This window comes from Streptomyces sp. NPDC030820 (assembly GCF_055572075.1).
The window spans coordinates 666,681-721,460 of the sequence record NZ_JBVIEB010000002.1 but is presented as its reverse complement, the minus strand read 5'-3'; the positions used below and the strand labels follow the sequence as shown (position 1 = coordinate 721,460).

Here is a 54,780-nt window from a genome sequence, read left to right as displayed (position 1 = left end):
AGGTGCACCAGGGGCCGGGCCGCCATCCTCCCGAACGGGGACCTTGCCGGCTGCGTGCTTTCGCGCGACTTCCCGGCAGGCAACGTGCGGGAAACGCGGCTCGTCGAGCTGTTCCGTGGGAAGGCTTGGGCGAACCTGTCGGCCAGCATTCCGCCCCCGCGCGTGAACGCGTGCACGCCGGACGACTCGGGCGACTGCGATCCCGCCAACACCGAAGCGTGTGATCCCGCGTACTGACCTGGAAGGCTCAGCGGCATGGATTGGGAGACAAGGGCACACGCCCTTGCAGACCAGGTGACCGACCCAGACTCGCGATGGCTCGCCCCCGTGGCACGCACCGCCCGTCACACACTGGTTCCGCGTTGGTGGGACGTGGACGACGCGGGACGATGGGTGCTGCGGGACGGGCCGAGCGACCCGGAAGCATGGGCGGACGCCGCGTACGCAGACCGGTCGCTGATCACCAGGGTTGGCACGCTGCACGCCGACCAGGCGAAGCCCGGTGACGAGCCCAAAGGCTTGCCCACCTCATCCGCCACACTGCCGAGCTTGGTTGTCCGGATGCTGCGACACGGCCGACTCGGCGACGGGCTGTCCCTGCTCGACTTGGGAACCGGAGCCGGCGGGCTCACGGCGTACGCCTGTCACCGACTCGGAGACGGGTGCGTGACGAGTCTGGACGTGGACCCGTACCTAGTCAGCGCGGCAGGGGAACGGCTTGCGTCCATGGGCCACCACCCGAAGATGATCACAGCTGACGCCACCGAGCACGTACCGGGCTCATACGACCGGATCGTGAGCACGGTTGCGCTATCTCCAGGGCCGGGGCTCCGGGCGGTACTCAGCGCCCTGGAACCCGGAGGGCGCATCGCAACGACCCTCGCGCGCACTTCCCTGATCATCACCGGATGGAAAGACAGCAACGGGGATGTGGTCGGGCAGGTAGAGCGGGATATGGCGGGCTTCATGATCACCCGGTCCGGGGACGACTACCCGCCCATCCTCGCGCACCTGTTCGCCCTCGCTCGCGGGGGTCAGGGGGAGGAGACGAGCACCGGCCGGTATCCCGTGGTAGACGTTGCGAACGCGTGGGAACTCCGGTCCATGCTGGAAGTGACCACGCCGGGCGTCGAGGTCGACTACGAGATCAATGGACGCCACCGGACCGCCTACCTCGTCCACCCGGATGGCTCATGGGCGCGCGCGTCCGCCAAGTGGACCGACCCGCCGGAAGTCCACCAGAGCGGCCCGCAGCGGCTCTGGGATGCCCTGGAACGCATCCGGAACCGGCTCAACGCCGAGGGCGCGTTGCCCCTACTCGGCGCCCGAGTCCGCATCACGCCCGATGGAGTGTGCCACCTGTCCCGTGGTCGGTGGCGCGCGTCCATGGGCGCCCTGTAAGCCCGGCACACCGCAGTCCCCCACCCCTCGGTGTGCTGGTCGGTGGCGCGGCCCGAGCGTCACCGACACCGCCCCGTCCGTGTGCTGCCCCCGTGGCGTGCGGGCGGGGCTCCGCGCTACGTAGTCGACGGGAGGCCGACGGCTGAGCTGATCAGCCGCTTCTCCGCTGCAGGTGCAACAGAGACCTCGGTGACGCACTATAGAAGTAGGGAAGATCATATACGTTCGTCAGCGACGCGAAGCAGGCCGGCTAACGTCGGCGGCGGGTGGCCGCCAGGGCAGCGGCTTCTCGGAGCGCGGCTTCAAGGCGTTCGTCGGCGGCCTTAGATTTCTCGATGGCCTGAGTGGCGGCTGTCACGGCCGCGTTGATGTTCCGCTGCCTCCTCAACCTGTCACTCTCGGGGCCCCTCTCTGTGAGCGCGAGTCGAATCCCCTGGATGCCGAGCAGCGACCTCAGGAACGCTTGGTTCGAGTCTCGGTACGCCTGTACCAGCTCACGCGTCGTATAGAGCGTCAGCTTGGTGACGACCAGCCGGAACTGCTCGTCTTGGTGTCCCGGGTCGAGATCCTGGGGACTCATGCCGCTGGGCAGCTCCCTGCGTTCCCAAGCGGTGTCGCGCGTGTTGCCGAGTGCGAGCATCTTCCGGTGCGCTTCCTCGATCGCGTCGGCGCGGCGTTCCCACACCTTGAATTCGCTCTCGCGGTCACGGGTCGCCCGCTGAGTGAGGCTGGCCGACACCAGGGTGGCGACCGTGCCGATGACGGACCCCAGTAACCCGGCACCGGTACTGATCAGGGCTAGGGCAACAGGTGTGATCGTCACGTCGGCAGCGTAGGCATGGGTGCGGCACCGTGGAGCTGAAATTGGCGAAGCCCCGGTGGCCGAACCCCGGGGCTTCCGCGCGTTCAGAGCACGCCGAGCGACGTTAGCGCCACCAGGCACAGCGTCAGCGAGCCACCGAAGACGCCGCCGCCGTACAAGAACGCGGGTCCCTTGGGGGTGGTGGGCTTGTGGTGGATGAGACCCGCCACGATGCCGACGATGACGGAGAGCAGGAGGCAGATCACGAAGACCAGCAGCTTGACGCCGAAGGAGAGATTCAACGGTCCGAGTACCCTTCCGGTGATCAGACCGTTCGCGTACGCCTCAGTCCGATCACCACGTGACATACGTGTGATCTGACCGAGGCCCACCGACGATGGGGCTCAACCATTCAGGTGCCTGGCCAAGGCTGGTCGGCCGTACCTCTTTCTTGGACCGAACCGCAGTCTGCGTTAAGGCTGGGGCTCCACCCCTGCCACGCCCCAGCCGTCGGTGCCGAGGTCGCCCTGCGGATTTCTCCGAGGCTTCCAACTGTACCGGAGTCGTGCCGCGTTGGCGGGTCGACGAGCGCGAGCCCTGGGACGGTATCCCCCGTGGCCTCTCATGCGTTGGCCGGCTCCCGTGCCCCGGGGCGGGCTCTCGTGAGGCGGGAGACCCCACGGGAGCCCGGGACGGGCCTACGCGGCGGCGGGCGGCTGCTCTTCGTCCGTCTGGGGCGGCATCTCCACCACCGTCGCGACGGTGGGTTGCTCGTCGGCCTTGCGCTTGAAGCGGTGCCAAGCGTCACGCGCGCGGCTGGCCGAATCGATCACGTCCGGAACCTGATCCAACACGCCCTTCAGCGCGAAGAGGAAGATCGAGGCCACCCCTGCGACGGCGAGGATGGCGAGCGTCGTAGCCCCGTCCAACTGACTCGGTACCTTTCGGGTTGGGTGACCGAGCAGTGGCTCATGCGCAGGGCATTCGTCAGCTCGGCCACAATGACTGTGGTCGAACTGAGAAGCCCTGCATCCGACGTCTCGCCGGGAATCTCAGAAACCAGGCGCGAACCTGGCTGTTAGTTATCTGTTCGTGGTGCAAGCAGAAGACAAGCCTAAGTCGAGTGCAACCCGACGTCGGATGGCTTCTGGGGTGTACGTGGCTTTCCCGTACAAGCGCAGCAGCCAGACAGATCACACGTCCCCTGGAACGCCCCGCGTACTCATGCGGATCACAGAGGTGACAAGACATGAAGTTCTGCCGACTGATCGCACACGGCAGCACGAAGCATGACCGCAGGCAACCTGTCTTGTGCTCACAGGAGTTCGCAGCTCCACCGTGGGCACACCACGAGAATAGCGCACTAGCACGGAACTGTGCGTGAAAACAGGGGAATTGCGTGTTGAGCTGGTGAAACACGTCCATCCCGCCCCAGTTCTGAAGGCGGGGTGGACGGGGCGAACTAGGCGGCGGGCGGCTCCTCGTCGTCCGCTGGGACCGTCACCGAGGGCGGCGGCTCCTCCACGTCGCCGGGCTTGGCCACCTCGCCCTGCTCCTCCTTGAGGCGCTTCCACGCGTCGCGCGCACGGCGGAACGAGTCGAAGACGTCGGGGAGCTGATCAAGGAGGCCCTTGATCGCGAAGAGCAGCACGGAAGCCACGCCAGCGATGGCGAGAATGATGATGATGGCGGTGCCGTCCACCGACTTTCCCTTCGTGTTCATGAGGAACACGCACCCAAGCCGGTGCCGCAGGCACCTCGACCCGAGTGGGTGTTCCCTCTCTTCGGGTCGAGACACCTGCGCTGACGCGCTGCGCAAATGATCTCGTTTGTGGACCGTGCTCTCGGCCCACTGGTACTTCTGAACGTGTTACTTAGACATTTGGTTGAAACTCACCAGCCCTCACCGACTCGCGTCGTGGGGAGCCTTGGCGGAAACATCCCCGTCAATGACAGCTGATGCGTCCTGGTTTCTCGACCGCTGTCGGGACGCCCAGGTGCGGAGGATCGTCGTAGCCCTCAGCGAGTGATGGTAGCGCATATCAATGTGATCTTCGCTAGAGCGCAAGAAAGCCCCGCCTCGGTCGAGTTGGGGCGGGGCTGACTGGGTCGCGAGTCAGCAGCCTCCCGTTCAGCCGGCGGTCACCTCTCGTGCTTGGCGATCACGGCTCGTGACAGCCGCGGAGGGGGGTCGGCGGCCCCTGAGCTACTTACTTCAACCGCAAATTGTGCGGGGCTGAAATCCCGTGCTCTCCTGGTACCAGCCGGGCGGCACAGCCCCCGGTCAGGGCCCCTCTACGGCGGTGCGGCCCCAGGTTCCCCGCCGTGTACGGCACCCACGCAATGCTGACGACGGGAACCCCGATGCCTGCACGCACATTCAGCCCTGACGCGCTGCGCCAGATCCGGCGCGAGCGTGGTGTAACCCAGGTCGAGCTGGCCGCTGTACTCGAGCGCAGCTTTACCGCCGTTTCGATGTACGAGAACGGCCGGTCGACCCCGCCGGTCGAGGTGCTCCATCAATCATCAAGCCCCGTCCGGCACTTGTCGGACGGGGCTATCTTCTGCCTTCGTGGTGACGAAATCCAAGGTCAGCCAGATTCCAGGGGATCAAGGCGGGTACAGTGTGGTTAACAGGCGCTCCCGGTCAGGACGGCGTCGTAGGAGCCGTACGGCAGTTCCGCCCGCCAGTCGGGATCCTTGAGGTCGGCGGTGACGAAGGTGACCCGCTCGTCGCCCTCGAAGGTGCCGCGGGCGATGGCCAGCAGGGCCGGGTCGAGGTCGACGCCGGTACTGGTGGCGTCCGGGAACCGCTGCAGCAGCCGGGCGGTGATGCTGCCGGTGCCGCAGGCGAGGTCGAGGACCCGCGGGGCGGTACCGACCAGCGCCTCGACCATGTCGAGCATGATCCGGAAGCGTTCCTCGCGGTCCGGCATGTACCACTCCTGCTGCCGGTCCCAGCTCTCCTGCCACGCGGCCCAGTCGGTGCCCGTACTCGTCGTCATGAAAACTGCCCCCCTCGTCTGCGTAATACCCTGGAAGCACGACCGGCTGTTACCCGACCGCAGACATGACCATAAAGCGCCCTCGTAAGGACTACAAGTGGAACTGGCCTATTACTCGGATTACGCCGTCCGCCTCGTCAACAGCGAGGAACCGGCCCGGGGCAAGGACTCGCTGACCTCGGTCGAGGCCGTCCGCGACCTCTTCGGCGTCAACTCGTCGGCGGCCCGCCGCGCCACCGACGCCGATGTCACGCGCTTCCGCTCGGTGCGGGCGCGACTGCGCGCGGTCTTCGAGGCGGCCGACAAGGGCGACGAGACGCTGGCCGTGGACCTGCTGAACTCACTGCTGCTGGAGTTCCCGGTGTCGCCGCAGATCTCCGGCCACGACCACCGCGACGAGGACGGCCGCCCGCTGTGGCACATGCACCTGGCCGACCACCCGTCGAACGCCACGGCGGGCTACGCGGCGATCGCGGCGATGGGCCTGGCCTTCCACCTGACGGAGTACGGCGTGGACCGCCTGGGCCTGTGCGAGGCAGCCCCCTGCCGCAACGCCTACCTCGACACCTCCACCAACCGCTCCCGGCGCTACTGCTCCGACCGCTGCGCGACCCGCGCGAACGTGGCCGCCTACCGGGCCCGCAAGCGCCTGGAGGCCGACCGGCCGGGCAGCAGCGGCCTCGCCGCCGAGAGCGCCCAGCGCACCATCGCCAGCGGCGAGCGCTGACCGGCGGGCAGCGGCCGGTACCGGAAGCGGGCGCGCCCGAGGATCAGCTCATCGGGTACGACCCCGTAGTCCGTGCTGTCCCCGCCCGCGTAGGGGTTGTCCCCGAGCACCCACCAGCCGCCGTCGCGCCGCTCCACGGCACGCTTGACGACGAGCAGGTCCTGCTGGAACGGATGCCGCAGGACGACGACGTCCCCCGCCCGGACCGACGCGCCGTACTGCACCAGCAGCCGGTCCCCGTGCAGGAGCGTGGGCACCATGGACGGCCCGGTCACTTCCGCCACTCCGAAGGGCGCCACGGCCCTCCCCCGCTCGGTCTCCTGCGACAGCTCCGGCATCCCCGGCACCTCCCCGGTCCGTTCCTCCACCAGTCTCAGTCTGACCCTGGACTTTTGTCCTAAGCCCTAGGGGGCACCCGAGAAATCGCCTTCCTCAGGGAGTAATGTCGCACCTGAGAAGACGATCACGAGGAAGGAATGCTCCATGCTTTCCCGCCTGTTTGCCCCCAAGGTCAAGGTCAGCGCCCACTGCGACCTGCCCTGCGGCGTGTACGACCCGGCCCAGGCCCGCATCGAGGCGGAGTCGGTGAAGGCCATCCAGGAGAAGATGGCCGGCAACGACGACCCCCACTACCAGGCGCGTGCCACCGTCATCAAGGAGCAGCGCGCGGAGCTCGCGAAGCACCACGTCTCCGTGCTCTGGAGCGACTACTTCAAGGCCCCGCACTTCGAGAAGTACCCGGAGCTGCACCAGCTGGTCAACGACACCCTGAAGGCCCTCTCGGCCGCCAAGGCGTCCACCGACCCGGCGACGGGCCAGAAGGCGCTGGACTACATCGCCCAGATCGACAAGATCTTCTGGGAGACCAAGAAGGCCTGACCTTCAGTCATGCCCTCTGACCTGCGATTTCCTTGGTTGCAGCGTCTCCCTGCCCGCACCCGGTCCCCAGGCCGCCGAACACGGCGCCCCGGACGGACCGGGTGCGGTCTTCTTCGCCCGGCCACACGCCCATCCACTGCTCGGCTGCTCTACTTCTCACCATGTGATCCGTGGATAGCATCGGCGTTCATGACGCTGACGGAGCGGTGGACTTCCCGTGTTCTCCTGGTGGACGACGACGATCGTCTGCTCCTGTTGTGCGGCCGTGATCCGCGCAGACCAGGCGCACGATGGTGGTTCACCGTCGGTGGTGGCGTCGAGGACGGCGAGAGCTATCCCCAGGCTGCCGTGCGTGAGGTCTGGGAGGAGACGGCACTGTCTCTTCCCGTTGGGCGCTTGGGCCCCGTCGTCTGGACCCGGCAGGCGATCTTCAGCGTCGACGGCCAAGTCTTCGACCAGTACGAGGAATACCGCCTTGCCCGCGTCACGGCCGAAGAGGTCCGCGGGATGAACGTCCGGACACAGGAGGCTCGTTACGGGCATCGTTGGTGGTCGGCAGCGGAACTGGCCACCACTGCGGAGACCGTCCGACCGAAGAGGATGGCTTCTCTCCTGCCCGATGCGCTGTCGGCCGTCGGTCTTGATCAACCCCCTGTGCATCTGGGCAATTTCAACGAAGACACTGATCCGGAGTAGCGCATCGGTACGTCACGGGTGACAGGCGAGCAAGAGAGCGGCTGTGACCAGGGACGTGGCCAGACCCGCGCCGAGCGTGAGGGCGGCCAGGGCCGGTACGGACGTCAGCGAGCCCGTCCCGAACACGGGCCACAGTGCGTCCCGGAACGCCGTCGCCGCACTGATCGCGACGCATCCGGCGACGGCCGATGCCTCGGCGATCCGGCGGGTCCGGGTGCGCGGCGGCCGGGCGATGAATCTGTGCATCGGCACCGGACTGACCCTCGCCGCGGGCCAGAACCTCCTCGCCGTCGTCCGGACCGCTCCTCGCCCCGGCTCCCTCACCGAGACTTTGGCGCTGGGCCTCCTGGCCGCCACGGCCATCAGCACCGGCCACGACCTACGGCAGAAGAGGGCGTAGGCCGACGGACGAACCCCCGCTGGTCGGGGCCGACCGGGGTGGACGGCCTGTGGTGCGCCGAGGCCTCCTGGGTCATGCACGCGGCCGGCGTCGGCCGTCGGCTCGCGCACATGCTCCTGGAGACCGGCGCCCTGCTCGTGGAGCCCGATCGGCTCGACCCCCGATGCGCTACACCGCGAGCCACGCCGCCTGGTCGGGACCCAGCCGGCCGTCCTCGACGGGACCGCTGGTCAGCAGGATCGCGGTGTGGCCGGGCAGCGGGTACGGCTCGGTGGAGAGGTTGACCACGCAGACGAAGCCGGGGTCGCGGCGGAAGGCGAGGACTCCGGCGGGGGTGTCCAGCCAGGTGAGGGTGCCGTCGCCGAGGGCCGGGTGCTCGCGGCGTCGGAGCAGCGCGGCGCGGTAGAGCTCCAGCATGGAGGTCTCGTCGCCGGTCTGCGCCTCGACGGTGCGCGCGGCCCAGTCCGCGGGCTGCGGCAGCCAGGGTGCGGCGGAGGCGTCCTCGGGGCTGAAGCCGTACGGTGTGCTGCTCCCGGACCAGGGGATCGGCACCCGGCAGCCGTCGCGGCCGCGGTCGGTGTGGCCGGAGCGTTCCCAGACGGGGTCCTGGAGGACGGAGTCGGGCAGGTCCTCGACCTCGGGCAGGCCGAGCTCCTCGCCCTGGTAGATGTACGCGCCGCCGGGCAGGGCGAGCATCAGCAGGGCGGCGGCGCGGGCGCGCCGGGTGCCCAGTTCGAGGTCGAGGGGGCCTTCGGGTTCGTAGCGCTCGTTGGCCACCCAGCGCTTGGCCGCCCTGCGGCCGTACCGGCTGGCGTGGCGCATGACGTCGTGGTTGGAGAGCACCCAGGTGGCGGGTGCGCCCACCGCGCCGAGCATGGCGAGGGAGTCGTCGATGACCGTGCGCAGGTCCTTCGGGTCCCAACTGGACATCAGGAAGTCGAAGTTGAACGCGGTGTGCAGGCCGTCGGCACGGACGTAGGCCGCCAGCCGCTCGGGGGTGTCGGCCCACGCCTCGGCGACGAAACACCGGTCGCCGGGGAACTCGTCGGCCACCTTGCGCCAGGCGCGGTAGATGTCGTGGACCTCGTCGCGGTCCCAGTGCGGGTGGTCGAGGTGGTTCCGGCGCCGGCCGACCCCGGCCGGACGCGGCGGCAGGTCGGGCAGTTCCGGGTGCTTGATCAGTCCGTGCGCCACGTCGATTCGGAAGCCGTCCACACCCCGGGCGAACCAGAACCGCAGGATCGACTCGAACTCGGCCCGCACCTCGAGGTGCTGCCAGTTCAGGTCGGGCTGCTGCGGGGCGAAGAGGTGCAGGTACCACTCGCCGTCGGGCAGCCGGGTCCAGGCCGGGCCGCCGAAGGAGGAGACCCAGTCGTTGGGCGGCAGGTCGCCGTCGGGGCCGCGGCCGGGGCGGAAGACGTAGCGGTCGCGTTCCGGGCTGCCCGGGCCGGCCGCCAGCGCCGCCTGGAACCAGGCATGCCGGTCGGAGGTGTGGTTGGGCACCATGTCGGGGATGATGCGGATCCCGTGCCGGTGGGCTTCCTCGATGAGCTGCTCGGCCTCCTCGACGGAGCCGAACAGCGGGTCGATCGCGCGGTAGTCGGCCACGTCGTAACCGTGGTCCGCCTGCGGCGACTTGTACCACGGGTTGATCCACAGGGCGTCGACGCCCAGCGACTTGAGGTACGGCAGGCGGGAGCGGATGCCGGCGATGTCACCGACGCCGTCCCCGTTCCCGTCGGCGAAGCTGCGGATGTAGACCTGGTAGATGACGGCGCTGCGCCACCACGGTGCGGTGCCGGACATGCTGCTCCTTGGGAGTGGAAGAGGGCTTACTTCGCGGCACCGGCCGTCAGGCCGGCGACGATGCGGCGCTGGAAGAGCAGCACCATGACCACCAGCGGGATCGTCACGAGGACACCCGCGGCCATCTGGCTGCCGAACGGGGTCTCGTACGTCGTGGCGCCGGTGAACTTGGAGATGGCGACCGGTGCGGTCTGCATGTCCGGCCGGTTGGTCATCGACAGGGCGATGAGGAACTCGTTCCAGGCCGCGATGAACGTGATGATCGCGGTGGTGAAGATGCCAGGCGCGGCGAGCGGGACGATGACCTTGCGGAAGGCCTGACCGCGGGTGCAGCCGTCGACCATGGCGGCGTGCTCCAGCTCGTCCGGCATCTGCCGGAAGAAGGTGGTCAGGTTCCACACCGCCAGCGGCAGCGCGAAGGACATGCTCGGCACGATCATGGCCTGGTAGGTGTTGATCCAGCCGATGTCCGTGAACAGCTTCAGCAGCGGGACCACGATCGACACGACCGGGAACATCGAGGTGGCGATGATCAGGGTGAGGATCAGCCGCTTGAACCGGAACTCCAGCCGGGCCATCGCATAGGCGGTGAACGTGGCCAGCAGCAGCGCCAGCACGGTGGTGGTGCCGGCCACGACCAGGCTGTTGAGGAGCGCCCGGGTGAAGCCCTGGGAGGCACCGAACAGCGACCGGTAGTTCGCGAACGACACCGGGGACGGGACGAGCGAGGTGTCGAAGATGTCGGAGGTGCGGCGCAGGCTGGAGACCAGCATCCAGTAGAAGGGGGCCAGGCAGTAGGCCACCACCGCGGCGACCCCCACGTACAGCAGGCGGCCGCGCCATTTCGCCGTGGTCGTCATGCCGTCACCTCCGTACGGCGCGCGAACACGAGCCTGGCCTTCCTCTTGCGGTGGCCGCCGCCGGTGTCGCCGACGAGATCCGCGCCCAGCAGCCGTACGAAGGCGAGCGCGATGAGGAAGACGTACAGGAAGAGCAGGACCGCGTAGGCGGAGGCGGGTCCGAAGCGGACGTTGGACGCCTCGTTCTGCGCCAGCATGGACAGGGTTTCCACCGAGTTCTTCCGCGCGCCGATCAGGATGTAGGGCAGGTCGAACATCCGCAGCGCGTCCATGCAGCGGAACAGCATCGCCACCAGCAGCGCGGGTTTCACCAGCGGCAGCGTGATGTGCCAGAACTGACGCGGCGGACTGGCGCCGTCGATGCGGGCCGCCTCGTAGACCTCCTTCGGGATCACCTGCAGTCCGGCCAGGACCAGCAGCCCGATGAACGGGGCGGTCTTCCACACCTCGGCGACGATGACCGCGACCTTGGCGTGGAAGCCCTCGGTGGTCCACAGGATCTGGTGGCCGATCAGGGCGTTGGCGATGCCGTCGCTGTTGAAGATCCACCGCCACAGCAGGCCGGAGATGGCCGTGGGCACCGCCCAGGGGACGAGGATGCTCGCCCGGACCAGGGCCCGGCCGCTGAACGCCCGGTGCATGATCAGGGCCATGGCGACACCGATCACCGTCTCCAGTCCGACGGTCACGACGGTGAAGAAGGTGGTGTTCCAGAAGGCGTTCCAGAACCGGTCCCCGGCGGCGCCGAGGATGTCGGCGTAGTTCCTCAGCCCGACGAACGGCTCGGTGCTGCGGATGAAGCCGGTCCTCGGGTCGAGACCCTTCGGTCCGTACAGCGACTCCCTGAGCGCCATGAGCGTCGGGTAGAGCACGACGACCGTCAGCACCAGCAGTGTCGGGGACACCAGCAGGGCCGCCATCCGCCCGGCGCCGGCCGTGGCGCGGGCCCGGGGGCGGGACCGCCGGCCTGTCGCGGTCGTACGGGACGGGCGGTGGGGCTCGGCCGCCGCGGGTCCGGGCGGTATCTCGATGTCGGTCATGGCCCCGCTCCTCACTGCCCCGTGGACTTCAGCAGCTCCCGCTGCAGGTCCTTCAGCGCCTGTGCGCTGCTCTTGGTGCCGGTCAGCGCGGCGTACGCCTCCTGCTGGATCGCCGAGGTGACATCGCCGTACTGGACGACGCGCGGGCGCGGGACGGCGCGCAGGATCGACTGCTTGAGGACCGGGAGGTACGGGTACTGCCGGGCCAGTGACGCGTCGTCGTACAGGTCGGTGTACGGCGGGGCGAGGGAGGCCTTCTCCAGGAACGTCTTCGCGGTGACCTCGCTGCTGTAGAACTTCATGAAGTCCACGGCCGTGGCCTTGTTCTTGGCGAAGGACGACAGGGCCAGGTTGTGACCGCCCAGGCTGGAGGCGCCGGGTCCGTTCAGGCCGGGCAGCGGCGCGACGGCGTACTTGCCGGCCATCTTGCTCTTGCCGGCGAGCGCGTACATGTACGGCCAGTTGCGCAGGAAGACCAGCTTGCCGGCCTGGAAGGCCTGGCGGCCGTCCTCCTCCTGGTAGGTGATGGCCTCCTTGGGGATCGTGGCGTCCCGGAACGAGCCGGCCAGGAAGTCCAGTCCCTTCTTCGCCTCGGGAGTGTCCACATCGGGCTTGCCGTTCGCGTCGGTGACGACGCCGCCCGCGGAGTTCACGGCCTCGGAGAAGTTGACCGTCAGGCCCTCGTACTTCTGGAACTGCCCGGCGTAGCAGGACACGCCCTTGGCGGCGGGCAGCTTCTTCACCTTGGCGCAGTCGGCCTTCAACTCGGCCCAGGTCGCCGGGGCCTTGCCGATTCCGGCCTGCTTCAGCAGGTCGGTGCGGTAGTACAGCATGCCGCCGTCCGAGCTGGCCGGGGCCGCGTACAGACCGCCGCGGTACTTGGCCGTCTCCACCACCGGCTTGAGCATCCGGTCCAGGGGGAACTGCTGCTCGGGCAGCCTGTCGATCCACTGGTGCGCGGCGAACTCCGACGTCCACACGACGTCCAGAGAGAGCACCGTATAGGCGTCGGACTTCGTCTCGGCGTTCTGGATCATCTGCTGGCGCTGCGCGTCCGCGTCCGTGGGCAGCTGGATGAAGGTGACCTTCTCCTTCGGGTGCAGCTTGTTCCACTGGTCGAGGACCGGCTGGACGGCTCCGGTGGTGTCCTTTCCGGCCACGTAGGTGATGGGGCCGCGGCCGGTGAACGAGGTGGACCCGGATTGCCCTGCGGAGCCGCCGTCGTCGGACGAGCCGCAGGCGGCGAGGAGGAGTCCGGCGGCGGCGAGCGCGGCCGAGCATCGAAGGGCTCTGGCGGTTGTGGTCTTCACTGTCTCTCCTGGTCGTGCGGAACCTGAGGCGACTCTGTTGTGAGACTGCGTTGTCACGGCGGCTTCTTGATCAAAGCTGCAGGTCAAAGCAGGTGTTGTGGGCACCCTGGAGACGGCTTTGACCGCTTCGAGACAACGCTTGCACGCTAGGAGTGGGATAACCGGAAGTCAATGCGTTACTTCCCGGTAACGAGTGGAGAGCAGGCCGCCGAGCTTGTGAAAGCGCTGTCACAGCCAGCGTCGACAGGAGCCCTTTTGTGCTAGCGTCCGGCACATGCCTCCAGCTCAGCGACACCCCACGATGGCTGACGTCGCCGAACGGGCCGGGGTCTCCACGTCCACCGTCTCGCGGACCCTGCGCGGCCTGACCACCGTCTCGCCGGAGGTGCGCGCCCGTGTCGAACAGGCCGCCCGCGAGCTGAACTTCGCAGTCTCCCGGCAGGCCGCAAGCCTTGTCACGGGGAAGACCGGGACCGTGGCGGTGCTCGTCCCCACACTCAACGCGTGGTTCATGGGCTCGGCCCTCTCCAGCCTGGCCCCGGTGCTGCGGGCCGCGGGCATGGAGCTGACCGTCTATGTGATCCCGGACCTCGCCGAGCGCACCTCGTTCTTCGACCGGCTGCCCGCCCGCCGGAACGCCGACGCACTGCTGGTCTTCTCCTTCGACCTCACCGAGGAGGAGACCGACCGGCTGGACACCCTCGGCATGCCGGTCATCTACGTCAGCCAGCACGTCGAGGGCCGCCCCAGCGTGTACGTCGACGACGTCGCCGGCGCCCTGCACGGCACCCGGCACCTGCTCAACCTCGGGCACCGGCGGATCGCGTTCATCAAGACGGTGGGCGCGAGCGGCTTCTCCTTCAGCTCCAACGAGCGGCTGCTCGGCTATCAGCAGGCGCTCACCGAAGCGGGCATTCCGCTCGACGACGATCTGATGGCCGCCCTTCCGGTGGGCGACAAACGCGCCACCGCCGAAGCGCTCGGGAAGCTGCTGACCCTGCGCGAGCCGCCCACCGCCGTCTTCGCCGAACAGGACGAGGTCGCCGTCGCCGTCATCCGCACCCTGCGCCGGACACACATCGAGGTACCCGCGCAGATGTCCGTCCTCGGCTTCGACGACCAGCCGGTGGCCGACTGGTTCGACCTGTCCACCATCGCCCAGTCGCCCTCGGACATCGGCCGCGCGGCCGGCCGGCTGGCCCTGCGGCTCATCGACGGCTCCGAGGCGGATCAGGTGGAGCAGGCGGACCACAAGCAGCACATCGTGCTGCCCACGCATCTGATCCCGCGGGCCACCACCGCACCCGTCCCGCACGGCGACCGGGACGCCGACGGCGAACTTCCGCGCGCCTGAGGCTTTCGGTGCCCTGTGCCAAGCTGTGGATGTGACTCTGGAGGATCTCAGACAGCTGCGGCGCGTGCGCGACCGCATGGACCGGGAGTACGCCGAGCCCCTCGACATGACCGAGCTGGCCCGGGGCGCCCACATGTCGCCCGGCCACTTCCAGCGCAGCTTCCGCAAGGCCTTCGGGGAGACGCCGTACAGCTATCTGATGACCCGCAGGATCGAGCGGGCCAAGGCGTTGTTGCGCCGGGGCGACCTCAGCGTGACCGAGGTGTGCCTCGCCGTGGGCTGTACGTCCCTGGGCTCCTTCAGCTCCCGCTTCACCGAGCTGGTCGGGGAGACCCCGAGCGCCTACCGGGCCCGCGACCACGAGGAGAGCGCGGTGATCCCGTCCTGCGTGGCCCGTACGTTCACCCGCCCCCGCCGCCGCCCCTACTGAACGGCGCGCCGCCTACTGCACCCTGGTGGTGTCACCCGGCGCCGCCTGCCTTGGGCTCGCGCGCTTCGGAGTGGATGGGCCTAGCGTGAGCCCATGGACGTGAAACTCAAGAACTGCTTCATCGCGGTGGACGATCACGACAAGGCGCTCGCCTTCTACCGTGACGTGCTCGGCCTGGAGGTCCGCAATGACGTGAGCTTCGAGGACATGCGCTGGGTGACGCTCGGCTCGCCGCTCCAGCCGGACGTCGACATCGTGCTGGAGCCGCCCGGCGCGAACCCGGACGCCTCCCCCGCCGACCGGCAGGCGATGGCCGAGCTGCTGGCCAAGGGCATGCTCCGGGGTGTCATCTTCACCACCGAGGACTGCGACGCCCTGTTCGAGCGGGTGCAGGCGTCCGGCGCCGATGTGCTCCAGGAGCCGACGGACCAGCCGTACGGGGTGCGCGACTGCGCCTTCCGGGACCCGGCGGGCAATCAGCTGCGCTTCCTCCAGCGGCCCGCGGAGTGACTGCCCCGGCCTGATCATCCGCTGGACGTACGGGGCGGCCGGGACGGACCCGCGCCTGAAGCTCCAGGGCGTCACCGAGGGCGACGGTGGCGCCCACCTCGACCTCTGCGCCGAGGACGTACGGGAGTTGACCGGGGCGGCCCTGGAACTCGGCGCGGCGCTGGTGGCGGACCACGGCGACTGGGCCGTACTGGGTTCTCAGGAGTCCCGGCCGGAGTTCGAGGTGCTGCGGCCGCCGGCCGGGCTGCCCGTCCGGATCCTGCTCCAGCGGCTGGACGAGAAGCGCCCCGCCTCCGCCCACCTCGATCTGGCCTGCGCGGACATCGCGGCGGTCCGCGCCCGGCACGAGGAGCACGGCGCCGTCGTGGTGGGCGGCGGCCCGCACTGGACGGTGCTGCGCGACCCGGCGGGCGGCGTCCACCGCCTGACCGGCCGCGACCGGGAGACGGGCGGCCTGCCCGGTGGGGGTCAGCGCGCCGTCGTCGCGTAGCGGCACAGGACCGCGGCGTGCCCGGCCGCCGCGGCCGGATCCGCCGACGGACTCGGCGGGCAGGAGCGGTCGTCGCCCAGCGGCTGCTGCCGCAGACGCCGCAAATCCTCCCCTCCCACGGCCCTCCCACGGCCACGGCGGCCGCTCAGACCGTCACCGCCCACCGCCACCACCGGCGCGCGGCATTCCCCCTGACCAGTCACCCCCAGGGCTCCACGTCCACCACGGCGTCGGCCGGCACCGGCCCGTACACATGGGGGAACTCCTCCCCGCCGGGCTCCACGGCGTCGTACTTCACCGGCACGCCGACCAGGGCCGGGTCCACGACCAGCACGACCAGCTCGTCCGGGCCGGCGTAGTCGCCGTAGAGGAACTCGGCGATACGCGGGAGCTGTTCGCGGGTGGAGAAGTGGATGAAGCCCTCCTCCGCCAGGGTGCGGCCACGGGTCGACACCTGGTAGGTGCCGCGCTCGCGCGCCGCTTCCCACAGGGAGCGCTCGGTGATGTGGACGATGTGCGGAAGTTTCGGCATGCGGCCACGCTACGGCCTCGGCCGGGCCGTGCGCGTTTCCTCATCCGGCCCCGATGTCGTCCACTCCGCCCATGACGGGCCGGATCACCACGGGGTACTCGGTCAGGCCCTCGGGGCCGGGACAGCGGGTGACGCGTTCGGCGATCTCGGTGACCCGGTCCAGGCTCGCGCAGTCCACCACCCAGAAGCCCGCCATCAGCGGCTCGGTCTCGCCGTACGGATCGTCGGTGATCACGGTCTCGCCGTCCTCGCCTCGCGCGACCAGCCGGGTCAGGGCGGGCTCGGCCAGGCCCTGGGCCTCGACGAGTTCGCCGGACTCGGCGAGGCTGTCGCTGATCGCTCCCATGTACAGGTACATGGCCTTGAGCTGCACCTCGGTCCAGGCGGGGGCGTGCTCGGTGGGCTTGCCTGCCATCGCGTCGTACTCCGCCTGGGTGCCCTGCACCATCACCAGGTACTTCATGGTCCCCTCCTTCGGCCCGGGACCGCCCGGCTCAGGACTTCTCGGCCGCGGATTCACCGGGGCGCGGCTGCTCGCTCCCCTCGTCCGGAGCCGCGGGCTCGACGGGCTCGCCGTAGGCCGCGCAGTCGGGGTTGCGGCAGGGGCCGGGGCCCCACACCGGCACCCAGGCGCCCAGCGTCTTGCGCCGTCCGACGACCGTGTCGACGGGCTGTCCGCAGACCGGACAGACGTGGTCCTCGCTGTCCATGTCCTCAGGGTAGGGCGGGCAGGGGTTCAGCGCTTCCTGCGGTACGTCCGCACCAGCGCGCCGTTGCCGAAGGTGCGCACCGAGTCCAGGGTGAACTCCTTGATGTCGAGTCCGGTGCCGAACATCGGCATGCCGGCGCCGTAGACGATGGGGTAGGACTTGATGACGAGTTCGTCGATCTCGTCGAGCAGTGCGCCGGCGAGCAGCGAACCACCGCACAGGTAGATGTCCAACCCGCCTTCCTCGGCCTTCAGTTCGCGCACCCGGCCGACCAGGTCGTCGGCGATGACCTCGACGTTCGGGTCGGGGGAGCTGCCCAGCGTGCGCGAGGCGACGTACTCGCGCAGGTGGGCGTAGGGGCTGGTGATGCCCTCCTTCAGTGCCAGCTCGTAGCTGGCCCGGCCCTGGATGACGGTGTCGAACCGCTTGTTCTCCAGGTGGTCCAGGCCCAGCGGCTTGCGGGCGTGGGTGGGGAGGGTCTCCGGGAACTCCGTCCCGAGGAACGTGAGGTACTCCTGGTCCAGGAAGCGGAGCATCGCGGAGCCGTCGCCGTGCTCGTCGCCGATGAAGCCGTCGAGCGAGCAGGCGATGAAGTACGTGAGCTTTCGCAAGCTTGGTCTCTTTTCATAGGCTGCGGGGCGGCCGAATAACCACTCCGTCTGTAGTGCTTCATTTGTAGTACTCCGGTTGTAGTGGTGGCAAGGTCTTTCAGGGATGCTGTTGGGACCGAGGGCAAGTGGGAGAAGGGATTCCGCATGGCGGGCAATCCGGAACGGCGGGCGGCGCTGGTGGACGCCGGGATCGCGGTGCTGGCGAGGGAGGGCGCACGCGGGCTGACGTTCCGCGCGGTGGACGGCGAGGCAGGCGTGCCCACGGGTACCGCCTCCAACTACTTCACCAACCGCGACGACCTGCTCCGTCAGATCGACGCCCGGCTGCATCTCCGGCTCGCGCCCGATCCGGAGGTGGTGGAGAGGCTGCTGCGCGGGGCCCGCGACCGCTCCCTGGTGATGGCCTTCATGCGGGATCTCATGGACCGCGCCACCCGCGACCGCACCGGCTATCTGGCCCTGCTGGAGATGCGTCTGGAGGCCACCCGGCGCCCCGAACTGCGCGCCTCCTTCACCAGGTCGGTGCGCGGGGACCTGGAACAGGGCATGGCGTTCCACCGCCAGAGCGGCCTGCCCGGCGGCGACGAGACCGTCACCGTCCTCTACCTCGCGATGCTCGGCCTCATCCTGGAACATCTGACGCTGCCGGGCGTCCTGGACGGAGCCCTGGAAGGGGTGAGCGTGCCGGAGGGGCTGGTCGAGAGGATCGTTACGACGATCGTCCCGGCCGAGTAGGCCGACGGGGCTCCACAGCGCGACGGCTCGTTGACGACGATCGCCACGGCCGAGCAGGCCGACGGGGCTCCACGGCGCGACGGCTCGTTGACGAGGATTGTCCTGGCCCAGACTCCAGGCCCTTCCAGCCACCGATCCCGACAGAGACTCCAGGCTCTTCCAGCCCCAGGTGCCGGCAGAGACTCCAGGCCCTTCCGGCCCCAGGTGCCGACAGAGACTCCAGGCTCTTCCGGCTCCCGGTGCCGGCAGGGGGACCGGGGTCTTTCCGACTCCCGGTGCCCGCAGCGCTCAGTTGCTGCGGCGGGTGACGAACTCGGCGAGCGCCAGCAGGCCGCCCGCCGCCTCGGGAGCGGGGACCGCGCGGGACAGCTCCTGCATGGCGCGGGCCATCCGGTCGGCCGCCTCGGCCTGCGCCCAGTCCCGGCCGCCGGCCCGCTCCACGACCAGGGCCGTACGCGCGATGCCCTCGGCGTCACCGGAGACGTACGGCTTCCCGTACAGCTCGGCGAGTTCGGCCGCCGCCTCGGTGCCGGAGGACAGGGCCGCCACCACGGGCAGTGACTTCTTGCGGGCGGCGAGATCGGCACCCGCCGGCTTCCCGGTGCGCCGTGGGTCACCCCATATGCCGATGACGTCGTCGATCAGCTGGAACGCGAGCCCCGCCTGGCGTCCGAAGTCGTCCAGCGCCGCCACGTCCTCCCGACCGGCGCCCGCGTACAGCGCGCCGAGGGCGCAGGCGCAGCCCAGCAGCGCGCCGGTCTTCGCCTCCGCCATGGCGAGCACCTCGTCGAGGGTGACCTCGTCCGGGGCGCGGTGCTCCAAGTCCGTGTCGGTGTGCTGGCCGGCGCACAGCTCCACGACACAGTCCGCGAGCCGGGCCGCGGCCGGACCGGAGGCAGGGTGCGGATCCTCCGCGAGCAGCCGCAGGGCCAGTGCCTGCAGGGCGTCACCGGCGAGGATCGCGTCGGCGTCGCCGAACACCCTCCAGGCCGTGGGCCGGTGTCGGCGGGAGGTGTCGCGGTCCATCACGTCGTCGTGCAACAGAGTGAAGTTGTGGACCAGTTCGACCGCCACCGCCGCCCGGACCGCCGCCGTGCGGGCCTCGGGTCCGCCGAGGGCCGCGGCCGCCGCCAGGACGAGCGCGGGCCGTATCGCCTTGCCGGCGTTGCCCGTTGCCGGGCTGCCGTCCGCGTGCTGCCAGCCGAAGTGGTAGAGCGCGATCCGGCGCATGGGGGCGGGCAGCGACTCCAGGGCCGTCCGCAGCTCCGGGTCGACGACGGCCCGGGTGCGCTCCAGCAGCGCCGGCGCCTCCTGCCCTTCGAGCTCCCCGTCGGGATGCCGCCGCTCCCCCGCCGTGCCGGGGTGCGGCACAGCGGGGGAACGCTGTTCGCTCTCCGTCATGAACTCGGCCATGTCTCCCCCTCGCCAGGTCCGCGGACACCGGCGTCGCCGGCCCGGCCGGACGCATATTCCGAGGGTCTACCCGGCCCGGCGGGCGGGGACACGGCCGCGAGGTGCGCAAACGTCACCTCCAACGGCCGATCTCGACGTTCTCCAGCACGCCGAGCGCGTCCGGCACCAGTACGGCGGCCGAGTAGTAGGCCGTCACCAGGTACTTGACGATGGCCTGTTCGTTGATGCCCATGAACCTCACGGACATGCTCGGCTCGATCTCGTCCGGGATACCCGACTGCCGCAGGCCGATGACACCCTGGTCCTGCTCGCCGGTACGCATCGCGATGATCGAGGTCGTGCGCTCCGGGGTGACCGGGATCTTGTTGCACGGGTAGATCGGCACTCCGCGCCAGGTCGGGATGCGGTTGCCGCCGATCTCGACGGTCTCCGGGACCAGTCCGCGCTTGTTCAGCTCGCGCCCGAACGCGGCGATCGCGCGCGGGTGGGCCAGAAACAGCTTGGTGCTGCGCCGGCGGCTGAGCAGCTCGTCCATGTCGTCCGGGCCGGGCACGCCGTCGTGCGGCTGGATCCGCTGGTCGTACTCGCAGTTGTGGAGCAGGCCGAAGTCGGAGTTGTTGATCAGCTCGTGTTCCTGGCGCTCCTTGAGCGCCTCGACGGTGAGCCTGAGCTGCTGCTCGGTCTGGTTCATCGGCTGGTTGTAGAGGTCGGCCACGCGCGTGTGGATGCGCAGCACGGTCTGGGCGATGCTCAGCTCGTACTCACGGGGCCGCGCCTCGTAGTCCACGAACGTGTGCGGGATGTCGGGCTCGCCGGAGTGACCGGCCGCCAGCTCGACCTCCTTCTCGCCGTACTTGTTGGTCCGCTGCTCCGGCACCGAGCGCAGCTGTTCGAGGTGCTCGCGCAGGGTGTCCGAGCGCTCGGCGACCTGCTGGAAGTCCTGGCGGCTGAGGATCAGCACGGTGGTGGCGGTGTCGGCGCGGACGGTGTACTCCCAGATGGCGTCCGGGTCCAGCAGCGCCTGCTCGCCGAAATAGGCGCCGTCGGCGAGGACTCCGAGGACGGCGTCGTCGCCGTAGGGGCCGGTGCCGATCTTCTCGACCCTGCCGTGCGCCAGCAGGTACACCTCGCCCGTCTGGTTGCCGAAGTCGGCGATCACCTCGCCGGGCGCGAAGTCGCGCTGGCGGCAGCGCCGGGCGAGCTCCGTCAGCACCTCCTCGTCCTCGTAGGCGCGCAGGGCCGGCAGCTCGCCGAGTTCGGCCGGGATGACCTCGACCTGGTCCCCGGTCTTCACGAAGGTGATGCGGCCGTCGCCGACGGAGTACGTCAGCCGCCGGTTGACGCGGTACGTGCCGCCCTGGACGTCGACCCACGGGAGTGTGCGCAGCAGCCAGCGGGAGCTGATCTCCTGCATCTGAGGAACGGACTTGGTCGTGGTGGCCAGGTTCCGCGCGGCCGCCGTCCCGAGGGACTGTTGCGGCTTGCCCTGATCCGTGCGGACCTCTTCGCCTACCGACATAGAGAATTGCCTCCCAGGTATGCCCGGTACCGAATTGCAGGGGGCACCGGTCTCGGTATCCGAGCCTTCCATCACGGAGCGTGTTCGCGCCATTACCCAAAAGAGCGGGAATGGATCATCGGATTACCGGGCACGAAGAGGACCTCCGTGCAGCGCTTGTGCCGCCGGTGACCTGCGTCGCGTGTCCGGATCCGCTCGCACAGCGTGCGAACGATGTGGTCCGCGACGTCCGGTTTCGGTAGACGTTTCATGGTAAATCGGCAGATCGGCATAGCACGAAGGAGGCGGCATGGCCCCACCCATGTCCGCGAGCGGGTTTCTGGACGCACTGCGCACGGAGGGCGTCACGGTCGTCGAGGTGGGCGACTGGCGGAACCACAACCGCAACCACAAGGGCCCGTGGGGGCCCGTCCACGGCGTGATGATCCACCACACGGTGACCCGGGGCAGCGCGCACACCGTGCAGATCTGCCGGGACGGCCACCCGGCGCTGCCGGGCCCGCTGTGCCACGGTGTGATCACCAAGGACGGCACGGTCCACCTGGTCGGCTACGGCCGCGCCAACCACGCCGGCCTCGGCGACGACGACGTGCTGCGCGCCGTCATCGCCGAGAAGGGGCTGCCGCCGGACAACGAGGCCGACACCGACGGCAACCGGCACTTCTACGGCTTCGAGTGCGAGAACATGGGCGACGGGGAGGACCCCTGGCCTCAGGCCCAGTTGGAGGCGATCGAACGGGTCGCGGCCGCGGTGTGCCGACGGCACGGGTGGTCGGAACGGTCGGTCATCGGCCATCTGGAATGGCAGCCGGGGAAGGTGGATCCGCGGGGGTTCGGGATGGACTGGCTGCGCGATCGCGTGGCGGAGCGGCTGAAGGCGTAGCGCCGTAGGGATTCTGTCCGCGCGCGGCGGAGCCGCATGTCGAGGGGGCCCCGCCCCTTCGGGGCGCTGCGACAATGGAGCAGTGGCCAGCCGTACCCCGCTCACCCCCCGCCTCCCCTCCCCCCTCCAGGAGGTCAGGGACGACCGGTTCGAGCGGCACGGAGTGCGTCTGGTGCTCAAGCGGGACGACCTGATCCACCCCGACCTCGTCGGCAACAAGTGGCGCAAGCTCGTGCCGAACATCGAGGCGGCGGCAGGCCGACCGCTGGTGACCTTCGGCGGGGCCTACTCCAACCACCTGCGGGCCACCGCCGCCGCGGGCCGCGTCCTCGGGCTGCCGACCACCGGTGTGGTCCGCGGCGAGGAGCTGGCCGACCGCCCGCTCAACCCCTCGCTGGCCCGGTGCGCGGCGGATGGCATGCGGCTGCACTTCGTCGACAGATCGACGTACCGGCACAAGAACGAGCCGGAGACGCTGGGCGCCATCCTGCGTGCGGCCGGGGCCGAGGAGGCGTACGTCGTGCCCGAAGGCGGCAGCAACAGCGCGGCCGTGCGCGGCTGCCGGGTGCTGGGAGCGGAGTTGCGCGACTTCGCCGAGGTCGTCGGCGTCGCCTGCGGCACCGGGGGCACGCTCGCCGGGCTGGCCGCGGGACTGGCCCCGGGGCAGCGGGCACTCGGCGTGCCGGTCCTCAGGGGCGGCTTCCTGGAAGGCGACGTACAGGCCCTGCAGGAACGTGCCTTCGGCGGCCGTACCGGCTCCTGGTCCCTCGACGAGCGCTTCCACTTCGGCGGTTACGCCCGTACCCCACCGGAACTGCACGCGTTCGCCGAGGACTTCGAGGACCGCCACGGGCTGCCCGTCGAACGTCTCTATGTCGCCAAGTTGCTCTACGGACTTGCCGCCCTCGCGGCGGAGGGCGCCTTCGCGCGCGGGACGACGGTCGCCGCCGTCGTCACCGGGCGGCCGTTCCCGTAGTGCTACTCCGCCTCCCGGTAGGCCGCCGCCTCCTCCAGGTCCAGGCGTCTGAGCAGCGTGCGCAGCATCTCGTCGTCGATGTAGCGGTGGTCGCGGAGCGTGACGAATACCTCGCGTTCGGCGCCGATCATCTCGCGCGAGAGGCGGCGATAGGTGTCGTCGACGGACTCGCCGGTGATGGGGTTGGTCTGGCCGAGGCGTTCCCAGACGGCGTTGCGGCGGCGCTCCAGGACGGTGCGCAGGCGGTCGGCGAGCGGCGGGGGCAGTTCGTTGCGCTCGTCCGCGAGGAGGTCGTCGAGGCGGTTCTCCGCGGCCCGGGAGGCCTGTGCCTGGGCGTTGGCCTCGGCGAGGGTCTCGGCCTGCGGGTCGCGGCCGGGGAACCGCATCAGGCGGATCAGCGGCGCGAGGGTCAGTCCCTGCACCACGAGGGTGCCGATGACCGTGGTGAAGGTCAGGAACAGGATCAGGTTCCGCTGCGGGAAGGGGGCGCCGCCGTGCACCGTGAGCGGGATCGAGAAGGCGATGGCCAGGGACACCACGCCCCGCATGGCGGCCCACCCGGTCACCACCGGCGCCCGCCAGGTGGGGTTGTCCTCGCGCTCCCTGATGTGGCGGAAGAGCAGGCGGGGCCAGAAGGTCGCCGGGAACACCCACACGAAGCGGGCCGCGACGACGACGAGGAAGACCGCGATCGCGTACCAGGCCGCGTCGGCGCCCTGGTAGGCGCCCAGCCCCTTGAGGACGGTGGGCAGTTGGAGGCCGATCAGCGCGAACACCGCCGATTCCAGCACGAAGGCGACCATCCGCCACACCGCGTCCTCCTGGAGCCGGGTGGCGAAGTCGACCTCCCACGCGTGGTGCCCGAGATAGACCGCGACCACGACGACGGCGAGGACGCCGGAGCCGTGGAACTGCTCGGCGACGCCGTAGGCGACGAACGGGATCAGCAGGGAGAGGGTGTTCTGGAGCAGGGCCTCCTTCAGGTGGGTGCGCAGCCAGTGGATCGGCACCATGAGCACCAGACCGACCACGACACCCCCGATGGCGGCCCGCAGGAACTCGCCGATCCCGCCCGCCCAGGTGGCGCCCTCGCCGACGGCCGCGGCGAGGGCCACCCGGTAGGCGGTGATCGCGGTGGCGTCGTTGAGCAGGGACTCGCCCTGGAGGATGGTGGTGATCCTGGACGGCAGTCCGACCCGACGCGCGATCGCCGCGGCCGCGACCGCGTCCGTCGGCGCGACCACGGCGCCCAGCACCAGCGCGGCGGGCAGCGGCAGCCCCGGTACGACGAGATAGGCGGCACAGCCGACGGCGAAGGTCGCGAAGAGCACGTATCCGATCGACAGCATGCCCACGGGCCGCATCTGGGCGCGCAGATCCAGGTACGAGCTCTCGGTGCCCTCCTTGTACAGCAGCGGCGGCAGCACCAGCGGCAGGACGATGTTCGGGTCCAGGGTGTAGTGCGGGATGCCCGGGATGTACGAGATCGCCAGGCCGACCGCGACCAGCAGCAGCGGCGCCGGCACCGGGGTGCGCCGGGCGGCCCCCGCGACCCCCGCACTGCCCGCCACCAGCAACAGCAGCGGCATCACGTCCATGCTCTTCGCCCACCCTCGTTTTCCGCGCGGCCACCCGCACGCCCGTCGTAATCTGGCAATCATGAAACAGTGCACGCACGCCGACGCGCTGCCGCACCCGGAGCCGGAACCGCTCGACCCGACCTGCCCGGAGTGCCTGCGCGACGGCACGCACCCCGTGCAGCTGCGGCTGTGCCTCACCTGCGGCCATGTCGGCTGCTGCGACTCCTCGCCCGGACGGCACGCGACGCAGCACCACGAGTCGTCCGGTCACCCGGTCATGCGAACCTTCGAACCCGGCGAGGACTGGCGGTGGTGCTTCGTGGACCACGTGCTCGTCTGACCCTCTTGCGAGCGGGTTCTCGAGTGATCGCATTCCCGTTCGACCGTGTTCTCGTGTGACACTGCATGCGGCGGCTGCCGCACGACGGTTCGAGTGTCTGACGTCTGGGTACGTCAACCCGGCGCACGCTCTTCCCATTTGGGCCCGCAAACCCCCTAGACACGGAGCGTATGCACAGCTTTACTGTGAGTGACGCCAGGGGGGTTGGGGTCCCGGGACAGGACCGTTCGGAGCGCGATAGCGTCACCGCGGAACCACGTACGCGTTACCCCCGGGGGGCGACCCTCGGCCCCGTAAAGCTTGTACCACCATGGAGGTGAGGGTGTCCCAGATCGCAGGCGAGCCCGCGGCGAATCAGGACTTCGTGGAAGTCCGGCTGCCGGCCGCGGGTGCCTACCTGTCGGTGCTGCGGACGGCCACGGCCGGTCTCGCGGCCCGTTTGGACTTCACCCTGGACGAGATCGAGGACCTGCGCATCGCCGTGGACGAGGCCTGCGCGATCCTGCTGCAGCAGGCTGTGCCCGGCTCTGTGCTCAGCTGTGTCTTCCGGCTCGTCGACGACTCGCTGGAGGTCACGGTCTCGGCGCCGACCACGGACGGTCACGCCCCCTCGCGGGACACCTTCGCCTGGACCGTACTCTCGGCCCTCGCGGGCAAGGTCTCGTCCGCCGTCGACGAGGACAAGACCGTGTCGATCAGCCTCTACAAACAGCGCGGCGCGGGCCCCGGCCCGGCGTGAGGAACGGGGACGGTCCGGTGCGGGACGAAGAGCGCGGCACACGGGAGCTGCCGGCCGGGGACGGGGGTGCCCCCTGGCCGAGCACGGGCGATCTCTCCGAGGAGGCTCCCCAGAACGGTTCCCGGCGCATGGCGGACGGCATCGACGGCATCCCCGAGCAGGCCAGACCACACCCGGAGGACGACTCCGCGCGGGCCGGAGGTGACGGCGCCGCGCAGGGCGTACCGCCGGAAGGCTCCGGCGGCGCCGGGTCCGCCGGCCGCACGGGGGCCAGGGCTCGGGGAAGGGCTACGGGCGGGACGATGAGCGAACACGAGCGGTACGCCGGGGCCGACGCGCCGGGCGCGGAAGCCGTGCAGGCCGTACAGCACGACCCGGCGGACCGCAGTGGGGCGCGGGCGATGTTCGTGGAGCTGCGCACGCTGAAGGAGGGCAGCCCGGAGTACGCGGAGCTGCGCAATCAGCTGGTCCGTATGCATCTGCCGCTCGTGGAGCACCTGGCCCGCCGGTTCCGCAACCGCGGCGAGCCGCTGGACGACCTCACCCAGGTCGCCACGATCGGGCTGATCAAGTCCGTCGACCGGTTCGACCCGGAGCGCGGCGTGGAGTTCTCCACGTACGCCACCCCCACCGTGGTCGGCGAGATCAAGCGGCACTTCCGCGACAAGGGCTGGGCGGTGCGCGTGCCGCGCAGGCTGCAGGAGCTGCGGCTCGCGCTGACCACGGCGACGGCCGAGCTGTCCCAGCTGCACGGCCGCTCCCCCACGGTCCACGAGCTGGCCGAGAAGCTCGCGATCTCCGAGGAGGAGGTCCTGGAGGGCCTGGAGTCCGCCAATGCGTACTCCACGCTGTCGCTGGACGTCCCCGACACCGACGACGAGTCCCCCGCGGTCGCCGACACCCTCGGCGCGGAGGACGAGGCGCTGGAGGGAGTGGAGTACCGGGAGTCCCTCAAGCCGCTGCTGGAGGATCTGCCGCCGCGCGAGAAGCGGATCCTGCTGCTGCGCTTCTTCGGGAACATGACCCAGTCGCAGATCGCGCAGGAGGTCGGCATCTCCCAGATGCACGTCTCCCGGCTGCTGGCCCGTACGCTGGCCCAGCTGCGGGAGAAGCTGCTGGTGGAGGAGTAGAGCGCCTGCCTACTCGGTGCGGCCCGGTCCCTTGATGCCGAGGGCCCGGGTCGTCTCGCCGTTGACGAGGAGGATCAGCGCCGCCACGGCGACCACCGCGAGGGCGATCCCGGCCGGGATGGCCATGCTGTCGGCCTTGAGCAGGTTGTAGGCGATCGGCAGCGCCATGACCTGGGTGATCACCGCGGGGCCTCGGCTCCAGCTGCGCCGCAGCAGCAGTCCGCGCGCGGCGAGCAGCGGCAGCAGCGCGAGCACGACAAGGGTGACACCGAGGGTCACGGCCTGCTGCCGGTCGTCCGGCGAACCGGTGACCCCGAGCACGAGCACCCACAGCCCGCCGACCCCGAGGGCGACGCCCTCCAGTCCGGCCAGCACAGCGGCACAGGTCAGCCGACGGGGACGGGGTTCCTGGGCGGGGTTCTGCTCACTGCTCACCCCAGCAGGGTAGCGGGGGGTGGTGTCAGCGCCCCGAAGGGGCGGCCCGCAGACCAACGGGGTGTCCAGGCTCACGCCCGTCTCTCTTACCCGATCCCTACCTCACTGTGGGCCCGGTACCCCCCAGTAGGTACGCTGCCATCCATGCGTGCACTTCTCGTGGTCAACCCGGCGGCAACCACCACAAGCGCACGCAGGCGTGACGTGCTGATCCATGCGCTGGCGAGCGAGATGAAGCTGGAGGCGGTCACCACGGAGTACCGCGGACACGCGCGCGATCTCGGCCGGCAGGCGGCGGACAGCGACGACATCGATCTGGTCGTGGCCCTCGGCGGCGACGGCACGGTCAACGAGGTCGTCAACGGCCTGCTGCACGCCGGTCCGGACCCCGAGCGCCTGCCCGGTCTCGCCGTCGTACCCGGCGGCTCCACCAACGTCTTCGCCCGCGCCCTGGGCCTGCCCAACGACCCGGTCGAGGCCACCGGCGCCCTGCTGGACGCGCTGCGCGAGAGCCGGGAGCGGGTCGTCGGCCTCGGACTGACCTCGGGCACGCCCGGCACCGAGGACGAGGCGGTCCCGGACCGCTGGTTCACCTTCAACGCGGGACTGGGCTTCGACGCGGGTGTCGTCGGCCGGGTGGAGCAGCAGCGCGAGCGCGGGAAGAAGTCGACACACGCGTTGTACGTACGTCAGGTGATCCGGCAGTTCCTCGGTGAGCCGAACCGCCGGCACGGCTCGATCACGCTGGAGCAACCCGGCGAGGACCCGATTGCCGATCTTGTGGTGGCCATAGTCTCGAACACGTCCCCTTGGACGTATCTCGGCAATCGCCCCATGTACACATCACCTAAGGCCTCGTTCGATACCGGCGTCGACGTACTCGGTCTCAGCCGTCTGTCGACGGCCGCGGTTGCCCGGTATGGCACCCAGTTGCTCACTTCGTCCCCCGAGCGCGGACCCCATGGTCGACATGTCGTCTCGCTGCACGATCTGGACCGGTTCACCTTGCATTCGAAGGTGCCTCTGCCCCTGCAGATGGACGGTGACCACCTGGGACTGCGTACGAGCGTGACGTTCACAGGCGTACGCCGTGCACTGCGTGTGATTGTGTGAGCGGAACAGGCAAAAGTCCTTTCACTCGAACGTTTAGGCCAGGATCCACCCCATGGAAGTACGGCTGTGACCTAGTCGACACCGAGGAATCAAAAAAAACTTTCCGGAAGGGGTTGTATCCGTCGCTGAGGTTTGCGAGTCTCTACGTGGCGATCGGGACGGCCCGCAACACCGGCCTCCACTGATCACCGGAACCCCTCTTCAAACCAAGGACCACGCCGGGGAAGACTCGGCGGTCGGCCCTTCACTTGTTGAGGGATTCGTGAAAGCGTTCACATTCACAAGCAACCTGCACGTAATACGTTCAGAGAACCTAGGAGAGGTAGCAGCCATGGACTGGCGTCACAACGCCGTTTGCCGCGAGGAAGACCCCGAGCTCTTCTTCCCCATCGGCAACACCGGTCCTGCGCTGCTGCAGATCGAGGAAGCCAAGGCCGTCTGCCGTCGCTGCCCGGTGATCGAGCAGTGTCTGCAGTGGGCGCTCGAGTCCGGTCAGGACTCCGGCGTCTGGGGTGGTCTCAGCGAGGACGAGCGCCGCGCCATGAAGCGCCGCGCCGCCCGCAACCGGGCCCGTCAGGCCTCCGCCTGACATACCCACCCCTGCTGACAGCCTGAGCTTGGCGGCGCGTGCAGCACGCACGCATCTCCCGCCCCCGAGCCGCAGCGCGCAGTATCCCCCGATGCGCTTAGCGATATAAGCAGAGCAGCAACGAGCACAGGCCTCGGACCGACGGCGGTCCGGGGCTTTTTGCTGTCCGCGACCGGCCGCCGCTGCAACCGGCCGCCGCTGTACGGCGATCGGGCTACTGCTTCTGCGCCCGCACCGGAATGTCGAGGATCACCCTGGTCCCCCGGCCCGGCGCCGGGACCATGTCGAAGGTGCCGCCCAACTCCCCCTCCACCAGCGTCCGTACGATCTGCAGCCCGAGGTTGCCCGAGCGGTGCGGGTCGAAGCCCTCGGGCAGGCCGACGCCGTCGTCCTGGACCGTGACGAGGAGGCGGGCCTCCTTCGCCGTACCGCCACGGACCGCGGAGACCTCGACCGTGCCGGTGTCGCCCTCACGGAAGCCGTGCTCCAGGGCGTTCTGCAGGATCTCGGTGAGAACCATCGACAGCGGTGTGGCCACCTCGGCGTCCAGGATCCCGAACCGCCCGCTGCGCCGGCCGGTCACCTTGCCCGGCGAGATCTCGGCAACCATCGCCAGCACGCGGTCGGCGATGTCGTCGAACTCCACCCGTTCGTCCAGGTTCTGAGACAGCGTCTCATGCACGATCGCGATCGAGCCGACCCGGCGGACGGCCTCCTCCAGGGCCTCCCGGCCGCGCTCGGACTCGATGCGCCGAGCCTGCAGCCGCAGCAGCGCGGCGACCGTCTGGAGGTTGTTCTTCACCCGGTGATGGATCTCCCGGATGGTCGCGTCCTTCGTTATCAACTCGCGCTCGCGGCGCCGCAGTTCGGTCACGTCCCGGCACAGCACCAGCGAACCGATGCGGGTGCCCTTGGGCTTGAGCGGGATCGCCCGGAACTGGATGACGCCGTCGTTGGCCTCGATCTCGAACTCGCGCGGCGCCCAGCCGCTGGCCGCCTTGGCGAGCGCCTCGTCGACCGGTCCCCGGGTCGGGGCGAGTTCGGCGGTGGTCTGCCCGAGGTGGTGGCCGACCAGGTCGGCGGCGAGGCCCAGGCGGTGGTAGGCGGACAGCGCGTTCGGGGAGGCGTACTGGACGATGCCGTCGGCGTCCAGCCGGATCAGGCCGTCGCCGACGCGCGGCGAGGCGTCCATGTCGACCTGCTGGTCGGGGAAGGGAAACGATCCTGCCGCGATCATCTGCGCAAGGTCGGAGGCGCTCTGGAGGTAGGTGAGCTCCAGCCGGCTCGGGGTGCGGACCGTGAGCAGGTTGGTGTTGCGGGCGATCACACCGAGGACGCGACCCTCGCGCCGCACGGGGATGGACTCGACCCGTACGGGGACCTCTTCGCGCCACTCCGGGTCGCCCTCGCGCACGATCCGGCCCTCGTCCAGCGCGGCGTCCAGCATGGGCCGCCGGCCGCGCGGGACCAGGTGGCCGACCATGTCGTCCTGGTAGGAGGTGGGGCCGGTGTTGGGGCGCATCTGGGCGACCGAGACGTACCGGGTGCCGTCCCGGGTGGGGACCCACAGAACCAGGTCGGCGAAGGAGAGGTCGGAGAGCAGCTGCCACTCCGAGACCAGCAGATGGAGCCACTCGAGGTCGGAGTCGTCGAGGGCGGTGTGCTGGCGGACCAGTTCGTTCATGGAGGGCACGTCTGCGAGCGTACCCGGACGGCGAACATGGCTGAAAACATCCGCGACCGGCCCCGGAAACACCCGCGGGCCGCGGCGCCTGGAAGGGACCCTCAACCCTCCCGGCACCGCAGCCCGGAGCATCATCGGCCGTGGGGTGTGCGGTCCCGGTCGGCCGAAGGTCGAGGAGCCGGGGCAGTCAGGGCAGAGAGCTCCGGGTCCTCGATCCGCCTTCCTGTGCGGGGAAGACGGAGGCTTGTTCACGTGGATACGTCGTCGGATCCGTTGTGGTCGATTGTGGACTAGACCACAACGATGTGTCCATGACTTTGTCGGCAGGCACGACTGATGGCACCCGATGCCACGCAGCCTAGCCCGCCTGAGTCAGCCGTGGGGCCAGATGGACATGGCAATTTCCGCGAGTGCTTCCAGTTCTCCCCGGCTCGCTCCGTCGCGGGCCTGCTGGGACATGCCCTGGATCACGGCACCGGTGTGCCGGGCGAGCGCGGCGGCGTCGGTCCCGGCCGGGAGCCGTCCCTGTGCGAGGTCCGCCCGGATCCGGGACTCCAGGGCGGCGATGTTCGCGTTCCGCCGCTCGCGCAGCAACCGCACCACCTCGGGACTGGTGCAGTTGGTGGCGGCGTGCACGACCAGACAGCCGCAGGGGTGGGCGGGGTCGGTGTACTCGGCGGCGGCCTCGCGCAGCATGCGCTCGACGGCGGCGCGGGCGGTGGGCTCCTCGGCGAGGGCGCGATCGCCGAAGGCGCCGTACGTGTCGGTGTAGAGCCGTACGACCTCTTCGAACAGCGTCCGTTTGTCGCCGAAGGCGGCGTACAGGCTCGGGGCGCCGATCCCCATGATCCGGGTGAGGTCGGCGACCGAGGTGGCCTCGTAGCCGTGCTCCCAGAAGGCCATGAGTGCCTTCTCCAGGGCGGTGGCACGATCGAAGGAGCGCGGGCGACCCCGCGTTCCCAAGGCCCCGGCCCGTGTTCTCGTCTCCTGAGCGCTCACCATGGAGGGTATTTTATAGCGGGCCCTAGAGAAATGCGCCGGCCGGGAGAAGTGCACCGCCGGCGGACCCGGTTCTGTTAGATTGGTCTAAACCACATAGACGTCCAGAGCCCACTTCAGAACGGCAGGCCCAGCGTGGAAGTTGTCATCGTTCCGGACGCCGCGGCGGGCGGCGAACTGATCGCCGAGGCCATGGCACGGCTGCTGCGCCGCAAGCCCGACGCCCTGCTCGGCGTGGCCACCGGCTCCACCCCGCTGCCCATCTACCAGGCACTGACCGCGAAGGTGCGCTCCGGCGCCGTGGACACCTCGCGGGCGCGCATCGCCCAGCTCGACGAATACGTGGGACTGCCCGCCGAACACCCCGAGTCCTACCGCTCGGTGCTGCGCCGGGAGGTCCTGGAGCCGCTCGGCATCGGCATGGACAAGTTCCTCGGGCCCGACGGCACCGCCGAGGACATCCAGGCGGCCTGCGCGGCGTACGACCGTGCGCTCGCCGCGGCCGGCGGGGTGGACCTGCAGCTGCTCGGGATCGGCACCGACGGGCACATCGGGTTCAACGAGCCGTGCTCCTCGCTCGCCTCGCGCACCCGGATCAAGACACTGACCGAGCAGACCCGCGTCGACAACGCCCGCTTCTTCGACGGCGACATCGAGCAGGTGCCGCACCACGTCATCACCCAGGGCATCGGCACCATCCTGGAGGCCCGCCACCTGGTGCTGCTGGCGACCGGCGAGGGCAAGGCGGACGCGGTCGCCGCGACCGTCGAGGGCCCGGTCGCGGCCGTCTGCCCGGCCTCCGCGCTCCAGCTGCACCCGCACGCCACGGTGGTCGTCGACGAGGCGGCGGCCGCCAAGCTGAAGCTGGCCGACTACTTCCGGCACACCTACGCGGGCAAGCCGGACTGGCAGGGGATCTGACGCCCGCTCGCCGCCATGGACTAGACCAAACCCGGTCACCGCTGTATATAGAGGAGATCACGGAGCGTGCGGGTGGAGCCCTGACAGAAGAACCCGTGCCACGATGTGAGCCGTGGCCGATGTCAGTCGGTCGCTTTCGGCATCCGGAGCCGGGAAGGCAGAGCATGAGCACCGACGTCAGCAGTGCGGAGAACGAGGCCGCGACGACCGTCCGTACGGCGCGCGTGCCCAAGTACTACCGCCTGAAGAAGCACCTGCTCGACATGACGGAGACGCAGGCGCCGGGCACGCCGGTCCCGCCCGAGCGCACGCTGGCGGCCGAGTTCGACACCTCCCGCACCACCGTCCGCCAGGCCCTGCAGGAACTGGTGGTCGAGGGACGCCTGGAGCGCATCCAGGGCAAGGGCACCTTCGTCGCCAAGCCCAAGGTCTCCCAGGCGCTCCAGCTCACCTCCTACACCGAGGACATGCGCGCCCAGGGTCTGGAGCCGACCTCGCAGCTGCTGGACATCGGGTACATCACCGCCGACGACCGGCTCGCCGGGCTGCTCGACATCACCGCCGGCGGCCGGGTGCTGCGCATCGAGCGGCTGCGCATGGCCAACGGCGAGCCGATGGCCATCGAGACCACCCACCTGAGCGCCAAGCGCTTCCCGGCCCTGCGCCGCTCCCTGGTGAAGTACACGTCGCTCTACACCGCCCTCGCCGAGGTCTACGACGTGCACCTCGCGGAGGCCGAGGAGACCATCGAGACCTCGCTGGCCACCCCGCGCGAGGCGGGCCTGCTCGGCACCGACGTGGGCCTGCCGATGCTGATGCTCTCCCGCCACTCCCTGGACCACGAGGGCAAGCCGGTGGAGTGGGTGCGCTCGGTGTACCGGGGCGACCGGTACAAGTTCGTCGCGCGGCTGAAGCGGCCTGCCGAGTAGGATCCGCCGACCGTCGCTGAATCGATATACCGAGATCCGGACGAGGTCTTCCGCTTCCCCGACACCGTCACCTACATTGCCTGCGCATTACACAGGTGATCAGCGAGGGGACGGAGCCGTGGCATGTCCGAAACGCCTGAAGTGAAACCACCGGTGGTGACGCCGGTGCGTGTGATCATCGGCCTGTGTCTCGTCGCGCCCTTCGTGGCGATGCTCTGGGTCGGCTCCTACGTCAAGACGGACCCCGCCTTCGTCGGGATCCCGTTCTTCTACTGGTACCAGATGCTCTGGGTGCTGATCTCCACCGCGCTCACGACGACCGCGTACAAGCTCTGGCAGCGCGACCAGCGCGCCCGCGGCGCTCAGCAGGGCGGTGAGGCCAAGTGAAGAACGGCGTCAACGGCGTCGCGCTCGGCGTCTTCATCTTCTTCTTCCTGGCCGTCACGGTCATGGGCTTCCTCGCCGCCCGCTGGCGCAGGGCCGAGAACGAGCACTCCCTGGACGAATGGGGCCTGGGCGGACGGTCGTTCGGCACCTGGATCACATGGTTCCTGCTCGGCGGCGACCTGTACACCGCGTACACCTTCGTCGCCGTACCGGCGGCGATCTACGCGGCGGGCGCGGCCGGCTTCTTCGCGGTGCCGTACACGATCCTGGTCTACCCGCTGATCTTCACGTTCCTGCCGCGCCTGTGGTCGGTCTCGCACCGCCACGGGTACGTCACCACCTCCGACTTCGTCCGGGGCCGCTTCGGCTCCAAGGGCCTGTCGCTGGCGGTGGCGCTGACCGGCATCCTGGCGACGATGCCGTACATCGCGCTCCAGCTCGTGGGCATCCAGGCGGTGCTGGACGTGATGGGCATCGGCGGGGACAGCAGCACCAACTGGTTCGTACGGGACCTGCCCCTGCTGATCGCCTTCGGCGTGCTGGCGGCGTACACCTACTCCTCCGGTCTGCGCGCGCCCGCCCTGATCGCCTTCGTCAAGGACACGCTGATCTACATCGTCATCGCGGTGGCGATCATCTACATCCCGATCAAGCTGGGCGGCTTCGACGACATCTTCGCCAAGGCGAGCCAGGCGTTCAGCCAGGTCAACCCGGCGACGGGCAAGCCGCGCGGCGCGCTCGTGCCGCCGGAGGCCGGCCAGTGGACGTACGCCACCCTGGCCCTCGGCTCCGCGCTCGCGCTCTTCATGTACCCGCACTCGATCACCGCGACCCTGTCCTCCAGGAGCCGTAACGTGATCCGCCGCAACACCACGATCCTGCCGCTGTACTCCCTGATGCTCGGTCTGCTCGCGCTGCTGGGCTTCATGGCGATCGCGGCCGGGGTCAAGGTCACCAACGGCCAGCTGGCCATCCCCCAGCTGTTCGAGGACATGTTCCCGGACTGGTTCGCGGGCGTCGCCTTCGCGGCGATCGGCATCGGTGCCCTGGTCCCCGCGGCGATCATGTCGATCGCGGCGGCGAACCTGTTCACCCGCAACATCTACAAGGACTTCATCAAGCCGGACGCCACGCCGAAGCAGGAGGCCCAGGTCTCCAAGCTCGTCTCCCTGCTGGTGAAGGTCGGCGCCCTGGTCTTCGTCCTGACGATGGACAAGACGGTGGCGATCAACTTCCAGCTCCTGGGGGGCATCTGGATCCTGCAGACCTTCCCGGCCCTGGTCGGCGGCCTGTTCACCCGCTGGTTCCACCGCTGGGCCCTGCTCGCCGGCTGGGCGGTCGGCATGGCGTACGGCACGGTCGCCGCGTACGGTGTCGCCTCCCCGACCCAGAAGCACTTCGGCGGCTCGGCGAAGGAGATCCCCGGCATCGGCGAGATCGGCTACATCGGCCTCACGGCCTTCGTCCTCAACGTCGTGGTCACCGTGGTCCTCACCTTCGTCCTGAAGGCCGTGAAGGCCCCCGAGGGCGTCGACGAGACCAAGCCGGAGGACTACACGGCGGACGCGGGCGACCCGGGGGTGCAGGTGGAGCTGCCGCCGGCGACTGCGGGCACCGGTCACTGAGCGACCGCCGTACGACGGGCCGCCGGAGGAAATCCGGCGGCCCGTCGTCGTTGCCCTCCGGCAGACTCGGTGCCATGGACATCCGGATCCGCCCCGCAGCCCCCGCCGAATACGACACCCTGGGCGAGATCACCGCCCAGGCCTATCTCCAGGACGGCCTCCTGGACTTCGGCGAGAGCGACGCATACCTCGCCGAACTCAAGAACGTGGCCAAGAGAGCGGCCGCAGCACACGTCCTCGTGGCCACGCAGAACGACACCCTCCTCGGCGGAGTCACCTTCGTACCGTCCCCCGGCCCCATGGCCGACATCGCCCGCCCCGGAGAGGCGGAGATCCGCATGCTGGCGGTCGCGCACGCGGGGCGGGGACAGGGTGCCGGCGAGGCCCTCGTCCAGGCCTGCATCGACCGCGCACGGGCCACGGAGGGCTGCACGGCCCTCGTCCTGTCCACCCAGCGCACCATGCACGCCGCCCACCGCATCTACGAGCGCCTGGGGTTCGTCCGCGTCCCCGAACGCGACTGGACCCCGCTCCCGGAGCTCGCCGACATCACCCTGCTCACCTACGAGTTGACTCTCTGACACCGCCCCGACACAACATCTGGGGGTGCCACGACAGCCCGGCACTAGATGTATGCTCATGCTCGCTGTCGCCGCAGGGGAATCCGGTGCGAATCCGGAACTGTCCCGCAACGGTGTACTTGTGCGCGTCTGCGCTCAGGAGTCAGTCCGAGGACCTGCCGGCAGCGCACCCGGCCGTCCGGTTCGGGTGCCCTGAGACGTCCGGGCCTCGTGGGATGGGCCGGTGGACGCGACGCCGTGTGCGCTCGTGGCTGCCCCCTGCCCTCCACAAGGCCCCCGTGCCGAGCGAGGGAGAGCCCCACGTGACCATCGCGCCAGCAGATCCGGCTTCAGCCAGCGGCCTGGAGACCGACGGTCCCGGTGCCGCGCTGCTGCGGACCCTGACCGAGCTGACCGCCGACCTCCCCGACGCCGACCCCGGCCGGGTCGCCGCCGCCGCGCTGCGCGGCCGGTCCGCTCGGGCCGACGAGGCGGAGTTGCGCGAGCTGGCCACGGAGGCCGCCGCCGGGCTCATCTCCGAGGACCCCGCCTACTCCCGGCTGGCCGCCCGGCTGCTGACCCTCTCCATCCGCGCCGAGGCCGCCTCGCAGGGCGTGACGTCCTTCACCGGGTCCGTGGCCGTGGGGCACCGCGAGGGGCTCATCGCGGACCGCACCGCCGACTTCGTACGGCTGCACGCCGAGCGGCTCGACGCGCTGATCGACCGCCGGGCCGACGACCGCTTCGGCTACTTCGGCCTGCGCACCCTGCACAGCCGCTACCTCCTGCGGCACCCGATCACCCGCAAGGTCATCGAGACGCCCCAGCACTTCATGCTGCGGGTCGCGAGCGGCCTGGCCGAGGACGACACGACCCGTTCCGTGGACGAAGTGGCCTCGCTCTACGGGCTCATGAGCCGGCTCGACTACCTCCCGTCCTCCCCCACGCTCTTCAACTCCGGCACGCGGCACCCGCAGATGTCGTCCTGCTACCTGCTCGACTCCCCGCTGGACGAGCTGGACTCCATCTACGACCGCTACCACCAGGTCGCCCGGCTCTCCAAGCACGCCGGCGGCATCGGTCTGTCGTACTCCCGGATCCGCAGCCGCGGTTCGCTGATCCGCGGCACCAACGGGCACTCCAACGGCATCGTGCCGTTCCTGAAGACCCTGGACGCCTCGGTGGCCGCCGTGAACCAGGGCGGCCGGCGCAAGGGCGCGGCCGCGGTCTACCTGGAGACCTGGCACTCCGACATCGAGGAGTTCCTGGAGCTGCGGGACAACACCGGCGAGGACGCCCGGCGTACGCACAACCTGAACCTCGCGCACTGGGTCCCGGACGAGTTCATGCGCCGGGTCAACGCCGACGCGCAGTGGTCGCTGTTCTCCCCGTCGGACGTGCCGGAGCTGGTGGACCTGTGGGGCGAGGAGTTCGACGCCGCCTACCGCAAGGCCGAGGAGGCGGGCCTGGCGAAGAAGACCATGCCGGCCCGCGAGCTGTACGGCCGGATGATGCGCACCCTCGCGCAGACCGGCAACGGCTGGATGACCTTCAAGGACGCGGCCAACCGCACCGCCAACCAGACCGCCCTGCCGGGGCACGTGGTCCACTCCTCCAACCTCTGCACGGAGATCCTGGAGGTCACGGACGACGGGGAGACGGCGGTGTGCAACCTGGGGTCCGTCAACCTGGGTGCCTTTGTCGACACGACGACCGGTGACCTCGACTGGCAGCGGCTGGACGACACCGTCCGCACCGCCGTCACCTTCCTGGACCGCGTGGTCGACATCAACTTCTATCCGACCGAGCAGGCGGGACGGTCGAACGCCAAGTGGCGTCCCGTCGGCCTCGGCGCGATGGGTCTGCAGGACGTCTTCTTCAAGCTGCGCCTGCCCTTCGACTCGCCGGAGGCCAAGGCCCTGTCCACGCGGATCGCCGAGCGGATCATGCTCGCCGCGTACGAGGCATCCGCCGACCTCGCCGAGCGCAACGGCCCGCTGCCGGCCTGGGAGAAGACCCGTACGGCCCAGGGCGTGCTGCACCCCGACCACTACGGCGTCGAGCTGACCTGGCCGGAGCGGTGGGCCGCCCTGCGCAGCCGTATCGCCGAGGTCGGCATGCGCAACTCCCTGCTGCTGGCCATCGCGCCCACCGCCACCATCGCCTCCATCGCGGGCGTGTACGAGTGCATCGAGCCGCAGGTGTCGAACCTGTTCAAGCGCGAGACGCTGTCCGGTGAGTTCCTCCAGGTCAACTCCTACCTGGTGCAGGACCTGAAGGAGCTGGGCGTCTGGGACGCCCGCACCCGTGAGGCGCTGCGCGACTCGAACGGCTCGGTGCAGGACTTCGCCTGGATCCCGGCCGACGTACGGGCGCTGTACCGCACGGCGTGGGAGATCCCGCAGCGCGGCCTGATCGACATGGCGGCGGCAAGGACCCCGTTCCTGGACCAGGCGCAGTCCCTGAACCTGTTCATGGAGACGCCGACCATCGGCAAGCTCTCCTCGATGTACGCGTACGCCTGGAAGTCGGGCCTCAAGACGACGTACTACCTGCGCTCCCGCCCGGCGACCCGCATCGCCCGCGCCGCCCAGGCGCAGAACCCCGCCACCATCCCCGTCCAGCAGGTCGCCGACCCCGACGCGGTCGCCTGCTCCCTGGAAAACCCCGAGTCCTGCGAGGCCTGCCAGTAATGTCCAACCGTCCCCAGAACCTTCTCGACCCGGGCTTCGAACTCACCCTGCGCCCCATGCGCTACCCGGACTTCTACGAGCGCTACCGCGACGCGATCAAGAACACCTGGCACGTCGAGGAGGTCGACCTCCACTCGGACGTGGCGGACCTCGCGAAGCTGACGCCGGACGAGCAGCACCTCATCGGCCGCCTGGTCGCCTTCTTCGCGACCGGTGACTCGATCGTCGCCAACAACCTCGTGCTGACGTTGTACAAGCACATCAACTCCCCCGAGGCGCGGCTCTACCTGAGCCGTCAGCTCTTCGAGGAGGCCGTACACGTCCAGTTCTATCTGACGCTCCTGGACACCTACCTGCCCGACCCGGACGACCGCGCGGCGGCCTTCGCCGCCGTGGAGAACATCCCCTCCATCCGCGAGAAGGCCGAGTTCTGCTTCAAGTGGATCAACGAGGTCGAGAAGCTCGACCGGCTGGAGACGAAGGCCGACCGCCGTCGCTTCCTGCTCAACCTGATCTGCTTCGCCGCGTGCATCGAGGGCCTGTTCTTCTACGGCGCGTTCGCGTACGTCTACTGGTTCCGCAGCCGGGGCCTGCTGCACGGTCTCGCCACGGGCACCAACTGGGTGTTCCGCGACGAGACGATGCACATGTCCTTCGCCTTCGACGTGGTCGACACCGTCCGCAAGGAGGAGCCGGAGCTGTTCGACGAGGAGCTGGGGCAGCAGGTCACCGACATGCTGAGGGAGGCCGTCGAGGCCGAGCTGCAGTTCGCGCGCGACCTGTGCGGCGACGGCCTGCCGGGCATGAACACCGAGTCGATGCGGCAGTACCTGGAGTGCGTCGCCGACCAGCGCCTCACCCGCCTCGGCTTCGCCCCGGTCTACGGCTCGGAGAACCCGTTCTCCTTCATGGAGCTGCAGGGCGTCCAGGAGCTGACGAACTTCTTCGAGCGCCGCCCGTCGGCGTACCAGGTCGCGGTGGAGGGCACCGTCGACCTGGACGAGGACTTCTGAGCCGGCGCTCCTTCTCGGGGATACGCCTACCGGCGCGCGTTCCGGGGCCCTGAGGCCGCCTGGGCGCGCGCCGGTACCAGGTGTGTCCTACGCGGACACTCCTACCAAGGCAGCGGCCTCAGCAGCAGGTTGTGCGGGCGGAGCGTGATGCCCACGCGGGTGGTGTCGTTCGACCCCGCGACCTGCTCGAAGCGGTACTTCGCCGAGATCGCCGCGGTGATCAGGCTCAGCTGGGTCATGGAGAAGTGGTCGCTGGGGCATTTGCGGTTGCCGACGCTGAAGGGGCTCATGGCGTACTTCGGCACCTCTTTGGCCCGCTCCGGCAGCCATCGGTCGGGGTCGAAGTCGAGGTGGCGGTCGTAGGAGCGGGCGTCGCGCTGGATCGCGTAGGGGCTGTAGACGATGTCCGCCCCGGCCGGAATGCGATAGTCACCGAGAGCGGTGTCGGTCACCGCTCGTCGCGTCAATATCCATACGGCGGGCCTGAGTCGCATGGCCTCGACGACCACATTGTTGGTGTGCCTGAGTGAGCGGACGTGTTCGAAGCCAACCGGTTGACCACCGGTCACGGATTCGACCTCGGTCCGTACCTTCTCGGCGTGTTCCGGGTGTTCCGCGAGGACCTGCAGCAGCCACATGATCGTGGACGCCACTGTTTCGCTGCCGGGGGTGAGTATCGCGACGACCTGGTCGTGGATCTCCTGTTCCCCGATGGGGTCGCCATTGTCGTCCTTTGCCTCCAGCAATGCCGTCAGCAAATCGTCCGGCTTTTGACCAGATGCCCTGCGCTCGGCGACGATCTCGTCGACCAGCAGATGCAAATCGGCCAGTGCCCGGTTGAATTCACGGTTGGCCGGGAACGGCAGCCGGTACAGCGGCCCGAGCGGGATCACCATCCGCCGGTACATGCCCCGGAAGACGGTGGCGAGGTCGACGCTGAGCCGCTCGGCGCGCTCGTCCATGTACTCGCCGCGCAGCAGGCAGCGGGCGGCGATGCGGACGGCCACCCGGAAGGACTCGGAGGTGCAGTCGACGGTCTCGCCGGGCCGCCAGCGCTCGGTCAGCGCGTGCGCCTCCTCCTCCATGATCGGCCCGTAGCCCGGGATCGCGTCGAGCCGGAACGCGGGCTGGATGGTGCGCCGCTGACGCCGGTGCCGGGGGCCGTTGGCGGTGGCCACGCCCTCCTTGCCGAGCAGCCCTTCGAGGGACTCCCACAAGGGTCCGTCGATCTTGAAGTCGGGGTTGAGCGCGAGCGCGCCGGTGAGCTCCGGGGCGGTGACGGCGTACACCGTCTTGGGGCCGAGCTTGAGGCGTACGACATCGCCGTGGTCGCGGAGCCGGGACATGAACGCGAGCGGGTCGCGGACCAGTTGCAGACCGTGCCCGAGGCCGGGCACGGCGCCGCCGGCCAGCGGCGGTTCACGCAGCTCGGCGGTCTCGGGGGCCAGGGGGTGCACAGACTCGACGGTCATTTCTCACCTGCCGTTTCGTTCGTGACGTACGGGGGCGTGGACCGGTCGTCCCAGGTGTCGACCATGTACCGGCCGGACTCGTGGTGGAACCAGTAGACGGAGCTGAACCAGTTCCGCATATTGCCGACGCAGGCGCGGACCGCGGCGCTCAGTTCCTTTCCGTGGACCGTGCCGTCGGCAAGGCCGTCGGCGAACTGCAGGGCGTCCTGCTCGACCTGGAGGAATTCTCTGATGCATTCCTCGACACGCCGCCTCACTTCGTCCACCGATTCCTCAAGGGTCAGCCCCGCATGGGTGATGAGACTGATGCCGAGATTGTGGACCTCGTCGCCCGCTATTTCTTTCGGCAGCGAGCACAGATCGTTGTACCAGGCGGCGAATTCCTGACTGAGCAGCGCGGCCCGGCGATAGGCCGGGTTTTTCCGCACGGAATCCGGGAGTTCAAGCCCGGCGCTCGGCTCCAGCAGGTCCGTCCATATCCAGTGCGCGAAGGTGTGCCGGCGCAGGGCGAGGTATTCCTCGACGCCGGGTATGTATCCCTTGGCGCGGTTGCGGAACTCGCGGTCGTAGGCCTCGATCACCGCGTGGAAGTGCCGGGCGAACCGCTGGTTCCAGGTGCGCGACAGGAAGCCGTACAGCCGCAGCACGCTGTCCGCGAACCCCGCGACCAGCGCGTCCGGGTGGTGCAGATGGTGCCGGGGTGCGTCGAGGGCCGTGTGGAGGCGGTGCCTGAGGCGCCGCCAGTCGTCGGCCCGGCCGTGGACGACGTACCGGTCGTGGCGGTCGTCCCAGACGAAGAACCACGCGCTGTAGTCGGCGATGGCCTGCATGACCTCGTCGGGGGCACCGAGGTAGTAGCCCGCCATGAGGTCGGTGTAGCACAGTCCATCGGCATATTCCCGCACCTTGTCCGCCGGCATGAGCCGTTTTTCCAGCAGCCAGAGCCGTGTCTTCTCCTGGAGCCGAGGCCAATACGGGTGCAGTTGCCGAGGAAAGGCGGACTCGATCACCGGGAGTGCCAGTGAGGGTGGTACTACGACCGCCGTCGGCGTCGCTGTGGTGCCGTGTCGGAAAGCATGCACGTACAAACCCCTCTCCGCCGCCAGAAGCGCACACCCCTCCTGTCGTACCGGGCGTGCGCCGTTGCGTATCCCCGCACTTACATTCAGCACCACAACTGACCGTCGTGGGAACGGATTTGCTTCACTCACTACCCCGAGGTGCTGAGAATCCCCCCTTGTGTGACCGATTAAGGATCACCAGGAGGGCAGAACGGATCGGTTGTACGACGCACGGACGAGCGAGGCCAGACATACAAAGGGCGCCCGACCGGGAGTGATCCCGGCCGGACGCCCAAGTCCACCGCGTCGGCTAGTCGTTGGCGACCACCGGATAACGTGGCTCGTTCTCGGCCATCTGCCGCAGCGCGTCCTTGCGGTCCCGCTTGGACAGCCGGTCGATGTACAGGTAGCCGTAGAGGTGGTCGGTCTCGTGCTGCAAACACCGTGCGAAGTAGCCGGTGCCGCGGACCTTGATCGGGTTGCCCTGCTCGTCCTGGCCGGTCACCTCGGCGTAGTCGGGACGGGCGAGCGGCGCGTACGCCGTCGGCACCGACAGGCAGCCCTCGTTGCTGTCATCGAGGCGGCGCTGGTCGGCGGGCAGTTCGACGAGCTTGGGGTTGCACACCACGCCCACGTGCCGGACGCCCTCGTCGTCGGGGCAGTCGTAGACGAAGACCTTCAGGTCGACACCGATCTGGTTGGCGGCCAGGCCCACGCCTTCGGCGGTGCGCTGGCTGGCGAACATGTCGGCGACGAGCTGCTGCAGCTCCTCGCCGAAATCGGTGACGTCCTTGCACTCCTTGTGCAGCACCGGGTTGCCGACGACCGTGATCGGCCGCGAGGTCCCGCGCTCCCGCCAGGCCTTCTCGCGCTCCTCGCAGTCCTCCGTGTCGACGACGTACCCCTCCTCGTCGACGGGGAGCACGCCCGCGTGCTGCTGATCGGTGTCCTGCTGCGCCATGACCGACGTACGCCTTCCTGCAAACCTTGGAAAAGTCTCGGGTACAGCCTAAAGGCGGCTGGTCACCGACGGCTCAGCAAACCTCTTCGAGATCCCGCCAGTCACGCGAATCCGGACTGTCGGCAACCCATCCGTCCAGCAGCCCCCGCACCAGCGAAGCCGGCGCAGCCACCCCGCACTCCCGCTCCGGCACCCACAGCTGCCCGTCCGTCCGATGCCCCAGCGGCCCGGGATGACCCGGCTCGCTGTGGTCGTGCGGGTCCAGATGATCACCCTCGCCCTCGTCCGACGGCATCCGCGACTCCGAGCACATCCGGCACAGCAGCCGCACGGACGACGACCAGTCCTCCGCGGCGAACCCCGCGTCCGCGGCGAGCTGCTCCAGCGCGTCCCGGTCCGCCTCCGTGGCCGCCTCCAGCAGAACCACCCAGGTCGGCACGGGTGAGGGCGCCCACAGCTCGATCTCGTCGAAGACCGGATACGCATGGCCGGTGGACGTCGTGCGCTCGCCGTGCGGGACCCCGTCGTGCAGCACGACCTCGCCCCAGCGTCGCCCGGACGAGGGAAGCGGGATGGACAGCACCTCGATCCGCGCGGGGTCCAGCCTGCGGCCCCACACGACCTCGGCCTCGCCCTCCGGGGAGAGCCGTACGGCCGCGCTGCCCAGCTCCATGCCGACCGGTTCCCCGGCCACGGCGCCTCCCCCAGCCTTCGGCCGGGAGGGGCCCCCAGGCACCCTCAGCCCGTACGCCTGCCAGGCGCGGCGGGCCAGCGGCCAGTCCTGCAGGGCGGTGGCGGCGATGCCGACGTTCCACCAGTCGGGCGCCCCGGTCTCCCGGTCGAGGAGGGCCACCGCGCGCAGACCGGCCGCGCGGGCCTGCTCCCAGTCGTGCCGGAACTTGTGCAGCAGGGCGAGGTTGAACCAGGACTCCGACAGCCAGGGCTCCAGGTCGGCGGCCCGTGTCAGCAGCTCGCCCGCGTCCTCGTACCGGCCGTCGCCGATGAGCGTGAACGCCCGGTCGGTGGCCTGCCGCCAGGAGGCGGAGGGCCGGTGCCGTCCCTTGCCGAAGATCCTCACGATTCCCGCCTGCCAGTTCCAGTTCCGCTCAGTGGGCTGGCTTGTGCCCCCGGACACCCTCTCCCTCGCATCCAACCACGTACGGTGGGAAAGGCGCTCATTACCCATGGGTTACCCAGCCGCGAGGGGGGTCAGACAGTGCCGTGCGTCTCCCGTCGCCCGCCACCGGCGCGCTCTCCCGCCAGGCCCGTGGCTGGGCCAGGACCCGGGCGAGGGACTCCACCACCTCCGGGGCGTAGTCCCCGGCGGTGCCGAGGCGCAGGTCCTCCAGCGCTCGCAGGGGCCCCTCGGGGCCGGCGTCCCGGGTCTTCTCCTCGTAGGCGTTCACGACCCGGATGATCCGGGCGGCGAGGGGCTGTTCGCGGTAGGGGTCCGCCTGCCGTTCCACCACCACGGCGACGGCCGCGGACACACCGGTCTGCCGTACGACGGCCCCGCCGAGCAGCGCGATCCGCCGCTGCTGCGCGGGCGGCAGACCGGCGGTGGCGCCGCCCGGGACCGGGTCGACCAGGCTGAGCTGGCCGATGTCGTGCATGAGGGCCGCATACTCCAGGACGGTCAGTGCGCCCCCGGTCAGGCCGAGGTCCCGGCCGACGGCGAGGCTGAGCGCGGCCACCCGGCGGGCGTGCCCGGCGGGGGTGCAGCCGGCGATCTCGGTGGCGCGGGCGAGGGAGGCGATGGTCTGCCGGTAGGTGGCGCGGACGGCCGCGTATCTGCGCAGGGACAACTGGGTGAGCAGCAGGGGCAGGCAGAACACGGGCAGCGCCCACAGCCCGGCGACGGCGACCCCGAGCGCCATCACCGCGCCGGTCGCACAGACGGCGGAGCCGATGCCGAGCAGCCCGCGCAGTTCCTCGCGCAGCAGCGGGCCGAACGGCCAGCGGGTGCGGGAGTGGGCGAGAGCGGCGGCCAGGACGGCGTCGCACAGGGCGGTGAGGCAGAGCAGGGCGACCAGGAGCAGGGCGTAGGCGGGGCCGCTCCAGGAGGTGAACACACCCTTGTTGTAGAGGGGTTGGAAGCAGACGGCGGCGAAGCCGACGGTGAGCACCCGGCGGGCCAGATGGTCGAGGGTGGGGGTGCGTCCGTGCCAGATGTGCGGGACGGCGCCGAGCAGGGCGGCCGCCAGGACCACGGTGACGACCTGTGCCGCGTCATGGTGCGTGGGCCGTCCGGCCTCCGCTCCGAGCAGGGCGTACGACAGCGAGCCGGCGGTGGCGAGGGGGGCGGCCTGCCGTACCTCGGCGTCGCTCCACCGGGTCAGCTCGCCGACGGCTATGAGCACCCCGAAGGCGAGGGCGACGCCCCGTTCGTCGAGCCCGGTCCACAGGGTGACGCCGAGGGAGCCGGCCGCGGTGAGCGCGGCGGCGCCGTGGACGATCCGCAGGGCGGTCATCGGGGTGCCCTGGTGACCGGCTCCCGGCCCTGGCTCTCGTACGGCGTCCGGGTGTCCTCGGAGGTGACCGTGGGGTGCCGGCCTCCCCCACTCTCGGCTTCGCTCGAGCGGGGGCACCCCCATCGGCCCAGCGCGCGCCGGAACGCGTCCACCATGCGCGGATCGAACTGCGCGCCCGCGCAGCGCTCCAGCTCGGCGACGGCCGCCTCGACCGGCCGGGCCCGGCGGTAGGAGCGGGTGGAGGTCATCGCGTCGAAGGCGTCGGCGACGGCGACGATGCGGGCGCACTCGGGGATCTGGCTGCCGGCGAGGCCGTACGGGTAGCCGCTGCCGTCGAGGCGTTCGTGGTGGTGCAGGATCGCGGCGCGGGCCTCGCCGAGGAAGGAGATCCCGCGGACCATCTCATGGCCGTACTCGGGGTGCAGCTCGATGATCCGGCGTTCCTCCGGGGTCAGCGGGCCGTCCTTGCGCAGCAGCCTCGTCGGGACGCCGAGCTTGCCGACGTCGTGCAGGATGCCGGCGAAGCGCAGCACCTCGACGCGGTCGTCGTCCATGCCGAGTTCGCGGGCGATCATCACGGAGGCCTGTCCGACGCGTTCGCTGTGGCCGCGGGTGTAGCCGTCCTTGATGTCGACGGCCTGGACGAGGGCACGGATGGTGGCCTGGTGGGCGGCGCGCTCGCGGTGGTACTGGGCGAAGACCCACCAGGACACGCACATCGGCAGCAGCACGAGCAGCGCGGCGACCGGGCCGTACGGGCTGCGCCACAGCACGGCCATCATCAGCCCGGCGAGTCCGTGCACCGCGACCGGCGCGAGGCAGCGGGACAGCAGCCCGCGCCAGGCCCGGCGCGGCGGGATGCCGAGGGCGACCACGCGGATGCCGCCGTCGAGGACGGTGAGGATCAGGCAGAAGGCGAGGACGGCCGCACCGGCCGGCAGCAGCGCGTACGGGAAGTCGGAGGCGACGACGGCGTCCCGGCCGCCGAGCGCCCAGTGCACCCGGGCGGCGCCCCACACGGCGAGCGCGGGCTGCGCGGCCCGCCACAGGCGCCGGAGCGGCGCGGGCCGGTGCCCGGCCTGCTCGCCCGGGGAGAGCAGGGCCGCGGGCAGCGGGACCAGCGCGGCGGCCGGCGGCGGCAGCAGGAACGCCCCGGCGAGCAGCACGGGGTAGAAGGTGCCGCCGAAGCGCCGGCGCACGACGTGCTCGCAGACGGCGTAGAGCGCGGAGAGCAGGCCGAGCGCCCACCAGGGGGTGCGTATCGTCGGCAGCGGCAGGAGGCAGAGCAGCGCCAGCAGGGCGACACAGGCCACATAGCCGCGTGCCCTCGCCGGTACCGCCTCCATCACGCCCCTCCCCGACCATGCCTGCCCGGGCTCGGAGCCTAAGGCGGGGATCGGGGGGTGTGGGGCCTATGACCTGAGGATTAGCACGTTCGGGTGACGACCCGGCGGTCAGCTCTCCTGCGGGGTGGCAGTCACGTCGTGCTCGGGCACGGTCTGGCCGGAACGGATCAGGTCGATCCGCCCCATGACCTTGGCGCGCAGGTCCGCGGGTACGTCGTCATGTCCGCAGCACCGCTTGACCAGCTTCTTCACGGCCTGCTCCAGGCCGTACTTCTCCAGGCACGGAGAGCATTCCTCGAAGTGGTGCTGGAACTTGTCGCGATCGACGTCCGGCATCTCACTGTCGAGGAACTCGTACAGATGGTCGAGGACCTCACTGCAGTCCGTCTCGTGCGGCTCTCCGCAGCTCATGAGCCCGAGCCTTTCGCTTCGTTCGACTCTCCGGCGCCCGCCGGGACCAGACCACGCTCACGGGCGTAGTCCTCCAGCATGCCGCGCAGTTGACGGCGGCCCCGGTGCAGCCGGGACATCACCGTACCGATGGGTGTCCCCATGATGTCCGCGATCTCCTTGTACGCAAAGCCCTCTACGTCCGCGAGATAGACGGCGATGCGGAACTCCTCGGGGATCGCCTGCAGCGCCTCCTTCACGTCCGAGTCGGGCAGGTGGTCGAGCGCCTGCGACTCGGCGGAGCGCAGACCCGTCGACATGTGCGACTCGGCGCGGGCGAGCTGCCAGTCCTCGATCTCCTCCGCGGCGGAGCGCTGCGGCTCGCGCTGCTTCTTGCGGTAGGAGTTGATGAACGTGTTGGTGAGGATCCGGTACAGCCACGCCTTGAGGTTGGTGCCCTCGCGGAACTGGTGGAAGGACGCGTACGCCTTGGCATACGTCTCCTGCACCAGGTCCTCGGCATCGGCCGGGTTGCGCGTCATGCGCAGCGCGGCCGAGTACATCTGGTCGAGGAACTCGAGCGCGTCCCGCTCGAAGCGCGCACTGCGCTCGGCGGTGGACTCGGAGATCGCCTCCGCGCTCACGCCCTGGCCCTCGGGCTGCTCCGCCTGGCCGTTGTCGGTCCCTGCGTCGGTACCGGTGACCGGACCCACCTCCTCAAGATCCCGGGCAGGACCGAAACCGGTCCCACTCGTTTCGGAGGATAGAACACGACCCGTGCCTGCCGCCCCTCGAATAGGAGTGGCCTTGGCCGCGTGCAGCACCGTCCAGTCCAGGTCAGCGCTGCGCTTTTGGCTCGGGCAGATGGTCGAACCCATGCGGCGGACTTCCTCTCCTACGACGTCGGTGCCGAGGCCTCAGCACTTCTGTCCCGCTCAACAGAGGTCCACCCCGCAACATTCCCGGGGGTCACCCGAGTGACGCGCACCACTCCACGACGCCCTCGGTGATGATCTCCAGGGCCCGCTCCTGGGTGATCTCCGCGCGCTTGGGGATCGCGAACCCGTGATCGCCGTACGGCACCTCGATCAGCTCGAATTCACCCTTGGGGAACTCCTCCGGCTTGCCGAAGGGGTCGTTGCCGCCCTGCACGACCAGCGTGGGGACTCCTGCGCCGAGCAGCTCCTCGGCGCGGGACTTCTCCGGCCTGCCCGGCGGGTGCAGCGGGAAGCTCAGCGCGAGCACGGCGCGGGCGCCCAGCTCGGTCGCCGTACGGCAGGCGACCCGGGCCCCGGCACTGCGCCCGCCGGAGACCACCGGCAGCTCCATCCCGGACAGCGCGGGCCAGATGCCGTGCCAGCCGGTGTCCAGGGTCTTCGGCGCGGGGGCGACCTTCTTCCCGGCGACGCGCCAGGGCTGCTCCACGAGGGCCACGGTCACGCCGTGCTCCGGGAGCACCCGGGCGAGCGCCTGGAGGTCCCGTGCCTCGATGCCACCGCCCGCGCCGTGGCTCATGGCCAGGACCAGCCGTGCCTTCTTCGCCTTGTGCCAGGTGATGCGTGCGGTCCCGGCGTCGGTCTCGACAATCTCGATCACGCTAGAAGAGTGTGCCCGCTTCCGGTGCCTCCAGCTCCTTCAGCAGTTCCGGGCCGTTGTTGCGGACGTTGCTGACGGCCGTGGAGACCGGGTAGGCGCGCATCAGGCCGGGCGGGGGCGGGGCGAGGAGGTCGCGCAGGGCGTCCGGGTCGGTGCGGGCCGGGTCGAGCCAGGCGTCCCAGCGGTCCGGGGTGAGCATCAGCGGCATCCGGGGGTGGATGTCGACCAGCGAGTACGGGCCTTCGGCGGGGGCCACGGCCAGCGGCGTCTGCTCCGCCTCCGTGGTGATCACCGAGCAGGTGGCCCACCAGGCCTGCGGGTGGTCGTCGGGCAGGGTGCGGTCGCGCCAGAACTCGTAGAGCCCGGCCATCGCGAACACCGAGCCGTCGGCCGGCAGCACGAAGTACGGCTGCTTGCGCGGCCGCTTCTTCTTGCCCTCGACCTCCAGCTCGCGCTCCTGCGTGCCGGTGACCCACTCGTAGTAGCCGTCGGCGGGGACGATGCAGCGCCGGGCGGCGAAGGCACGGCGGTAGGCGGGCTTCTCGTGCACGGTCTCGGCACGCGCGTTGATCATCCGGGCGCCGCCCTCGGGTGTCTTGGCCCAGGACGGCACCAGACCCCACTTCAGCTTGCGCAGCTGGCGAACCGGACGCGGGGAGTCCGCGTCTTTCAGGGGGCGGTCGAGGACGGCGTAGACCTCCTTGGTCGGAGCCACGTTGTAGTCCGGCTCCAGGGTCTCCTCGGGCTCCCACTTCTCGATCTCGAAGATTCCAGCGAGATCCTCGGGCCTACGACTCGACGCATACCGTCCGCACATCTGAAACCACCCCTCGCGACCTGCCCAGTGACCCAGGGTCTTCACCACCTTACGCAAGGAAGACGAGCAGTCCGAGAAACGAAAGTGACAGGTGATGCGCTGGATCTCTCGGGGATCGCGTAAGGGTCCGGCGGTCACGGGCCGGCCGGGCCACGTCATCCGGTCCCCATAGGTTCGACGTGTGGCAAGGGATGCCACGTTTCCACAGGGTGGGGCATGAGAACTGCATACAGGGGCCGGCGAGCGCGTCCCTCCGGACTGAAGAAGCGCGCCTGGGTGGCGTTGGGAGCGGTCGTCGCGGGAGGCGGCCTGGCGGTGGCAGCCGTCGCGGCGGCCGGGCAGGGCGGCGGTTCCGGGGCGGCGGCGGGGCCGATCAAGACGCATGTGCACTCGCTGGCCCTGACGGGGTCGAGCGCGTCGCTCAAGACGCTGGGGGCCCGGTCCACGGCCCCGTTCAGCATGGTGGGCGTCACCTGGAACGGCGCGCACACCTCGCTGCGCGGCACGGTGGAGGTACGCACCCGCTCCGCCGCCGACGGCCACTGGACCCAGTGGCTGAAGATGCAGCAGCCGGACGACATCCCCGACGCGGCCGAGCTGAACCGTCCCGGGGTACGGGGCGGAATGTCGCCGATGTGGGCGGGGCCGTCGAACGGCATCCAGGTCCGCGCGGCCGGCGCGCACCGCACGGCCGCGCTGCCCGCCGGGCTGCGGGTGGATCTGATCGACCCGGGCAAGGCCGCCACGGGCACCACGGGCTCCGGCATGGCCCCGGCCGGCTACGCGATGGACGCGACGGCCACCGACACCGCCACGGCCACCGACGCGACCACGCCGACGGACACGACCGCCGCGACCGACACGGCGACGGCCACCGACAGCGCCGCCCCGACCGGCTCAGCGACGGCGACGGACACGGCCACTCCCACGGCCACGGACTCCACCTCCGCCGCACCGTCCACCGGCACCTCGCCCTCCGCCTCCGGCTCCACCTCGCCGAGCGCCTCGCCGACGTCCTGGCCGAGCCAGTTGCCGACCATGGACCAGGCGTACCCGTCCTGCCCGGCCTCCTCGGCCAGCCCCTCCGCGTCGGCATCGCCGGTCCCGCCGGACCCGATGCCGGCCTCGACCACCTCGACGGTGGCGCCGCCGACCGTGGTCACCCGGGCCGGCTGGGGCGCGGACGAGTGCGCCCGGGAGAACGGTTATCCGTTGTACGGGTCGGCGGTGAAGGTGATGTTCGTCCACCACACGGACACCACGAACAACTACTCCTGCTCCGACTCCCCGGCGATCGTGCGCGGCATCTACGCCGAGCACCTCAACCAGGGCTGGCGCGACCTCGGCTACAACTTCCTGGTCGACAAGTGCGGCACCATCTTCGAGGGCCGCTTCGGCGGGATGGCACTGCCCGTCGTCGGCGCCCAGACCTATGGGTTCAACACCAACAGCATGGGCGTGGCCGCCATCGGCACGTACACCGACTTCAGCGGCGGTGACTCCACGGCCAGCACCTTCCCCGGGGCCACGCCCACGCAGGCGATGCTGGGCTCGATCGCCCGGATCGCTGCCTGGAAGTTCGGCATGACCGGGGTGAACCCGGGCACCGGCACCGCCTCCCTGCCCGAGGGCGCCTCCGACAGCTACGGCTTCACCCAGGGCAACAGCTACAACTTCAACGTCATCTCCGGGCACCGCAACGGTTACGCCACCGACTGCCCCGGCAACCAGCTCTACAACGCCCTGAGCACGGTCCGCTCCTACGCGGCCGGCCCGGTCAGTGCCGTCACCGTCACCGGAATGTCCGGCGGGGCGACCAAGTCCGGCACGAGCTACTACACCAAGGGCGCGGCAACGGTGAGCTGGACGACCGCCACACCGTCCCAGGTGATCTCCGGCTTCGACGTCCTGGTCGACGGCAAGGCCGTGGCACACACCTCCGGTTCCGCCCGCTCCGCCTCGATCTCGGTCGCGGCCGGCAGCCACACGGTCCAGGTCCGTGCCACCCACGTCCGCGGCTCGACCACCCTGTCCGGCTCGGTCACCCTGGTCGGCGACACCACCGCGCCCGCCTTCCCGACCGCTCCCGGCGTCAAGACGCGCACCGGCACGGTGAGTTCGACAGCGGTTCCGGTCACGGTGACCTGGCAGGCATCCGACAACGCGGCGCTGGCCAAGGTCCTTGCGACCGCGCCCTCCTCCGCCTCCTTCGGACCGACCACCACTTCCTGGAACACCACCGCCAAGCCCGGCAGCTCGGACCTGTTCGCGCTGAAGGCGTACGACGTGGCGGGCAACAGCTTCGGCGCCTCCGTCTACCGGACGCCGAACATCATCCAGGAGACCTCCACCACCCGCACCGGCACCTGGACGCACAAGAGCAGCACCAGCTACCTGGGCGGCTACTCCTACAGCTCCTCCTCCGCCGGGGCTTCGATCAGCTGGACCTTCACCGGCCGCTCGGTGGCCTGGATCGTCTCGCGGGCCTCCACCTCCGGCCAGGCGTACGTCTACGTCGACGGCACCAAGGTCACCACGGTGGACCTCAAGTCCTCGACGACCCTCTACCGCCAGGCGATCTGGACGAAGACGTGGTCCAGCTCCGCCAAACACACCCTGAAGATCGTCGTGGTCGGCACCTCGGGCCGCCCGACCGTCACCACCGACGGCATCGCAACCATCGGCTGACCAGCAACCCCGTCGTCCCGCCCACGGTCGCACCGCTGGGCGGGACGGCGGGCACGCGCGGCCTTCGGGTCGGTCAGAGGCTCTCCTGGTAGCTCATGAACCAGTGGGTGTCGAAATAGTCGGCCATCGTGAACCGGTGGTGCGGGTCGATGAGGATGCGGCAGACGAACTCCGCGGCTTGGCAGTCGAAGGAGACGTCCTCGCCGTCGAAGGACCGGACCACGACGGGCCAACGGTCGGGGTCGTCGCCGTCGGCCCGCCAGCAGTACAGGTCCTCGTGCTCGGTGCCCGCCCAGATCAGCAGCCCGTCCTCGCTGAGATCGGTCCACGGCTCCTGGTTCAGGTCCAGGTATCCGTCGAAGGCGCCGACGCCGAACGTCTCGACCATGCACTTGTAGTCGCTCGGCAGTGCCGTGCCCAGGCGCGACTCCACCTCCGCCCAGTCCACGTCCGGCCGCTGGGCGGGCTGCGTCCAGCCGGTGATCCGTCTGAGCCGCTCCATCCAGTCGACGTCCTCGTCCTCGTCCGGAGCGACCGCCAAGGGTTTTGGCACCTCCCTGTGAGCGACCACCAACACCGGCCGCTCGACCCCCTCGGCGTCGCGCACCGTACCCGTGCCGACCCACTGATCCCCGTACGCCCACGCCCGTATCTTCACGGCCCGGTCCTCGAAGGGGACAAGGAGGGCCGCGCCCCTGGACTCGTCGACCGTCGGATCGGTGAAGCCGTCGAGGACGAGGGTGCGCGGGGCGCCGTACCTGCCGCTGAGCAGGTCGGTCAGGTCCTGCGGGTCCAGGTCGCCGGGCAGGTACATGTAGCCGTCCCCCGGGCCGAGTTGGGCCAGCAGGTCATTGACGGTCGCTTGCGTGAGCTCCATGGCGGACAGTGAAGCGCACCGCACTGACACGAGGCAGCCGGGCGGCGTGAGTGAGGGCGGCCGTACTGCTGCTACGTATCCGTCTCGGATACCGTCCGCACAGACGTGCCACACTGCCAGACTCCGCACCAGAACAGGGGGCCTCTCGGACACATGGACAGCCTCGCCGCCACCGCGCTGCCCGACATCTGGGACCGGCTCACCGGTACCCAGCCCGATCCCGACCAGTGGGTGGTGCTCGCCACCTCGGTGGCCGCACTCAGCGTGGTCGTCCCGCACGCGCTGTGGCGGATATCGCGCAACGCGATCACCATCGCGCACGAGGGCGGCCACGGGCTGATCGCACTGCTCACCGGTCGCCGGCTCACCGGCATCCGGCTGCACTCCGACACCAGCGGGCTCACGGTCAGCAGGGGCAAGCCGTACGGGCTCGGCATGATCCTGACGGCCGCCGCCGGGTACACGGCCCCCTCGCTGCTGGGCCTCGGCGGCGCCGCCCTGCTGGCCGCGGGCCGCATCACACTGCTGCTCTGGGCCGCGACGGCGCTGCTGGTGGTGATGCTGGTGATGATCCGCAACGCGTACGGCGTGCTGACCGTGGTGCTGACGGGGGGCGCCTTCCTGCTGGTGTCCTGGCTCGCGGGGCCCCAGGTGCAGGCCGCGTTCGCGTACGCGGTGGTGTGGTTCCTGCTGTTCGGCGGGGTACGGCCGCCGTTCGAGCTGCAGCTGAAGCGGTCGCGGGGTGGCGCGGGCGACTCGGACGCGGACCAGCTGTCGCGGCTCACGCACGTACCGGCGGCGCTGTGGCTGTTCCTGTTCCACGCGGTGTCGCTGTGCTCGCTGATCGGCGGGGGCCGCTGGCTGCTGGAGGTGTGAACACCGGGAGGTGGCGCAGCAGCAGGCGACGGCGCCTGTCGGGTTCTCGTTGGGGGTTTCGCCGCTTTTGAACGAGATCTCCGGCCGCCCCCAGCCACTAAAGTGGGGCGCATGACCGTTAACCCCGCACCCACCGCCCTCTGGCCCGCCCCGCACGCGAGCGGAGCCGTCGACGCGACGGTCCACGTGCCCGGGTCCAAGTCGGTCACCAACCGCGCGCTGGTGCTGGCCGCCCTCGCCTCCGAGCCCGGCTGGCTGCGCCGCCCGCTGCGCTCCCGCGACACCCTGCTGATGGCCGGTGCCCTGCGCGCGATGGGCGTGGAGATCGAGGAGGGGGTCGGCCCCGACGGCACCGGCGAGGCCTGGCGGGTGCTGCCGACGGGCCTGCACGGCCCGGCC

The 54,780-nt window shown here is 70.0% G+C and carries 58 protein-coding genes, 2 pseudogenes and 1 riboswitch (2 of these 61 running past the window's edge); of the genes and pseudogenes, 29 read left to right on the top strand and 31 right to left on the bottom strand.

The genetic code is table 11. The annotated features are described in order from the left end of the window. Positions 1 to 237 carry the final stretch of a radical SAM/SPASM domain-containing protein gene (locus tag ACZ418_RS07950; protein ID WP_468358536.1) on the top strand. Its footprint begins 630 nt before the window's first position, so the window shows 237 of its 867 coding nt (coding positions 631-867); the start codon falls outside the window, past its left edge; its stop codon occupies positions 235 to 237. Positions 238 to 255: 18 nt separating this feature from the next. Beyond that, on the top strand, positions 256 to 1,401 hold the full coding sequence (locus ACZ418_RS07945) for a methyltransferase domain-containing protein (RefSeq protein WP_468358533.1): 1,146 nt from the start codon (positions 256 to 258) through the stop codon (positions 1,399 to 1,401). A 250-nt stretch (positions 1,402 to 1,651) separates the two neighbouring features. Here the strand turns inward: ACZ418_RS07945 and ACZ418_RS07940 are convergent, their stop codons facing one another. The 4 genes from ACZ418_RS07940 to ACZ418_RS07925 form a co-directional block, all read right to left on the bottom strand. Then, entirely contained in the window at positions 1,652 to 2,224 is a 573-nt protein-coding gene (locus tag ACZ418_RS07940) for a hypothetical protein (RefSeq protein WP_468358530.1), read from the bottom strand. A gap of 83 nt (positions 2,225 to 2,307) precedes the next feature. After that, on the bottom strand, positions 2,308 to 2,505 hold the full coding sequence (locus tag ACZ418_RS07935; protein WP_468358527.1) for a hypothetical protein: 198 nt from the start codon (positions 2,503 to 2,505) through the stop codon (positions 2,308 to 2,310). Positions 2,506 to 2,901: 396 nt separating this feature from the next. Then, positions 2,902 to 3,132 carry a hypothetical protein gene (locus ACZ418_RS07930; protein WP_468358524.1) on the bottom strand — a complete coding sequence of 77 codons (231 nt, stop codon included), beginning with the start codon at positions 3,130 to 3,132 and terminating at the stop codon, positions 2,902 to 2,904. A gap of 533 nt (positions 3,133 to 3,665) precedes the next feature. Continuing rightward, positions 3,666 to 3,926, bottom strand: coding sequence for a hypothetical protein (locus ACZ418_RS07925; protein WP_468358521.1), 261 nt, complete (start codon positions 3,924 to 3,926; stop codon positions 3,666 to 3,668). Between the two features lie 620 nt (positions 3,927 to 4,546). Between ACZ418_RS07925 and ACZ418_RS07920 the strand changes: the two genes are divergently transcribed. After that, positions 4,547 to 4,837, top strand: coding sequence for a helix-turn-helix domain-containing protein (locus tag ACZ418_RS07920; protein WP_468358946.1), 291 nt, complete (start codon positions 4,547 to 4,549; stop codon positions 4,835 to 4,837). A gap of 2 nt (positions 4,838 to 4,839) precedes the next feature. On the opposite strand, the pseudogene ACZ418_RS07915 reads toward ACZ418_RS07920, so the two are convergent. Beyond that, a pseudogene (locus ACZ418_RS07915) lies at positions 4,840 to 5,208 on the bottom strand (class I SAM-dependent methyltransferase); the annotation flags it as partial. Positions 5,209 to 5,305: 97 nt separating this feature from the next. Between ACZ418_RS07915 and ACZ418_RS07910 the strand changes: the two are divergent. Beyond that, the gene (locus tag ACZ418_RS07910; RefSeq protein ID WP_468358518.1) at positions 5,306 to 5,935 is read left to right on the top strand and encodes a CGNR zinc finger domain-containing protein; all 630 of its coding nucleotides are present in this window, start codon (positions 5,306 to 5,308) and stop codon (positions 5,933 to 5,935) included. On the opposite strand, the gene sodX is transcribed toward ACZ418_RS07910, so the two are convergent. Then, complete coding sequence (gene sodX, locus ACZ418_RS07905) at positions 5,839 to 6,273, bottom strand: nickel-type superoxide dismutase maturation protease (protein WP_468358942.1); 435 nt, start codon at positions 6,271 to 6,273, stop codon at positions 5,839 to 5,841. The genes ACZ418_RS07910 and sodX overlap by 97 nt on opposite strands. Positions 6,274 to 6,418: 145 nt before the next feature. Between sodX and sodN the strand changes: the two genes are divergently transcribed. From sodN to ACZ418_RS07890, 3 genes are all read left to right on the top strand, one after another. Beyond that, positions 6,419 to 6,814: a superoxide dismutase, Ni gene (gene sodN, locus ACZ418_RS07900; protein ID WP_330337855.1), complete on the top strand. Its 396-nt coding sequence runs from the start codon at positions 6,419 to 6,421 to the stop codon at positions 6,812 to 6,814. A gap of 189 nt (positions 6,815 to 7,003) precedes the next feature. Continuing rightward, positions 7,004 to 7,510 carry an NUDIX hydrolase gene (locus ACZ418_RS07895; RefSeq protein ID WP_468358515.1) on the top strand — a complete coding sequence of 169 codons (507 nt, stop codon included), beginning with the start codon at positions 7,004 to 7,006 and terminating at the stop codon, positions 7,508 to 7,510. Positions 7,511 to 7,553: 43 nt separating this feature from the next. After that, positions 7,554 to 7,910, top strand: coding sequence for a hypothetical protein (locus tag ACZ418_RS07890; RefSeq protein ID WP_468358512.1), 357 nt, complete (start codon positions 7,554 to 7,556; stop codon positions 7,908 to 7,910). 168 nt (positions 7,911 to 8,078) lie between these two features. Here ACZ418_RS07890 and ACZ418_RS07885 read toward each other — a convergent pair whose 3' ends face one another. The 4 genes from ACZ418_RS07885 to ACZ418_RS07870 are packed head-to-tail and all read right to left on the bottom strand — an operon-like array spanning position 8,079 to position 12,926. Further along, positions 8,079 to 9,716: a glycoside hydrolase family 13 protein gene (locus ACZ418_RS07885; RefSeq protein ID WP_468358509.1), complete on the bottom strand. Its 1,638-nt coding sequence runs from the start codon at positions 9,714 to 9,716 to the stop codon at positions 8,079 to 8,081. Positions 9,717 to 9,742: 26 nt separating this feature from the next. Beyond that, positions 9,743 to 10,576 (bottom strand): carbohydrate ABC transporter permease, encoded by an 834-nt coding sequence (locus ACZ418_RS07880; protein ID WP_468358506.1) that lies wholly within the window; start codon positions 10,574 to 10,576, stop codon positions 9,743 to 9,745. Then, on the bottom strand, positions 10,573 to 11,616 hold the full coding sequence (locus ACZ418_RS07875; protein ID WP_468358502.1) for a carbohydrate ABC transporter permease: 1,044 nt from the start codon (positions 11,614 to 11,616) through the stop codon (positions 10,573 to 10,575). Before ACZ418_RS07875 ends, ACZ418_RS07880 begins: the two co-directional genes overlap by 4 nt. Positions 11,617 to 11,627: 11 nt before the next feature. Then, the gene (locus tag ACZ418_RS07870; RefSeq protein WP_468358499.1) at positions 11,628 to 12,926 is read right to left on the bottom strand and encodes an ABC transporter substrate-binding protein; all 1,299 of its coding nucleotides are present in this window, start codon (positions 12,924 to 12,926) and stop codon (positions 11,628 to 11,630) included. A 274-nt stretch (positions 12,927 to 13,200) separates the two neighbouring features. Here ACZ418_RS07870 and ACZ418_RS07865 point away from each other — a divergent pair, with 274 nt between their 5' ends. The 4 genes and pseudogenes from ACZ418_RS07865 to ACZ418_RS07850 form a co-directional block, all read left to right on the top strand. Beyond that, the gene (locus ACZ418_RS07865) at positions 13,201 to 14,280 is read left to right on the top strand and encodes a LacI family DNA-binding transcriptional regulator (protein WP_468358496.1); all 1,080 of its coding nucleotides are present in this window, start codon (positions 13,201 to 13,203) and stop codon (positions 14,278 to 14,280) included. A 31-nt stretch (positions 14,281 to 14,311) separates the two neighbouring features. After that, positions 14,312 to 14,710, top strand: coding sequence for a helix-turn-helix transcriptional regulator (locus tag ACZ418_RS07860; protein ID WP_468358493.1), 399 nt, complete (start codon positions 14,312 to 14,314; stop codon positions 14,708 to 14,710). A 93-nt stretch (positions 14,711 to 14,803) separates the two neighbouring features. Further along, the gene (locus ACZ418_RS07855; protein WP_468358490.1) at positions 14,804 to 15,220 is read left to right on the top strand and encodes a VOC family protein; all 417 of its coding nucleotides are present in this window, start codon (positions 14,804 to 14,806) and stop codon (positions 15,218 to 15,220) included. 40 nt (positions 15,221 to 15,260) lie between these two features. Next, positions 15,261 to 15,710, top strand: a pseudogene (locus ACZ418_RS07850) (VOC family protein); the annotation flags it as partial. A 199-nt stretch (positions 15,711 to 15,909) separates the two neighbouring features. Here the strand turns inward: ACZ418_RS07850 and ACZ418_RS07845 are convergent. From ACZ418_RS07845 to ACZ418_RS07830, 4 genes are read right to left on the bottom strand one after another with little or no spacing between them, the layout of a single operon-like run. Continuing rightward, positions 15,910 to 16,242, bottom strand: a complete 333-nt coding sequence (locus tag ACZ418_RS07845) for a DUF952 domain-containing protein (RefSeq protein WP_468358487.1) — start codon at positions 16,240 to 16,242, stop codon at positions 15,910 to 15,912. Between the two features lie 40 nt (positions 16,243 to 16,282). Further along, a complete protein-coding gene (locus tag ACZ418_RS07840) occupies positions 16,283 to 16,705 on the bottom strand; it encodes a YciI family protein (protein WP_468358484.1) in 423 nt (140 codons plus the stop codon). 31 nt (positions 16,706 to 16,736) lie between these two features. Further along, positions 16,737 to 16,952, bottom strand: a complete 216-nt coding sequence (locus tag ACZ418_RS07835; RefSeq protein ID WP_468358482.1) for a hypothetical protein — start codon at positions 16,950 to 16,952, stop codon at positions 16,737 to 16,739. A gap of 26 nt (positions 16,953 to 16,978) precedes the next feature. Continuing rightward, complete coding sequence (locus ACZ418_RS07830; protein WP_468358479.1) at positions 16,979 to 17,563, bottom strand: dihydrofolate reductase family protein; 585 nt, start codon at positions 17,561 to 17,563, stop codon at positions 16,979 to 16,981. A 144-nt stretch (positions 17,564 to 17,707) separates the two neighbouring features. On the opposite strand from ACZ418_RS07830, the gene ACZ418_RS07825 reads away from it, so the two are divergent. Further along, positions 17,708 to 18,298 carry a TetR/AcrR family transcriptional regulator gene (locus ACZ418_RS07825; RefSeq protein ID WP_468358476.1) on the top strand — a complete coding sequence of 197 codons (591 nt, stop codon included), beginning with the start codon at positions 17,708 to 17,710 and terminating at the stop codon, positions 18,296 to 18,298. Positions 18,299 to 18,586: 288 nt separating this feature from the next. Here the strand turns inward: ACZ418_RS07825 and ACZ418_RS07820 are convergent, their stop codons facing one another. Both ACZ418_RS07820 and ACZ418_RS07815 read right to left on the bottom strand, forming a co-directional pair. After that, entirely contained in the window at positions 18,587 to 19,711 is a 1,125-nt protein-coding gene (locus ACZ418_RS07820; protein WP_468358473.1) for a family 2 encapsulin nanocompartment cargo protein polyprenyl transferase, read from the bottom strand. 112 nt (positions 19,712 to 19,823) lie between these two features. Beyond that, a complete protein-coding gene (locus ACZ418_RS07815) occupies positions 19,824 to 21,230 on the bottom strand; it encodes a family 2B encapsulin nanocompartment shell protein (protein ID WP_468358470.1) in 1,407 nt (468 codons plus the stop codon). Between the two features lie 289 nt (positions 21,231 to 21,519). Between ACZ418_RS07815 and ACZ418_RS07810 the strand changes: the two genes are divergently transcribed. Continuing rightward, positions 21,520 to 22,113 carry an N-acetylmuramoyl-L-alanine amidase gene (locus ACZ418_RS07810; protein WP_468358467.1) on the top strand — a complete coding sequence of 198 codons (594 nt, stop codon included), beginning with the start codon at positions 21,520 to 21,522 and terminating at the stop codon, positions 22,111 to 22,113. An 82-nt stretch (positions 22,114 to 22,195) separates the two neighbouring features. Beyond that, positions 22,196 to 23,089, top strand: coding sequence for a 1-aminocyclopropane-1-carboxylate deaminase/D-cysteine desulfhydrase (locus ACZ418_RS07805; RefSeq protein WP_468358464.1), 894 nt, complete (start codon positions 22,196 to 22,198; stop codon positions 23,087 to 23,089). Between the two features lie 2 nt (positions 23,090 to 23,091). Here ACZ418_RS07805 and ACZ418_RS07800 read toward each other — a convergent pair whose 3' ends face one another. Next, complete coding sequence (locus tag ACZ418_RS07800; protein WP_468358461.1) at positions 23,092 to 24,687, bottom strand: Na+/H+ antiporter; 1,596 nt, start codon at positions 24,685 to 24,687, stop codon at positions 23,092 to 23,094. Positions 24,688 to 24,748: 61 nt separating this feature from the next. Here ACZ418_RS07800 and ACZ418_RS07795 point away from each other — a divergent pair, with 61 nt between their 5' ends. The 3 genes from ACZ418_RS07795 (at position 24,749) to ACZ418_RS07785 (ending at position 26,878) form a co-directional block, all read left to right on the top strand. After that, positions 24,749 to 25,009, top strand: a complete 261-nt coding sequence (locus tag ACZ418_RS07795) for a UBP-type zinc finger domain-containing protein (RefSeq protein WP_468358458.1) — start codon at positions 24,749 to 24,751, stop codon at positions 25,007 to 25,009. Between the two features lie 322 nt (positions 25,010 to 25,331). Next, positions 25,332 to 25,748: an ATP-binding protein gene (locus tag ACZ418_RS07790; protein ID WP_009190566.1), complete on the top strand. Its 417-nt coding sequence runs from the start codon at positions 25,332 to 25,334 to the stop codon at positions 25,746 to 25,748. 17 nt (positions 25,749 to 25,765) lie between these two features. Then, positions 25,766 to 26,878, top strand: coding sequence for an RNA polymerase sigma factor SigF (locus ACZ418_RS07785; protein ID WP_468358455.1), 1,113 nt, complete (start codon positions 25,766 to 25,768; stop codon positions 26,876 to 26,878). A 9-nt stretch (positions 26,879 to 26,887) separates the two neighbouring features. Here the strand turns inward: ACZ418_RS07785 and ACZ418_RS07780 are convergent, their stop codons facing one another. Further along, positions 26,888 to 27,313, bottom strand: a complete 426-nt coding sequence (locus ACZ418_RS07780; protein ID WP_468358452.1) for a hypothetical protein — start codon at positions 27,311 to 27,313, stop codon at positions 26,888 to 26,890. A 144-nt stretch (positions 27,314 to 27,457) separates the two neighbouring features. Between ACZ418_RS07780 and ACZ418_RS07775 the strand changes: the two genes are divergently transcribed. Both ACZ418_RS07775 and ACZ418_RS07770 read left to right on the top strand, forming a co-directional pair. Continuing rightward, on the top strand, positions 27,458 to 28,426 hold the full coding sequence (locus ACZ418_RS07775; RefSeq protein WP_468358449.1) for a diacylglycerol/lipid kinase family protein: 969 nt from the start codon (positions 27,458 to 27,460) through the stop codon (positions 28,424 to 28,426). Positions 28,427 to 28,757: 331 nt separating this feature from the next. Beyond that, positions 28,758 to 29,015: a WhiB family transcriptional regulator gene (locus ACZ418_RS07770; protein WP_003992873.1), complete on the top strand. Its 258-nt coding sequence runs from the start codon at positions 28,758 to 28,760 to the stop codon at positions 29,013 to 29,015. A 214-nt stretch (positions 29,016 to 29,229) separates the two neighbouring features. Here the strand turns inward: ACZ418_RS07770 and ACZ418_RS07765 are convergent, their stop codons facing one another. Both ACZ418_RS07765 and ACZ418_RS07760 read right to left on the bottom strand, forming a co-directional pair. Next, positions 29,230 to 30,708 carry a sensor histidine kinase gene (locus ACZ418_RS07765; RefSeq protein ID WP_468358446.1) on the bottom strand — a complete coding sequence of 493 codons (1,479 nt, stop codon included), beginning with the start codon at positions 30,706 to 30,708 and terminating at the stop codon, positions 29,230 to 29,232. Positions 30,709 to 31,071: 363 nt separating this feature from the next. After that, entirely contained in the window at positions 31,072 to 31,701 is a 630-nt protein-coding gene (locus ACZ418_RS07760; protein WP_468358443.1) for a TetR/AcrR family transcriptional regulator, read from the bottom strand. A gap of 132 nt (positions 31,702 to 31,833) precedes the next feature. Here ACZ418_RS07760 and nagB point away from each other — a divergent pair, with 132 nt between their 5' ends. From nagB to ACZ418_RS07725, 7 genes are all read left to right on the top strand, one after another. Further along, on the top strand, positions 31,834 to 32,619 hold the full coding sequence (gene nagB / locus ACZ418_RS07755; protein ID WP_468358440.1) for a glucosamine-6-phosphate deaminase: 786 nt from the start codon (positions 31,834 to 31,836) through the stop codon (positions 32,617 to 32,619). Positions 32,620 to 32,783: 164 nt separating this feature from the next. After that, positions 32,784 to 33,548 (top strand): GntR family transcriptional regulator, encoded by a 765-nt coding sequence (locus ACZ418_RS07750; protein ID WP_468358437.1) that lies wholly within the window; start codon positions 32,784 to 32,786, stop codon positions 33,546 to 33,548. Between the two features lie 123 nt (positions 33,549 to 33,671). Next, on the top strand, positions 33,672 to 33,935 hold the full coding sequence (locus tag ACZ418_RS07745) for a DUF3311 domain-containing protein (protein ID WP_468358434.1): 264 nt from the start codon (positions 33,672 to 33,674) through the stop codon (positions 33,933 to 33,935). Further along, positions 33,932 to 35,560 carry a monocarboxylate uptake permease MctP gene (gene mctP, locus ACZ418_RS07740; RefSeq protein ID WP_468358431.1) on the top strand — a complete coding sequence of 543 codons (1,629 nt, stop codon included), beginning with the start codon at positions 33,932 to 33,934 and terminating at the stop codon, positions 35,558 to 35,560. The genes ACZ418_RS07745 and mctP overlap by 4 nt, the downstream gene beginning before the upstream one ends. Before the next feature lie 74 nt (positions 35,561 to 35,634). After that, positions 35,635 to 36,141 carry a GNAT family N-acetyltransferase gene (locus ACZ418_RS07735; protein ID WP_468358428.1) on the top strand — a complete coding sequence of 169 codons (507 nt, stop codon included), beginning with the start codon at positions 35,635 to 35,637 and terminating at the stop codon, positions 36,139 to 36,141. A gap of 52 nt (positions 36,142 to 36,193) precedes the next feature. Then, a riboswitch (cobalamin riboswitch) is annotated at positions 36,194 to 36,318 on the top strand. Between the two features lie 125 nt (positions 36,319 to 36,443). Further along, positions 36,444 to 38,813: a ribonucleoside-diphosphate reductase subunit alpha gene (locus ACZ418_RS07730; protein ID WP_468358425.1), complete on the top strand. Its 2,370-nt coding sequence runs from the start codon at positions 36,444 to 36,446 to the stop codon at positions 38,811 to 38,813. Further along, the gene (locus tag ACZ418_RS07725; protein ID WP_468358422.1) at positions 38,813 to 39,826 is read left to right on the top strand and encodes a ribonucleotide-diphosphate reductase subunit beta; all 1,014 of its coding nucleotides are present in this window, start codon (positions 38,813 to 38,815) and stop codon (positions 39,824 to 39,826) included. Before ACZ418_RS07730 ends, ACZ418_RS07725 begins: the two co-directional genes overlap by 1 nt. 101 nt (positions 39,827 to 39,927) lie before the next feature. Here the strand turns inward: ACZ418_RS07725 and ACZ418_RS07720 are convergent, their stop codons facing one another. The 10 genes from ACZ418_RS07720 to ACZ418_RS07675 all read right to left on the bottom strand — a co-directional run bounded on the left by ACZ418_RS07720 (position 39,928) and on the right by ACZ418_RS07675 (position 49,940). Next, a complete protein-coding gene (locus ACZ418_RS07720) occupies positions 39,928 to 41,298 on the bottom strand; it encodes a bifunctional albaflavenone monooxygenase/terpene synthase (RefSeq protein WP_468358419.1) in 1,371 nt (456 codons plus the stop codon). After that, a complete protein-coding gene (gene cyc1, locus ACZ418_RS07715; RefSeq protein WP_468358416.1) occupies positions 41,295 to 42,380 on the bottom strand; it encodes an epi-isozizaene synthase in 1,086 nt (361 codons plus the stop codon). Before cyc1 ends, ACZ418_RS07720 begins: the two co-directional genes overlap by 4 nt. Positions 42,381 to 42,669: 289 nt before the next feature. Then, positions 42,670 to 43,320, bottom strand: coding sequence for a peptide deformylase (def, locus tag ACZ418_RS07710; protein ID WP_468358413.1), 651 nt, complete (start codon positions 43,318 to 43,320; stop codon positions 42,670 to 42,672). 73 nt (positions 43,321 to 43,393) lie between these two features. Next, the gene (locus ACZ418_RS07705; RefSeq protein WP_468358411.1) at positions 43,394 to 44,398 is read right to left on the bottom strand and encodes a tetratricopeptide repeat protein; all 1,005 of its coding nucleotides are present in this window, start codon (positions 44,396 to 44,398) and stop codon (positions 43,394 to 43,396) included. Positions 44,399 to 44,498: 100 nt separating this feature from the next. Continuing rightward, positions 44,499 to 45,791 (bottom strand): HD-GYP domain-containing protein, encoded by a 1,293-nt coding sequence (locus tag ACZ418_RS07700; protein WP_468358408.1) that lies wholly within the window; start codon positions 45,789 to 45,791, stop codon positions 44,499 to 44,501. Further along, positions 45,788 to 47,137 carry an HD-GYP domain-containing protein gene (locus ACZ418_RS07695; protein WP_468358405.1) on the bottom strand — a complete coding sequence of 450 codons (1,350 nt, stop codon included), beginning with the start codon at positions 47,135 to 47,137 and terminating at the stop codon, positions 45,788 to 45,790. Before ACZ418_RS07695 ends, ACZ418_RS07700 begins: the two co-directional genes overlap by 4 nt. 108 nt (positions 47,138 to 47,245) lie before the next feature. Continuing rightward, positions 47,246 to 47,548, bottom strand: a complete 303-nt coding sequence (gene rsrA, locus ACZ418_RS07690; RefSeq protein WP_351799508.1) for a mycothiol system anti-sigma-R factor — start codon at positions 47,546 to 47,548, stop codon at positions 47,246 to 47,248. Next, entirely contained in the window at positions 47,545 to 48,240 is a 696-nt protein-coding gene (gene sigR / locus ACZ418_RS07685) for an RNA polymerase sigma factor SigR (RefSeq protein ID WP_450981149.1), read from the bottom strand. Before sigR ends, rsrA begins: the two co-directional genes overlap by 4 nt. Positions 48,241 to 48,496: 256 nt before the next feature. Continuing rightward, positions 48,497 to 49,123: an alpha/beta hydrolase family protein gene (locus ACZ418_RS07680; RefSeq protein WP_468358399.1), complete on the bottom strand. Its 627-nt coding sequence runs from the start codon at positions 49,121 to 49,123 to the stop codon at positions 48,497 to 48,499. 1 nt (position 49,124) lies between these two features. Beyond that, positions 49,125 to 49,940, bottom strand: a complete 816-nt coding sequence (locus ACZ418_RS07675) for an SOS response-associated peptidase (protein ID WP_468358396.1) — start codon at positions 49,938 to 49,940, stop codon at positions 49,125 to 49,127. Positions 49,941 to 50,156: 216 nt separating this feature from the next. Between ACZ418_RS07675 and ACZ418_RS07670 the strand changes: the two genes are divergently transcribed. Next, a complete protein-coding gene (locus ACZ418_RS07670) occupies positions 50,157 to 52,628 on the top strand; it encodes an N-acetylmuramoyl-L-alanine amidase (RefSeq protein WP_468358393.1) in 2,472 nt (823 codons plus the stop codon). A 73-nt stretch (positions 52,629 to 52,701) separates the two neighbouring features. Here the strand turns inward: ACZ418_RS07670 and ACZ418_RS07665 are convergent, their stop codons facing one another. Beyond that, positions 52,702 to 53,505, bottom strand: a complete 804-nt coding sequence (locus ACZ418_RS07665) for an SMI1/KNR4 family protein (protein WP_468358390.1) — start codon at positions 53,503 to 53,505, stop codon at positions 52,702 to 52,704. 153 nt (positions 53,506 to 53,658) lie between these two features. On the opposite strand from ACZ418_RS07665, the gene ACZ418_RS07660 reads away from it, so the two are divergent. After that, positions 53,659 to 54,381 (top strand): M50 family metallopeptidase, encoded by a 723-nt coding sequence (locus ACZ418_RS07660; protein WP_468358387.1) that lies wholly within the window; start codon positions 53,659 to 53,661, stop codon positions 54,379 to 54,381. Between the two features lie 111 nt (positions 54,382 to 54,492). Beyond that, positions 54,493 to 54,780: the 5' end (the start) of a 3-phosphoshikimate 1-carboxyvinyltransferase gene (gene aroA / locus ACZ418_RS07655; RefSeq protein ID WP_468358384.1), read on the top strand. 1,029 nt of this gene lie beyond the right edge of the window; the window shows 288 of its 1,317 coding nt (coding positions 1-288); it begins with the start codon at positions 54,493 to 54,495; its stop codon lies off the right edge, out of view.

Bases quoted from the DNA above. Each gene is read 5' to 3' on its own strand.
- ACZ418_RS07945 (WP_468358533.1), top strand. From the start codon at position 256: ATGGATTGGGAGACAAGGGCACACGCCCTTGCAGACCAGGTGACCGAC.
- ACZ418_RS07925 (WP_468358521.1), bottom strand. From the start codon at position 3,926: ATGAACACGAAGGGAAAGTCGGTGGACGGCACCGCCATCATCATCATT.
- ACZ418_RS07920 (WP_468358946.1), top strand. From the start codon at position 4,547: ATGCTGACGACGGGAACCCCGATGCCTGCACGCACATTCAGCCCTGAC.
- sodX (WP_468358942.1), bottom strand. From the start codon at position 6,273: ATGCCGGAGCTGTCGCAGGAGACCGAGCGGGGGAGGGCCGTGGCGCCC.
- sodN (WP_330337855.1), top strand. From the start codon at position 6,419: ATGCTTTCCCGCCTGTTTGCCCCCAAGGTCAAGGTCAGCGCCCACTGC.
- ACZ418_RS07895 (WP_468358515.1), top strand. From the start codon at position 7,004: ATGACGCTGACGGAGCGGTGGACTTCCCGTGTTCTCCTGGTGGACGAC.
- ACZ418_RS07885 (WP_468358509.1), bottom strand. From the start codon at position 9,716: ATGTCCGGCACCGCACCGTGGTGGCGCAGCGCCGTCATCTACCAGGTC.
- ACZ418_RS07880 (WP_468358506.1), bottom strand. From the start codon at position 10,576: ATGACGACCACGGCGAAATGGCGCGGCCGCCTGCTGTACGTGGGGGTC.
- ACZ418_RS07875 (WP_468358502.1), bottom strand. From the start codon at position 11,616: ATGACCGACATCGAGATACCGCCCGGACCCGCGGCGGCCGAGCCCCAC.
- ACZ418_RS07865 (WP_468358496.1), top strand. From the start codon at position 13,201: ATGCCTCCAGCTCAGCGACACCCCACGATGGCTGACGTCGCCGAACGG.
- ACZ418_RS07855 (WP_468358490.1), top strand. From the start codon at position 14,804: ATGGACGTGAAACTCAAGAACTGCTTCATCGCGGTGGACGATCACGAC.
- ACZ418_RS07845 (WP_468358487.1), bottom strand. From the start codon at position 16,242: ATGCCGAAACTTCCGCACATCGTCCACATCACCGAGCGCTCCCTGTGG.
- ACZ418_RS07840 (WP_468358484.1), bottom strand. From the start codon at position 16,705: ATGAAGTACCTGGTGATGGTGCAGGGCACCCAGGCGGAGTACGACGCG.
- ACZ418_RS07835 (WP_468358482.1), bottom strand. From the start codon at position 16,952: ATGGACAGCGAGGACCACGTCTGTCCGGTCTGCGGACAGCCCGTCGAC.
- ACZ418_RS07825 (WP_468358476.1), top strand. From the start codon at position 17,708: ATGGCGGGCAATCCGGAACGGCGGGCGGCGCTGGTGGACGCCGGGATC.
- ACZ418_RS07820 (WP_468358473.1), bottom strand. From the start codon at position 19,711: ATGGCCGAGTTCATGACGGAGAGCGAACAGCGTTCCCCCGCTGTGCCG.
- ACZ418_RS07815 (WP_468358470.1), bottom strand. From the start codon at position 21,230: ATGTCGGTAGGCGAAGAGGTCCGCACGGATCAGGGCAAGCCGCAACAG.
- ACZ418_RS07810 (WP_468358467.1), top strand. From the start codon at position 21,520: ATGGCCCCACCCATGTCCGCGAGCGGGTTTCTGGACGCACTGCGCACG.
- ACZ418_RS07800 (WP_468358461.1), bottom strand. From the start codon at position 24,687: ATGGACGTGATGCCGCTGCTGTTGCTGGTGGCGGGCAGTGCGGGGGTC.
- ACZ418_RS07795 (WP_468358458.1), top strand. From the start codon at position 24,749: ATGAAACAGTGCACGCACGCCGACGCGCTGCCGCACCCGGAGCCGGAA.
- ACZ418_RS07775 (WP_468358449.1), top strand. From the start codon at position 27,458: ATGCGTGCACTTCTCGTGGTCAACCCGGCGGCAACCACCACAAGCGCA.
- ACZ418_RS07770 (WP_003992873.1), top strand. From the start codon at position 28,758: ATGGACTGGCGTCACAACGCCGTTTGCCGCGAGGAAGACCCCGAGCTC.
- ACZ418_RS07760 (WP_468358443.1), bottom strand. From the start codon at position 31,701: ATGGTGAGCGCTCAGGAGACGAGAACACGGGCCGGGGCCTTGGGAACG.
- ACZ418_RS07750 (WP_468358437.1), top strand. From the start codon at position 32,784: ATGAGCACCGACGTCAGCAGTGCGGAGAACGAGGCCGCGACGACCGTC.
- ACZ418_RS07745 (WP_468358434.1), top strand. From the start codon at position 33,672: ATGTCCGAAACGCCTGAAGTGAAACCACCGGTGGTGACGCCGGTGCGT.
- ACZ418_RS07735 (WP_468358428.1), top strand. From the start codon at position 35,635: ATGGACATCCGGATCCGCCCCGCAGCCCCCGCCGAATACGACACCCTG.
- ACZ418_RS07725 (WP_468358422.1), top strand. From the start codon at position 38,813: ATGTCCAACCGTCCCCAGAACCTTCTCGACCCGGGCTTCGAACTCACC.
- ACZ418_RS07720 (WP_468358419.1), bottom strand. From the start codon at position 41,298: ATGACCGTCGAGTCTGTGCACCCCCTGGCCCCCGAGACCGCCGAGCTG.
- def (WP_468358413.1), bottom strand. From the start codon at position 43,320: ATGGCGCAGCAGGACACCGATCAGCAGCACGCGGGCGTGCTCCCCGTC.
- ACZ418_RS07700 (WP_468358408.1), bottom strand. From the start codon at position 45,791: ATGACCGCCCTGCGGATCGTCCACGGCGCCGCCGCGCTCACCGCGGCC.
- ACZ418_RS07695 (WP_468358405.1), bottom strand. From the start codon at position 47,137: ATGGAGGCGGTACCGGCGAGGGCACGCGGCTATGTGGCCTGTGTCGCC.
- rsrA (WP_351799508.1), bottom strand. From the start codon at position 47,548: ATGAGCTGCGGAGAGCCGCACGAGACGGACTGCAGTGAGGTCCTCGAC.
- ACZ418_RS07675 (WP_468358396.1), bottom strand. From the start codon at position 49,940: ATGTGCGGACGGTATGCGTCGAGTCGTAGGCCCGAGGATCTCGCTGGA.
- ACZ418_RS07670 (WP_468358393.1), top strand. From the start codon at position 50,157: ATGAGAACTGCATACAGGGGCCGGCGAGCGCGTCCCTCCGGACTGAAG.
- ACZ418_RS07665 (WP_468358390.1), bottom strand. From the start codon at position 53,505: ATGGAGCTCACGCAAGCGACCGTCAATGACCTGCTGGCCCAACTCGGC.
- ACZ418_RS07660 (WP_468358387.1), top strand. From the start codon at position 53,659: ATGGACAGCCTCGCCGCCACCGCGCTGCCCGACATCTGGGACCGGCTC.